The following is a 55851-nucleotide window of genomic DNA, read 5'->3' on the forward strand; positions in this document are numbered from 1 at the left end:
GGTCTCGGTGACCGTGTCCCCGTCGACGCGCAGGTGGAGGGAGGCCTCACCTTCCACCCTGGCCAGCGCGTCCAGGCGCAGGACGCGGGTTCCGTGAGGGTTCATGCGAGCCTTTCCGGGCGTGTCCTGGCCGGCCGGGGCTCTGCTGCTCCCCGGCCGCGAGTTCGGGTACGGGGGCATACTCCGGCGACGCGGCGTTGAAGGTGCGGAAGACACGCTGGACGTCCCGCTCGCTCATCCCGTCGCGGCGCAGCTGCGCGATCATCGAGCGCAGGTCGGGCGTGTCCGACGGTCCGAAGCAGCCGTAGCAGCCGCGTCCGTACGCCGGGCAGATGGCACCGCATCCCGCGTGCGTGACCGGGCCCAGACACGGGGTGCCGTGGGCCACGGTGATGCACGTGGTGCCGCGCCTCTTGCACTCGAAGCAGACGCTGTGGCCCGGTATCCGGGGTGCCCGTCCGGCCAGGTAGGCGGTGACGACTTCGAGGAGCTGGCGGCGGTCGATGGGGCAGCCGCGCAGTTCGAAGTCGACCGGCACGTGCGCCGAGATCGGTGTCGAGGTCTCCAGCGTGGCGATGTACTCCGGGCGTGCGTAGACCGCGGCGACGAACTCCCGGACGTCGGCGAAGTTGCGCAGCGCCTGGATGCCGCCCGCGGTGGCGCAGGCCCCGATGGTCACCAGGTACCGGGAGATGCGGCGGACGTGCTGGATCCGCTCGGCGTCCTCGGCCGTGGTGACGGACCCCTCGACGAGGGACAGGTCGTACGGTCCCCGGCCCGCCAGCGGCGCCCGCTCCCCGTCGGCGCCCTCGGCGGGGGTCATCTCCAGGAAGTGGTCGATCCGTACGCGCTCGGTGAGGCCGAGGAGTTCGTCCTCGCAGTCGAGGAGGGTCAGCTGGCAGCCGTCGCAGGAGGCGAACTTCCACACGGCGAGCGTCGGCCGTGGGTCGGTGGCCGGTCCGGGGTGGGTGGCCGGCGCGGGGGCGGGGGCCGGTCCGGGGGCGGGGGCCGGTCCGGGGGCGGTGGCCGGTCCGGGGGCGGTGGCCGGTCCGGGGGCGGTGGCCGGTCCGGGGGCGGTGGCCGGTCCGGGGGCGGTGGCCATGTCACAGCTCCCTCACGAGCAGCAGGGATGCCACCCGGTCGTACCCGACGACCGGTCCGTCCCGGCACAGCAGGAGCGGACCGAGCTGGCAGTGACCGCAGTGGCCGGTGGCGCAGTGCATGGTGCGTTCCAAGGACACCTGGACGCGTTGCGGGGCCAGGCCCCGCGTCACGAGGTCGCGTGCCGTGTGCCGCATCATCACCTCGGGTCCGCACACCAGCGCGCAGGTCCGTCCGGGGCACAGGTCCAGACGGTCGAGGAGCGTGGTGACCACGCCCACCGCGCCCGGCCAGCCCGGGCCGGGGCGGTCGACGGTCACCTCCACCCGTGCCCGACCGCGCCAGCTCTCGATCTCGTCCCGGTAGACCAGGTCGGCGGGGGTGCGGGCGCCCACCAGGACGGCGAGCCGGCCGTAGGCGGCGGGACGGGCCAGGACCTCGTGGACGACCGGCCGCAGCGGGGCCAGACCGATGCCGCCGCCCACCACCAGGACGTCGTGACCGGCGGCCGCTTCGAGGTCCCAGCCGGTGCCGTAGGGTCCGCTGAGGCCGACGCTGTCACCGGGACGCAGCCGGTACAGGGCGGTGGAGACCGCTCCCACCGCGCGCACGGTGTGCACGAGGCCCCCGTGACGGCCGCGCAGGGCGCTGACCGAGACGGGCACCTCGCCGACCCCGAAGGCGTAGATCATCGCGAACTGCCCCGCGGAGAAGGGGGCGAGTTCCCCTCCGGCCGGTACCAGCTCGATCGACCGGGTGTCGGCGGTCTCGGCCCAGGCGTCGGCGACCCGGTACGGCAGTGGGGGCGTCACGGTGGTCATGGCGGTTCCGGTCCGGGATCCGGCCGCCCGGACCGTGTCCAGTCGTACAGGGCGGCCGCTTCCTCGGTGATGTCGATGCCCACCGGGCACCACACGATGCAGCGTCCGCAGCCCACACAGCCCGACGAGCCGAACTGGTCGTACCAGGTGCCGAGCTTGTGGGTCATCCACTGCCGGTAGCGGCTGCGCGAGGAGGCGCGGACCGGGCCGCCGTGCAGGTGTGAGAAGTCCAGGTCGAAGCAGGAGTCCCAGAGCCGCCAGCGCTCCGCGTGGTCGCCGGTGAGGTCGGTGACGTCCTCGGAGGTGGTGCAGAAGCAGGTGGGGCAGACCATGGTGCAGTTGCCGCAGGTCAGGCAGCGTCCCGCGACGTCGTCCCAGCGGGGCGCGTCGAGCGTGCCGGCCATCAGTTCCCGCAGGTCGGCCTCGGGCATGGTCCGGCCCATCCGGTCCGCGGCGGCCGTGACGCCCGCGCGGGCCGTCTCGCGGGTTTCCGGGTCGGCCGGGCGGGCCGGCAGTTCGGCGAGGATCTCCGCGCCCTCCCGGCTTCCGCTGCGGACCCAGAAGCGGTGCCCGTCCGCATCGGCCACTTCGGTCATCACCAGGTCGTAGCCCGGGCCGGCGGCGGGACCGGTGCCCATCGAGACGCAGAAGCAGGTGGCACCGGGTTCCGTGCACTCGACCACGATCAGCAGGGCCCCGGAGCGCCGTCCCTCGTAGCCGGGGTCGCGGTACGCCCCGCCGGTCAGCACCCGGTCCTGTACGGCGATGGCCCGCAGGTCGCAGGGGCGTACGCCGAGGAAGGCGTACCGGGGCGGGGCGGGGCTGTCGGCCCGGAGCACCAGCTCCCCCTCCACCCGGTCGGCGGTCCACTCCCGCACCCGCGGCGGATGCAGGAAGGACTTCCACGACTGGGGGCCCGCCGCGTTCGCGAAGGCCGCGCCGTCCTGCCGTTCCCGCAGCCGGTACCGGCCGGCCTCCAGCTCCACGCCCCATCCGTACGGAAGCTCGTCGGCCGAGCGCAGCTCCGCCAGCACGATGGCGCCGTCCCGCGCCGTGGGCCCGATCACGGTGAAACCGCGCCGGACCAGCACCTCCACGAGGGCGGCCATGCCGTCCTTGCCCATGACGAGCCCCTCGGACGCGGGCGACCGGGAGGCGTCCACCTCGGCGTCGGCGCTCATGACCGGCCTCCTTCAGCACAGGGGACGGCGCAGGGACCCCGCCGTCCCCTCGGGCCCCTTACCGCATCCTTGCCGGTACGGCGCCGCGCCGGCAGTGCCATGTGGGCATCCCCTGGGTCCATTGGTCCTCCTCGACGGGTCCTCCTCGACGTCCGGCCGTGGTTCACTCGCGGTGCAGCACGACTTTGAGCGCGCCGGTGCCGGCGACGTGCCCGAAGACCTCGTAGGCGTCTTCCATGTGGTCGAGACCGAGGGTGTGGGTGACCAACGCGGAGACGGGCAGCTGACCGAACCTCACCAGCTCCAGCAGCCACGGTGTCGAGGACGTGTCGACCTGGCCCATGCTGATGGTCACGTTCTTGCGCCAGAGCGACTCCAGGTGCAGGGTCGCCGGCTTGCCGTGCGTGCCGATGTTGGCGATGTGCCCTCCTGAGCGGACGGCCCGCGTGCACAGCACGAAGCCGTCCGGATCGCCCGACGCCTCGATGGCCACGTCGGCGCCCGGCCCCTCGGCCAGGTCGGCGATCACCTTCCCCGGCGACTCGGCGGCGTCCGCCCCCACCCGGGCGGCGGCCTCCAGGCGAGCGCCGGACAGGTCCACGACGATGACCCTGCGCGGCGAGTACAGCCGTGCGACGACCGCCGCGGCCAGGCCGACGGGGCCGGCACCCACCACGACGACGGTGTCTCCCGGCCCGACGTGTCCGTTCCGGACCCCGACCTCGTAGGCGGTCGGGAGGAGTTCCGCGAGCAGCACCGCGTCGTCGAGCCGGAGGTCGCACGGGCGCCGCGTGGTGGAGTGGTCGGCGAACGGCACGCGCACCAGCTCGGCGTGGGTGCCGTTGATCAGGCTGCCCAGAATCCAGCCGCCGCCCCCGCGGCACTGTCCGTACCTGGCCTCGCGGCACTCCGCGCAGTCACCGCAGGCCGACACGGACGACACGATCACCTGGTCGCCGGGGCTCAGGTGGTGGACCTCTCCACCGGCCTCCACCACCTCGCCGACAGCCTCGTGACCGAGTACCGTCCCCGGCTTCACCTCCGGGAAGTGGCCCCGTCTGATGTGCAGATCGCTTCCGCAGACGGTGGTGGCGTCGACCCGGACGACGGCGTCGGTCGCCTCCTCGATCACAGGGTCGGGGACGGTGTCCCAGGAGGTGTGTCCCGGGCCGTGGTAGACGAGCGCTCGCACCGCATTCACTCCCTCGCCCCCCATCTCCACGGTCACCCGCGCAGTGCCCCCGGGCAACACGGCGGCCCCCGGGACTCAGTCGGGCTCCATGTAGGGGCGGCGGAAGACCGGTGCCTGGCCGGCGCCCCACGGGCGTACGGCCGTCAGCGCCCGGGCGACCGCGGACTCCAGCGCGCCGCTGGTGTCGACCGGGACCGCCCCGGGCCACGGCGGTTCCCTGGCCGCCAGGGCGGTGGCGATCTCGGCGCCGGCGTCGGACACACCGGCCGAGCGCGTGCGCAGACGGGCCGCGGACACGTCGCCCGGCACATGGCAGTGCAGGGCCACCAGGTCGGCGCTGGTGCGTTCGGCCAGGCGCACGGCGGCTTCGCGCTGCGTGGCATCGGACCAGGTGGCGTCGAGGACGACCGACTCGCCGGAGGAGAGCAGCAGGTCCGCGCGGTCGAGGAGGGCGGCGTACGTCCTGGCCGTCCACTCCGGCGTGTACAACCCCTCCCCGTAGCGGGCCGCGGCCGGCTGCTCCGCCGGGATGCCCGCCAGTTCCTTGCGGAGGCGGTCACTGCTGAGCAGGGTGACCCCGAGCCGGTCGGCCAGCGCGCCGGAGAGCGTGGACTTGCCGCTGCCGGGCAGTCCGCCGACGAGGGTGAGGGCGACGGCGGAGGCGCGCAGGTGCCGCAGTGCCGTGGAGGCGAGCCGGTGTGCCGCCGCCTCGGCGCCGGGTGCCCCCTGGCGGGACTGGATCACCGAGACCTTGGCCCGCACGAAGGCGCGGTAGGCGACGTAGTGGTGCTAGAGGGAGGGCGGCGCGGGGTCCGCGGAGTACTCGCCGTACCGGGTGAGGAAGCAGGCCGCGGCCTCCGGGGCGCCGAGCTGTTCCAGGTCCATGGCGAGGAAGGCGGCGTCGTCCAGGCCGTCGACGTAGCGCAGGCGGTCGTCGAACTCCAGGCAGTCCAGGACGCGCGGGCCGTCGTCGAGGCAGAAGACGTCCTCGGCGAGCAGGTCGCCGTGGCCGTCGACCACGCGCCGCTGCTCGATGCGGGCGTCGAACAACCGCTTGCGACCGGCGAGATAGCGGCGCACCAGCTGCTCGGTCTCCGCCAGGCGGTCGGGCTCCGCGGCGAGCGTGCGCACCTGTGCGAAGCCGGCCTCCCACCGTGCCGAGAGCGCGTCCCGCGTGCCCTGTTCGTCCACGTCCCGGCCGCGGGGAGCGGCCGCGTGCCACGCGGCCAGGTGCCGGGCGACGGTGCCCAGGACGTCGTCCACGGCGGCCCCCGCCCGGACGAGCTGGGAGAGGCGGCGGTCCTCCGGCATGCGGCGCATCACCACGAGGGGTTCGGGTTCCGCCGCGTCGGGGCCGCGGAACTCGCCCAGGCCCACGTAGACGTCGGGGGCGAACCGGCGGTTCAGGGTGACCTCCCGCTCGCACGCGGCCCGGCGCGCGGCGACCGTGGTGTAGTCCAGGAATCCCAGGTCGACGGGCTTCTTCACCTTGTAGACCCGGTCGCCGAGGAAGAACAGCACCGCGGTGTGGGTCTCGTGCACCCCGGCGCGCACCGGAGGCTCGCCGTCGTGGCGGGCACCCTGCCGCCGGCCGGAGGCGCCGGCCCGCGACGCGCGGAAGCCGGGGTCAGTCATGAGGTACGACCGCGACGGGGCAGCGCCCGTGGTGGAGGGCGGCCTGCGCCACCGGACCGAGGCGGGGCGCCGGACCGGCACGATGCCGCCGCCGGCCCACGACGAGCAGTACGGCGCCCTCACCGGCCTGCACGACGGCCCTCTCCGGAGCGTCGCTTCGGACGCTGCCGGCCACGTCGGCCTGCGGGTACTTGGCCCGCCACGGGGCCAGCGCGTCGTCCAGCCGGTCGCGCGGGTCCCGTGTCCTGTGCTCGTCGGTGCCGTGGTCCGCCTCCTGGGGCAGACGTGCGTGCGGCGGGGCACCGTGTCCGTGGACGGCCAGGAGCGGGGCGCTCCTCGCCGCGGCGACGCGGAAGGCGAAGTCGAGGAGGTCGTCGGAGGATCCGTGCAGTTTCAGGGCGACGACGACCCGGCCCGCGGGTGCCGTGGGTGCCTCCTGTTCCGTGGTGCCGGCGCGCACCAGCACCACGGGCCGCCGGGCCCGCGCCACGACAGGCAGGCCGACGTCTCCCAGGAAGTAGCTCTCGGCGGGTTCGAGGCCCCGGGAGCCGATGACGGTCACCTCCGACTCCGCGGCGGCTTCGAGCAGGGCGTGCTCCGCGTCGTCGGCGACCAGGCTCCCGACGACGGACAAGTCCGGATGGGCTGCCCGCAGCTCCGCCTCCGCGGCGGCGAGGAGGCGCCTCGCCGCGCGGTTCTGCTCGGCTTCCCCGGGGAGGCGAGCCGGTTCCGGTGCGAGCGTCGGCCACGCGTGCAGCAGCCGCAGGGGGAGCCCCCGCGTCTCGGCCTCGTCGGCGGCCCACCGCGCGGCGGCCAGGCTCTCGGGGGAGCCGTCGAGCCCCACGGTGACGACTGGTTGCACGGCGGCGGCCTCCGTCCCCTGCCTGACCGGGCGCGGCGCGCCTCTCCCCTCAGAGGATCCTCCGGTCGTGGACGCGGCGCACGCGGACGGGCGTGGCGCGCGGCGTCACTCGTCCGTCCGGTGGTCCAGGTGCCCGGCCACCGACACCACGCCGTCGACGCCTCGGCACAACTGCTCGATGACCGGGATCAGACTCCTGTACTCCACGGTCCCGGTGAGGGTCACCCGACCGTCGTGGACCTCCACCGTCACGTCCCGGGGGTCGACGGCCAGTGTGCGTCGCAGGAGATCTCCGGTGATCTCCTCGCGGATGGCCTCGTCCCGGCGCAGGAAGACCCGCAGCAGATCACCGCGGCTGACGATGCCCAGGAGCCGATCGGCCTCGTCCACCACGGGGAGCCGCTTGACGTGCTGGACCTCCATGAGCCGGGCGGCTTCGACCACGGTCCACTCGGGCCGCGCACACACCGCGGGAGCGGACATCAGCTCCTCGGCCCGGGCCCCCTCGGCCTTGGCCCGCTCCCACGCCTCCAGACGGGGAATGGGGGTCCTGCCCGAGGGATCGGCCTGGTCGGCGCTCTTGCGCAGCAGGTCCGCCTCGGACACCACGCCCACCGGACGGTCGAGCTCGTCCACCACGGGTACGGCGGTGACGTCGTTCTCCTCCAGCAGCCTGACAAGGTCCTTGAACGGCGTGTCAGGCCGTGCCCGGACGACGTCCCGGGTCATGAGTTCCTCGACCGTTCGGTGGTGCATGGTGCCTCCCGGGTCCGGACGCCCACCGTGCGGACGGGGCCGCCGCCCCGCGACGGGCCGGCCCGCGCGGCGGGTGGGATACAGCACCATTCTGCGGAGAGTGCGGCGATCATGCGAACTCACCTCGGCGACCGGTGCCGTAAGCCCGGCGACCGGCGCCGCGAGCCGCGAGCCGCGACGACGAAGACCGGCGGCGCTACCCGCCGGGTCGGTGCGGAAACGGAACCCGCGCCGGTGAACCGCGACGCGACGCCCACCCCGCCCTCCACCCCGCTGACGAGGCGCTCCGCGACCCGGATGAGGGAGGTGTCGTGGACGGGGGCGCGGAGCGTGGCGATCCCCTCCCGCACCGACGCGGGCGTTCCGGAGGCCCCGGCTCGGCCGTTGCCTCGGGCAGCACCGGGAGGCGGCCTCGGGCAACCTCGGGCCGGGCCGCGCGCCAGGCCGCCGTCTGTCCCGATCCGGTGGCGTGTCGCGGAGCCGGGCAGGCAGTGCGACGGTATTCACAGGAGCCCCGGCGACCGGACGGGGAAGGCGGTGACGGCGATGGAACCCCCCTTGGTCGTGGGCGTCGACGGATCGGACTCCAGTCTCGCGGCCGTCGACTGGGCGGTCGACGAAGCGGCACGGCACGGGCTGCCGCTCCACCTCGTCCACGCCTCCCTGTGGGAGAGCTACGAGGGATCCGAACCGTCCTTCGGCACCGGCCGCCCGGCCGGGGAGGTCATGGCCGATCACATCGTCGCCTCGTGCGTGGAGCGTGCCCGGCGTCGCGATCCCGGGCTCAGGGTTTCCGGCACGGCGCTGCCCGCGGATGCCGAGTCGGCGTTGCTGCGGCTGGGGCCGGAGGCGTTCGCCCTGGTCACGGGCGCACGCGGGCGCGGCGAGATCGCCGGGATGCTGCTCGGGTCCGTCAGCCTCGCGGTGGCGGCTCGCGCCGTCTGCCCGGTCGTCGTCGTCCGGGGCGCGGAACCCAACCGCCGGGGAGCCTTCGGGCGCGTCGTGGTGGGGATCGGTGACGCGAGCGGCGGCGCGGGGGCCGTACGGTTCGCCGTCCGCGAGGCCGCGGTACGCGGCGGAACCCTGACGGCCGTGCGGGCCTGGCGCAACCCTGCCCAGGAACCGGTCGACCACATGCTGATCGCGGACGACGCGGCCCGGCTACGGGAGGAGCGGGCCGCCACCGGCCTCGACGACGCGCTGCGCACGGCCGTACGGGAGAACCCACAGGTCGACATCCGTCGCCGGCCGGCCGAGGGCCCCGCCCACCGGGTCCTGCTGGCGGCATCGGCCGAAGCCGACCTGGTCGTCGTCGGTGCCGCGCGCCGGCACGGCCACTTCGGTCTGCAACTCGGCAGGGTCGCCCACACGCTGCTGCACCACGCCGAGTGCCCGGTCGCCGTGGTCCCCCAGCCGGGCTGAAGCCGGCCGGACCGTACGCGGACCCCATCACGGCCCACGGAGGAGAGGGAGAAGGTGGCGGAGCCGGAGTGGACCTGGGAGTGGACGGGTTACGACCCCGCCGCCGAGCGACTGCGTGAATCCCTCTGCACCCTGGGCAACGGCTACTTCGCGACGCGGGGCGCGGTTCCCGAGAGCCGGGCGGGTCTGGTGCACTGCCCGGGAACCTACGCCGCCGGGTGCTACAACCGCCTGGTGTCGACCGTGGCGGGACGGCAGGTGGTGAACGAGGACCTGGTCAACCTCCCGAACTGGCTGCCCTTCCGGTTCCGTCGGCGCCGCGCCGAGGGAACGTGGGGCCCGTGGTTCTCGCCCGACGCGCACGCCCTGCCGGACCACCGGCACACCCTGGATCTGCGCCGCGCCACGCTCACCCGGACCTTCCGCCACCAGGGCGGGGATGCGGGGGTGCTCGGCGTCGAGCAGACCCGCCTGGTGCACATGGGAGACCCTCACCTGGCCTCGCTGCGCACGGTCTTCACGGCCGAGGACTGGTCGGGGGAGATCGAGATCGAGTCCGGCCTCGACGGCGAGGTCATCAACGGCAACGTGCACCGGTACCGCGCTCTCGACCGCCGTCATCTGACCCTTGTGCGGACCGGGGCCGAGGAGCCCCACACGGTGTGGCTGAGCTGCCGGACCCGCACCTCGGACGTCACGGTCGCGCTGGCCGCGCGGACGACGGTCGCCGACGGGGCTCCTGCCTCGTCGGTGCTTCGTCCGGCCCGCCACCGCGCGCTCCACCACCTGGTCGTCCCGATCGCTCCCGGCCGCCCGGTCACCGTGGAGAAGACCGTGGCCCTGCACACCTCACGGGACACGGCGATCGGCGACCCGCTCGGCGAGGCGGTCGACCGGGTGTCCGCGGCCGCGGGTTTCCCCGCCCTGCTGGACTCCCATGCCGCCGCCTGGGCACGGTTGTGGCGGCGCGCGGACATCCAGGTGCCCGGCGAGGCCGGCCGCATCCTGCGTTTCCACCTCTTCCACGTCCTGCAGACCCTCTCCCCGCACACCGCGGACCTGGATGTGGGGGTTCCCGCCCGGGGCCTGCACGGCGAGGCGTACCGGGGCCATGTCTTCTGGGACGAGTTGTTCGTCCTGCCGTACCTCGACCTGCACTTCCCGGAGGTCTCCCGCGCTCTGCTGAACTACCGGTACCGGCGCCTGCCACGGGCCTGCCGGGAGGCCGCCGCGGCCGGCCGGGCCGGCGCGATGTACCCGTGGCAGAGTGGCAGCGACGGTCGCGAGGAGACCCAGGCGTGGCATCTCAACCCCCGCTCGGGCCGGTGGCTGCCCGACCACTCGCGGCTCCAGCACCACGTCGGCTCCGCCATCGCCTACAACGTGTGGCGGTACTGGGAAGCCACCGGGGACACCGAGTTCCTGCACAGCAAGGGCGCGGAGATGCTGCTGCAGATCGCCCGGTTCTGGGCCGACCTGGCGGTCCTCGACCCCGGTACGGGTCGTTACCGCATCCGCGGCGTCGTCGGCCCCGACGAGTACCACGACGCCTATCCGGGTGCCGCCCGGCCAGGGCTGGACGACAACGCGTACACCAACGTCATGGCCGCCTGGGTCCTCACCCGCGCCCTGGACCTCCTGCGGCGCCTGCCCGCGTGGCGCCGCGACGAACTCTGCGACCGCGTCCGGCTGGAGGGCGAGGAACTCGCGAAGTGGGCGGAGGTGTCCCGGCGGTTGCGGGTGCCGTTCCACCAGGGCGTCATCAGCCAGTTCGAGGGCTACGACGTCCTCGCCGAGCTGGACTGGGAGGCCTACCGCGCCCGCTACGACAGCATCCGCCGGCTGGACCGGATCCTTGAGGCCGAGGGCGACACGGTCAACCGCTACAAGGCGTCCAAACAGGCCGACGTCCTCATGCTGGGCTACCTGTTCCCGCCTGCCGAGCTGCGGCACCTGTTCCGTCGTCTCGGGTACGGACTCGACGACGAGACCTGGGGCCGGACCGTCGACTACTACCTCCGGCGCACCAGTCACGGCTCCACCCTCAGCGAGGTCGTCCACGGGTTCGTCCTCGCGCGAGCCAGGCGGTCCGAGGCGTGGCAGTACGCCCGCGAGGCCCTGGAGGCGGACATCGCCGACATCCAGGGGGGTACGACCGGTGAGGGCATCCATCTCGGGGCCATGGCCGGGACCCTCGACCTGGTGCAGCGCGGCCTGACGGGCCTGGAAGCGCGCGAGGACGCCCTGTGGCTGGACCCGGTGCCGCTTCCGGCGCTGTCCGAGTACGGCTTCTCGCTGCGCTACCGAGGCCACTGGGGTGTCAGCGTGCGGTGCCGGAGCGGGCGGTTGGAGATCGGTGTGCCCCACTCGGAGGAGACTCCGATCCGTGTGGTGCTGGCCGGCCGCGCCGTGACCGTCGCGCCCGGGGAGACTCGCGCACTGGCACCCCGGGAGGACTGACGGAACGCGTCATCGGCGCATCCGGGGTTGCTGTTCCGGCTTTCGCGCCCCGGGTCAGTGCTCCTCCGTGTCGCACTGCCCGTTTCCGGCCTCGGAGGTCTCCGCGTCGGGCTGCGGTGCGGGGCCCAGCAGGACCTCGATCCCCGCGCGCAGGTAGCGCTCCAGGGCGGCGTCCGGTGCCGAGAGCAGAGCCGGGGGGCGGATCTCCGTACGCATCAGACTGGTGCCGAGCATCCAGGCCGCCAGGAGTTCCGCTCTCAGGTCGGCGTCGGGGCCGCCGAGGCGGGAGGCCAGGCGCTTGGTGAACACCTCCGTGAAGTCCGCCCGCAGCCGGGCGACGGCCTCGTCCCTGCCGGAGGACCGCAGCACCGACAGCACCGGATGCGGGAAGTCGCCGTCCTTGGGCGCCCCCAGGAGCAGCGCGCAGAACCAGTCGGGGATCGTCTCGACCGGCTCCCGCAGCAGCGGCTCGAATATCTTGTCGGTGCCCGTCACGTCGTTGAACAGCGCCTCCTTCGAGCCGAAGTAGCGGTAGACGAGGGCGGCGTCCACGCCCACGTCGCCCGCGATGTCGCGCACGCTGGTGCCCTCGTAGCCGTACTTGCCGAAGCGGAACGCCGCGGCGGCCCTGAGCGCGGTGCGCGTGCGCGAGGCCGAGCGCCTGTGGGCAGGCCGGCACGCCCCCGCCTTCGAGGCCTCGCCGTCGTGTGCTCCCGTCACGTCACCGCACCTTTCGTCTCTGCGAACGTCCCGCCGTCCGCCCCATGTTCCAGTCTGGAGCGCCTGTCTCAAAAGTCACCGACCGATGTCACCAATCGTTGACTTGTGTTCGCGCCGCATGCGATACCTGAGGCAGGTCAACGCTTGATGACTTGAGAACTCGCTGTACCGGGCCGTACGACGGGGTCGGCCCGTTCCAGGTCGCCCGCACGGCACGGCGGCGCACGTCCTCGACGCGCGTGCCCACGCCGCCGCGCGCGGGCCCCACCGACCGGAAATGGTGATCTTCTGTGTCTGCACGTCATGTCGCCGTGATCGGAACCGGCTACGTCGGACTGACCACCGGTGCCTGCCTCGCCTCCCTGGGCCACTCCGTGGTGTGCGCCGACGCCGACCCGCGCAAGGTCGAGCGGCTGCGCGAGGCCCGGGTCGACATCCTGGAGCCGGGTCTGCCGGAGACCGTACGGGACGCCCTGGAGGCGGGCCGGCTGGAGTTCACCGGCGACACCGCGGCCGCCGTCGCCGGGGCCGACGTGGTGTTCCTGTGCCTGCCCACACCGATGGGAGCGGGCGGCGCGGCCGATCTCGCGGCCGTGGAGGCCGTCGCCGGGCAGATCCGCGAGGTGCTGCGACCCGGCTGTGTCGTCGTGAACAAGTCGACCGTGCCGGTCGGCACCTGCGAACGGGTCGCCGAACTGCTCGGCCGGGCCGACGTGACCGTGGTGAGCAACCCGGAGTTCCTGCGCGAGGGCCGCGCCGTCCACGACTTCCTGCACCCCGACCGCATCGTGATCGGCGCCGCCGACCGGGACGCCGCCCGCCAGGTGGCCGACCTGTACTCCGCCCTGGACGCGCCCTTGGTGCTCACCGACCCGGCGAGCGCCGAACTCACCAAGTACGCGGCGAACTTCTTCCTCGCCATGAAGCTGTCGTTCGCCAACAACCTCGCCACCCTCTGCGAACGCCTGGGCGCCGACATCGCCGACGTCACCGAGGGCATCGGGCGCGATCCGCGCATCGGCTCGGCGTTCCTGCGGCCCGGGCCGGGCTGGGGCGGCTCCTGCCTGCCCAAGGACACCCACGCCCTGCTGACGGTGTGCGAACGGTCGGGCGTCGACTTCCCGCTGCTGCGCGCCACCATCGACACCAACGTCACCCATCAGCGCCAGCTCGTCGAGCGCGTCGCCGCGGCGTGCGGGCGTGATGAGGGCGCCTCGCTGGACGGCGTACGGCTCGCCCTGTACGGCCTGACCTTCAAGGCCGGCACCTCCGACCTGCGCGACTCGCCCGCCCTCGCCGTCGCCCGGCTGCTGCGCGACCGGGGCGCCGAACTCGTCGCGTACGACCCGGCGTTGCACGAGGAGCGGCCCGACCTGAGCGATCTGGTCGAACTCGCCGAGGACCCGGTGCGCGCCGCCGAGGGGGCCGCGGCCTGCGTGGTCCTCACCGAGTGGCCGGAACTGCGGGACCTCGACTGGGCGGCGATCGCCGCGCGCATGACCGGCCACGAGGTCTACGACTTCCGCAACCTCCTGGACGCGGACCTGCTCGCCCGGGCCGGGCTGACCCTGCAGGGCATCGGACGCGCGAGCACCGCGGCGCGGGTGGGCTGACGCGGGAGCCGCTCGACTGCCGCGAGGCGGGAACGGGGCGGCCGGCGGGCCGCCGCCGGCCGTCCTGGCCGCCCCGACACCCCCTCCCTGTGCACCCCACCTGTCCATCGAGAGAAAGGCCCAGCTCATGCGCGTTCTCTGCACCACGCTCGGCAGTCCGTCCCACGGGCGCGCCCAGTTGCCCCTGCTGCGCGCCCTCGCCGAGGCCGGGCACCAGGTGCTGGTGGTCACCACCGACGCCCTCGCGCCCGTCTTCCGTGACGACGACGTGACGGTGAACGCCGTCTTACCGCGGTTCGACCCGCTCGCCATGATCAGCCCGTACGCCGCCGAACTCCCGGACACCATCGACCTGACCGAGCCGGCGCCGGCGCTGTCCCGGTTGCTGATGCGGGCCCTGGCCGGGCCGGGTGTCAAGCCGCACCTGGACATCCTCCTCCCCCTCGCCCGGGAGTTCCGCCCCGACCTGATCCTGCGGGACGGCATGGACATGAGCGCGGTACTCACCGCCGAACTCCTGGGTGTGCCGCAGCTGCCGACGCCCTCCGGGTTCAGCAACATCATGGACCCCTCCGAGGTGCTGCCGCTGCTCAACGAGCGGCGGCAGGAGCTGGGGCTGCCGGAGCGGGACGATCCGCTGTCCGTCGTACCGCACGGTCGCGTCGACTACGTACCACCCGCCTTCTCCTTCTCCCGGCACCTGCCGCCGGCCTGGTCGTACCGGCAGACGGTGGACGTCGAGCGGCGCGGGGTGCTGCCGCGGTGGGCCGCGGAACTGCCCACGGACCGGCCCCTGGTGTACGCCGCGATCGGCACCGCCCTGCCGACGTTCCAGGAGCACACGGCGGACCGGACCGCCCCGTCGCCGGTGAAGATGCCGGACACCGCCGAGAGCCTGCGCGCGATCGCGGGGGCGGCGGCCGAACTGGGCGACTGCACGGTTGTCGTGTCGACCTCCGGCATCCCCCTGGACACCGGCGGGCTGCCCGGGCACGTGCACGTCACCGAACGCGTACCGCAGCCGCTGCTGCTGGAGTCGGTGGACCTGTTCGTCACCCACGGCGGGTTCAACAGCATCCGCGAGGCCCTGCGCACCGGCACGCCGGTGGCGGTCCTGCCGCACTTCGGCGATCAGCACGCCAACGCGGAGCGCGTGGAGGAACTGGGTGTGGGCCGCCGCATCACCGACCGCAGCGCGCGGGGCATCGCCGGCGTGTGCCGCGAGCTGCTCGCCGACCCCGCGCCCCGGGCCCGGGCCCGGGCGGCCCAGCTGGAGATGCTGACACTGCCGGACGTCGGGCAGGCGGTCACCGACCTGGGCGGCATCGCCGGATAGTCCCCGGGCTCCCCGGTGCACGGGGGGCCGTACCCGCAAGACGGGCACGGCCCCCTGACACCGGTCGCCCTCTCCCCCCCNNNNCCCCCGGCAAGACCCCAAGGCCCCCACCTCTAGGACGACATGTGACCTCCTCCGACACCCGGCGCCAGGGCGCCGCCGGGGACGCGCCCGTGCGGCTCAGCCACCGGCAGATCACCACGGTCATGTCCGGTCTGGTCCTCGGCATGTTCCTGGGGGCGCTGGACCAGACGGTGGTCGCGTCCGCGCTGCGCACCATCGCCGACGACCTGCACGGGCTGACGGCCCAGGCGTGGGTGACCACCGCCTACCTCATCACCGCCACCATCGCGACACCGCTGTACGGCAAACTCTCCGACCTCCACGGCCGCCGGCCCGTCTACCTCGCCGCGATCGGTCTGTTCACGGCCGGCTCCCTGCTGTGCGGATGCGCCACGTCGATCTACGAACTCGCGGCGTTCCGCGCCGTGCAGGGGCTCGGCGGCGGCGGGCTGATGTCGTTGGCGATGACGATCGTCGCCGACATCACCACCCCTCGGGAACGAGGCCGCTACCAGGGCTACTTCATGGCCGTGTTCGGCGGCGCCAGCATCGTCGGGCCGCTGGCGGGCGGGGCCCTCGCGGACCGGGACACGCTGCTCGGCATCGACGGCTGGCGCTGGATCTTCCTGGCCAACGTGCCGCTCGCCGCGGTGGCCGCCGTGGCGATCGTCCGCGTTCTGCGGTTCCCGCACCGACGGGTACGGCACCGGCTCGACTACCCCGGAGCGCTGGCCCTGGCCGTCGGCATCATCCCGCTGCTGACCGTCGCCGAGCAGGGCCGCACCTGGGGGTGGGGCTCACCCCGGGCACTGCTGATGTACGCCGTCGGTGTGCTGGGGCTCGTCGTCTTCGTACTGGTGGAACGGCGCAAGGGTGACACCGCGCTGCTGCCGCCGCGGCTGTTCCGCATCCGCGCCTTCCGGCTGGGCGTCACCCTGCACTTCGTCGTGGGGATCGGCATGTTCGGTGCGATGACGACACTGCCGCTGTACCTCCAGATCGTGCGCGGCATGAGCCCGATGACGGCGGGGCTCGCCACCCTTCCCACCGTGGCCGCGAACCTCGCCGTGACGCTGCTGGTGGGTCGGCTGATCGCGCGGACCGGCCGGTTCAAGGTGCATCTCGTCGCGGGTGTCGGCTCGCTGACCGCCGCGATGCTCGTCTTCGCCACCCTGCGGGTGGACAGCCCGCTGTGGTACGCCGCGCTCGGCATGGCGCTGATGGGCGCGGGGCTCGGTGCGTCGATGCAGACGCTCACCACGCTCGCGCAGTCGGAGGTGCCCCGTACGGAGATGGGCGCGGCGACGGCGTCGGTCAACTTCTTCCGGTCCAACGGCGGCACGGTCGGCACCGCCGCCTTCCTCTCCGTCCTGTTCTCCACGGCGGCCGGCCGGATATCCGAGCGGCTGGCCGAGGCCCGCCACGACCCCGCCTACCGCCGTCTGCTGGCCCGGCCCGACAACGCCCACGCCCTCGCGGGCGTCCTGCGTCCCGGTGGCGGTGTCGACCTGGAGGACTCGGCGTTCCTGCACTCCCTCGACCGGGGCGCGGCGCTGCCGTTCCTGGAGGGGTACGTCGCCTCGATGCGCGTCGTCTTCCTCACCGGTGCCGCGGTGGCCCTGGTCGCGTTCGTGATCGCGTCCTGGAGGGTTCCCGACCTGACGCTCTCCGACGAGTAGCCCGCGGGCGGCCGCCGTGGTGGCCCGACGGCGCGCTCTCGCCTGCCGGGTTCCGCGGCCGAAACGGCACATGCAGTGACGGCCGATCACTCCGCGAGGGGATGTGCGGCCGGAGTGCCGCGCCTACAGCCGGGCGACGAACGCGCCGATGTGCGCGGCGACCTGGTCGGGTGCCTCCAGCGGTGAGAGGTGCCCGGTGTCGGCGTCAGCCGGTGCCGCGGATCCGTCCCTCAGTCGCGGCTGAAGGAGTAGGCGCGCTCCACCCGGGCGATTTCCACGCTGTAGGAGGAGTACCAGCGGTCACGTCCGAGCCGCTGTGCTTCGAGATGTTCGGGGTGGGCCTTCCACGCCGCTATGGACGCCTCGTCCGCGTAGTAGATGACGACGAGGTCCCGGCCGTCCTCGTCCGTCAGCGACTCGCGGCCGAGATAGCCGGGCTGTGCCTCACCGAGTTCGGCCATGCGCCGGCTCATCGCCGTGTAGCCTTCGAGATCCGTGGAGGGCCGGGTGGTGATGATCACCGCGTAGTATGGCGGCTGGGGGCGGACGAACGAGGTGGTCATGCGAGGAGCCCTCCCTCGGTGAGGCGCACAGGACGCCAAGGCTACTGACAAGATCCTTCGGTGGCCACCGCCTCCCGACCCATCCGCTCTCCCGGGAAAGTCCCTGTTCATGAACGCCTCCGCCGCGCGCCCGTCCGTGCTCTTCGTCTGCGTCCACAACGCCGGCCGCTCCCAGATGGCGGCCGCGTTCCTCTCCCGCCTCGCCGGCGACCGCATCGAGGTCCGCTCGGCGGGCTCCGCCCCCGCCGACACCGTCAACCCCGCCGTGGTCGAAGCGATGAACGAGGCCGGCATCGACATCTCCGCCGAGACCCCGAAGATCCTCACCACCGAAGCCGTCCAGGCGTCCGACGTCGTCATCACCATGGGATGCGGCGACACGTGCCCGGTCTTCCCCGGCAAGCGCTACCTCGACTGGAAGCTCGACGACCCGGCCGGCCAGGGCGTCGACGCCGTGCGCCCGGTCCGCGACGAGATCAAGGCACGGGTGGAGGAGCTGATCACCGAGATCGCGCCTGCCTGAGGGACCACGGTCGGTGGGGACGGTGGTCCGGCGTCTGTACGCTGGGGCGCATGTCCACTGCCACGGTCCGCGTTCGTTTCGCCCCGTCCCCGACCGGCATGTTCCACGTCGGTGGCGCCCGGTCCGCTCTCTACAACTGGGCGGTGGCCCGACAGTCCGGCGGCACGTTCGTCCTGCGGATCGAGGACACCGACACGGCCCGGAACAAGCCGGAGTGGGTCGACGGCATCGTCAACGCGCTCGCGGCGATCGGGATCCACGAAGAGGACCCCGCCTTCGAAGGGCCGTACTTCCAGTCGCACAACGCCGGCCGGCACCAGGAGGCGGCCCGGCAGCTCTTCACGGCCGGCCGGGCGTACTACTGCGACTGCACACGGGACCAGCTGAAGGAGCGCACGGGATCCGAGCACCTCGGGTACGACGGGTACTGCCGCGACCGAGGGCTGGGCTACGAGGAGGGGCGGGCGCTGCGGTTCCGGACGCCGGACGAGGGCGAGACGGTCGTGGCCGACGTAGTCCGTGGTGAGCCGGCGTTCCCGAACAGCGCGATCGAGGACTTCGTGATCGCCCGTGGCGACGGGTCCCCGGTCTTCCTCATCGCCAACGTCGTGGACGACCTGGAAGAGGGCATCACGCACGTCATCCGCGGCGAGGAGCACCTGTCGAACACGCCGAAGCAGCAGTTGCTGTGGGAGGCGCTCGGTGCCGAGCCGCCGGTCTGGGCTCATCTGCCGGTGATCGTGAACGAGAAGCGGCAGAAGCTGTCCAAGCGCCGCGACAAGGTGGCGCTGGAGGACTACCTCGCCGAGGGCTTCCTGCCCGAGGCACTGGTGAACTACCTCATGCTCCTCGGCTGGGGCCCGGGTGACGACCGGGAGATCAGGCCGTACGAGGAACTGGAGCAGCTCTTCCGGATCGAGGCCGTCAACACCGCCCCCGCCTTCTTCGACGTGAAGAAACTGACGGCGTTCAACGGCGAGTACATCCGCGCCCTGTCGGCCGCCCAGTTCGCCGCCGCCTGCGTGCCGTGGCTCGTACCCCCGTACGCGCCCTGGCGGCCGGAGGCGTTCGACAGGGCCGTCTTCGAGGCAGCCGCGCCGCTGGCCCAGACCCGGCTGGCGCTGCTGTCCGAGATCACCGGCTACGTCGACTTCCTGTTCCTCGACGAGCCGGTCGAGGACGAGGCGTCCTGGAACAAGGCGATGAAGGCGGGGGCCCGCGACATCCTGTCCGACGCCCGCACCGGGCTGGCCGCTGTCAGGGAGTGGCAGGCCGAGGACCTGAAGGCCGTCCTGCTCGCCGTCGGAGAGAAGCACGGGCTGAAGCTGGGCAAGGCCCAGGCACCCGTCCGGGTCGCGGTCACCGGCCGGACGGTCGGACTCCCGCTGTTCGAGTCCATGGAACTGCTCGGCCGGGACCGCGTGCTGACCCGTCTGGACGCCGCGGCCGAGAAGCTGACCACGCCGGCATAGCCACTGTCAGCCGACCTGCACCCGCGTCGGCCAGGCCCCTGGATCGGCGGGCGGAACCCGTCGCGGTGCACGGCGGCGGCCGTTCAGGGTTTCGGGGGTGAGGCCCGTTCACGGTGACGTCTCGACGCCGCCGACGCTGATGTGGCCGCTCCGGTGGGTGCGGGCGGTGTTCCACCATGTGCCGGCCGTGCCGCGCCAGGAGCGGACGTACCGGTCGTCACCGTCGCGCACGACCCAGATGGTGGTCGGCGCCCGCAGTGTTCCGTCGTCGCGGCGGGGTGCGAGGCGCAGTTCGTCGGCGCCGGCGATCCGCGCCAGCGTCTCGGGGCTCCACGTGGTCATGGGCTGGTCTTCTTCCGGTGGTGGGGGCGGGTGCTCGGTGCCTCGTCGCTGAGTTGCTGCCTGGTGCCACGCGCGTGGCCGACGGGTCAGGACGCGGCCGTCACCCGGTCGACGGGCCGCCCGCGGGCGGCGGTGTGCTCGGCCTCCCGGGGGTGGGGGCGGACGGAGAGGGCGTAGACGGTCACTGCGAGGGCGGCGCAGGCGAGGGTGACCAGGCCGAGCGGGACGGCGGTGCCGGCGCCGCCGAGTCCGACGAGCGGCGCGGACAGCCCGCCGAACGCGAAGCGTGCCATGCCGAGCAGCGAGGACGCGGTACCCGCGATCCCGGGGTAGTGCGCGAGCGCGAGCGAGGTGGACGGCGGGGTGGTGGCGGCCACGCCGCTGACCATGGTGAGCAGGGACAGCACCATCGCGGCCAGCGGCAGGTGCAGCGCCGCGGTGACCAGGAGCCCGCCCGCGCCGAGCAGGGTCATCGCCAGGCCGAGGACGAGGGTGCCCTTCTCCGACCACCGCTCCGACAGGCGTCCCGCGATGAAGCCGAACACCATGAAACCCGCCGAGTTCAGTCCGAACGCGAAGGAATAGCCCTGCGGGGAGAGGCCGTAGATGCCCTGCAGGACGTAGGTGGCGCCGCTGAGGTAGGCGAACAGGGCCGCGTTGACGAAGCCGGTGATCAGGACGGCGCCGAGGAAGAGCCGGTCGGACAGGAGCCGTCGGACGTCTCGCCCGCTCCGGGCCGGCCCGCCACGCGTGCGCTCCCGCGGTGGCAGGGTCTCGCGGAAGACGGTGAGGCAGGCCAGGAGGATCACGGCGCCGAGCAGGGCGAGGAACAGGAAGATGCCGCGCCAGTCGGTGAAGGCGGCCAGTCGGCCGCCCGCGACCGGTCCGATGATCGCGGCCAGTCCGCCGATGACGGTCAGGCGGCCGTAGTAGCGGACCAGCTTGCCCCCGGAGTACAGGTCACGCCCGGCTGCCTGGGCGATCACGATGCCCACCGCTCCCGCCAGGCCCTGCACGAAGCGGGCGGCGACCAGCGACTCGACGTTCGGGCCGAAGGCGCACAGCGCGGAGGTGACGACGTAGGCGACGGCACCGGCCAGCAGGGGGCGGCGCCGGCCGAACCGGTCCGACAGCGGCCCCGCCACCACCTGCCCGAACGCCAGGCCGAGCAGACAGGCGGTGACCGTGAGCTGCGCCGACGACGTCGACGCGTGCAGCTCGCCGGTCAGCGCGGGCAGCACCGGCAGGTACAGGTCCATCGAGATCGGCCCGAAGACGGTCAGCAGGGCGAGAACGACGGCCAGGGCACGGCCGACCGTCCGCTCGCGCGGCACACTCGGGTTCACGGGGACGGTCACACAGCTCCGATCGAACAGGGGTGGGGAGACGGTGGGGAGACGGGGCCGGCGAGCGGGCGTACCGCTCTCGCCGGGGCCGGCGATCCACGGGCGGGGCGCCCGCCTGGGTGCGGACCGCCCTGGAGGCAGTACTGCTCGTCACCGTTCCGCGCCGGACGGAGGCGGTGAGCAGACGGTCGCCGGCGGCGGAGGGTGTCAGGCGATGGGCGGGGCGGCGGCGTACTCCTCATCGGTGACCGGGGTCAGCCAGTGCACGACGTCGTGGTCGGCATCGCTCTCGTTGACGGCCAGGTGGACCATCAGCCGGTTCGGCGCGGCGCCGTGCCAGTGCTCCTCGTCGGCCTCGAAGAGCACCCGGTCACCGGGCCGTATGACCTCGATCGGTCCGCCCCTGCGTTGGCACAGACCGATCCCCTCGGTGACGAAGACGGTCTGGCCGAGCGGGTGGCGGTGCCAGTGGGTGCGTGCGCCGGGCATGAAGTGCACCAGGTTGGCGGTGACCCGGGACGGCTCGGGCGCGGCGGCGACGGCGTCGATGTACACGTCTCCGGTGAACCAGTCGGCGGGCCCCTTGACGGTGTTGATCGAGCTCCGGGTGATCTGCAAGGTCGTTTCCTTCTTCGTGATCGTCATGCGTGCGCGGGCACGCCCGGGCCGCTCGCTCCCCGGCTCGCGGGGGCGACGGCGTGTCCCGGCCGGTCGCGCCGGGGGAACCGTGGGATCAGGGCTTGAGGAGGGTCTTGATGGCGCGGCGCTCGTCCATGGCCTTGTAGCCCTCGGCGACCTGCTCCAGGGGCAGGGTGAGGTCGAAGACCTTGCCGGGGTCGATACGGCCGGAAAGGACGCGCTCGATGAGGTCGGGCAGGTACCGGCGCACGGGGGCGGGGCCGCCGCGCAGGCCGACGTGGGAGAAGAACAGCTCCTGGCCGTCGATCCGCACCTCGTGGGGTACGCCGACGAAGCCGACGTTGCCGCCGGGGCGGGTGGAGTGCAGGGCCTGCTGCATGGCCTGGGCGGTGCCGACGCACTCCAGGACGGAGTCGGCGCCGATGCCGCCGGTCAGCTCCTTGACCCGGGCGATGCCCTCGTCGCCGCGCTCGGTGACGATGTCGGTGGCGCCGAACTCGCGGGCCAGTCGCTGGCGGGTCTCGTGGCGGCTCATGACGATGATCCGCTCCGCGCCCCTCTCCTTCGCGGCGATCACGGCGCACAGGCCGACCGCCCCGTCACCGACGACCACGGCGGTGGATCCGGGCCTGACCTCGGCGGCGTCGGCGGCGTACCAGCCGGTGCCCATCACATCGGAGACGGCCAGCAGGCCGGGCCAGAACTCCTCGCCGGGCACCTCGTCGGTGGCGACCAGCGTGCCCTGGGCGTTCGGGATACGGACGTAATCGGCCTGGCAGGTGCTCATGAACTCGCGGTTCAGGCAGTTGGACTGCCATCCGTTGCGACAGTTGGCGCACGTGTTGTCCGAGGTCGCGAAGGAGCCGACGACGAACTGGCCGGGCTTGACGGAGGTGACCTCCGCCCCGACCTCCTCGACGAAGCCGACGTACTCGTGGCCCATCGGGTGCGCCTCGTCGGTCGCGTCCAGGCCGCGCCAGGGCCACAGGTCGGAGCCGCAGACACAGGTGACGGCCGTACGGATGATCGCGTCCGTCGGCATCAGGATCTTCGGGTCGGCCAGGGTCTCGAAGCGCACATCGCCGGGGGCGTGGATCACTGCTCCGCGCATGGGGAAGTCCTTCCGGTTCGCTGGGGGCCGGGGTCTGGGGGGCGGCCCGGGCAGCTGGGTGTATGCAGGTAGGAGCCGGGGGGAAGGCAGGCTGCCGCTGTCCTTCGCACGCTGCCGGCCGGGTATCCCGCGGGGCGGCGGTGCCGCCTCGGGGAGTGCCTCTGCTCCAGGTAACCGCGCATCCCGGCGGCCAGCGAGTCACCAGCGAAAGGTGTACTGCCGGTACATCCCTCCGGGGGCGTGCAGGCCGTACGGTCGGAGGCATGGACAACCGTGAGGAGGTCCGCGAGTTCCTCACCTCGCGGCGAGCGAAGATCACCCCGGAGCAGGCCGGCCTGCCTGCCGGGTCCCGACGGCGCGTGCCGGGTCTGCGCAGGAGCGAGGTCGCCGCGCTGGCCGACATGAGCGTGGAGTACTACGCGAAACTGGAGCGGGGCAACCTGGCCGGCGCCTCCCCCGGCGTCCTCGAAGCCGTCGCCCGCGCCCTGCAACTGGACGACGCCGAACGCGCCCACCTGCTGCACCTGGCCCAGGCCGCCGACGGTTCCGACGCCCTCACCCGCCCCCGGCGCCGTCCCACCACCCGCCATTGGACCCCGCACCGCAGCCTGCAGTGGACCCTCGACGCCATCACAGCGGGGCCCGCGGTCGTGTGCAACGGCCGACTGGACATCCTGGCCGCCAACCCGCTCGCCCGCGCCTTCTACGCCGACCTGTTCGCCGGCGCGGACAACCAGCGGAACCTGGCCCGCTTCAACTTCCTCGACCCGGCCTCCCGCCGGTTCTACCCGGACTGGGAGCTGTTCGGGGACATGGCGGTGGCCATCTTGCGCCGTGAGGCCGGCCGCGACCCCCACGACAAGGACCTGCACGACCTCATCGGGGAGCTTTCCACCCGCAGCGCGGAGTTCCGCACCCGCTGGGGCGCCCACGACGTCCGCCGCCACGGCACCGGAACCAAGCGGTTCCACCACCCCGCGGTCGGCGACCTCACCCTCGCCTACGAGTCCCTGGACCTGGCCGCCGAACCCGGACTCCACATGACCGTCTACACCGCCGAGCCCGGCTCCCCGTCAGAGGAGGGACTGCGCCTGCTCGCCTCCCTGGCCGCCACCGAGAGCGCCGGCCGGGGAGCGCGGCACCCCGCCACCTGAGACCCCGGCGCGCCGGAGCGCGCCGGGGTGGGCTGGGTACCCGTCTCGGCTCGCGCAGCAGGTCCAGCCCGGCGGCCGCCTCCCGCGGGTCGGCGAGGAGGGCCCCGCCGATCGCCCCGCCTGCGACGACGGCACCACCCACCGGCAGGCGGCTTGGATTGCTATTCGGAGTCTGGGTGCATCTGCACCCACCGGCCGTTGATGAACTTCATCTCCACGCCGTAGTACGGCTGGGGCGGGATGACCGCCCCCTTGCCGCGGTGTGACGACGCCGACGCAGCGGGGCGACCGGCGGACGGCACCTTGGCGCCCCGCGACACCTTGGCGACCTGCGGCTTCTTGGCGGTCTGCGGCTTCTGGCCGGCTGAGGGCTTCTTGGCGACCGTGGCCTTCTTGGCGACCGTCGGCTTCTTTTTCGCATCGCGCTTGCGCAGCGCTTCGATCCTTCTCAGCAGTTCGGCGCGGCTGATGTCCTTCGGTGCCCGGATGAGACCGGACGACGGAGCCGCCGGGCGGGCCGACGGGCGAGCCGCAGGCGAGTGGCAGGCGCGGTGCACCGGACGTCCGTCCGCGGCGAGGACGAGCTTCTTCCTCGCCACCGGCTGGCGGCACACCGTGCAGCGCTTGAGCGCCGGCTTGGACATGGACGCGTCGGTCACGATCCCCCCGGGATGGCGGTGCCTTGAACGGGACAGCAGCATAGGCACGCCGATGACAACCGGGGAGACTTCGTGAGGAAACCGTTGTCCGGTCGTGAACTCGCCCGTTCACGAGGAGCGCTTGCCGAGAACTCCGACGAACGCCGAGGCCACGAGGGCGACAACGCGGTCGTCGTCGTGTGCCAGTTGGCGCAGGACCGCCAGCGCGGTGTCCCCCGGCAGCTCGACCAGCGCCTGGGTCAGGCGTATCCGCGTCGCGGAGTCCGCCGTGGACGCTGCGAGTTGCCCGACCAGTGCGGTCCTGATCCGGTCCGCACACCCCGGGTCCTGGGACAGCGTTCCCAGGACCTCCGCCGCGTCGACGTCGTGGGAACCCTCGGCCACCATGCCGACGAGGGTCGGCACGGCCGCGGTCACGCCGCGCCTGCCCAACGCCAGAGCGGCCTGCCCGCGCACCGCCGGGTCCGGGTCCCCGAGTGCGTCCGCGAGCACCGCGGTCGCTCCCGGGGTATCGGCCATCCCGGCGATCGCCAGCACCGCCCGCCGCCGGACGCCGACGTCCTCCGACGTCATGCCGGCGGCCAGTGCCGCCACGCTGTCGCCGTCCGACCGGGCGAGCGCCCAGCGCAGCGCGCCCGCGACATGGGGATCGGATTCCGACAGGACCGCCTGGGCCAGCAGCTCGGCGGGAACCGGCACGCCCTCCGGCCGGGCCAGGACGGCCTGCTGTCTGCGCGCGGGGCTGGTCGAGTTGAGCCCCTGCATGAGTTCGACGATGCGCAGAACGTCCTGCCAGCCGGTGGGCTCCGACGCATCGACGGCGCGGAGCCGCTCCAGCAGCTCCTGTTCCCGCCGCAAGCGGTCTTCCGTCCACCGGATGAGGTCGCCGACCAGGGCCGACGGTGTGAAGGCCGGGTCCTGGAGCGCACGCCCGATCTGCTTGAGGGAGAGCCCGAGGGACCGCAGGCTCTCCACGTGGAAGATCCTGCGGACGTCCTCGGCGGAGTACTCGCGGTAGCCGCCGACGGTACGGCCCGTCGGTCGCACCAGTCCCAGGGCGTCGTAGTGCCGGAGCATCCGGGTGCTCACCCCGGAGTGACGGGCCACCTCACCGATCAGCAATCCGCAGCCTCCGTGGCGTTCGCGGCGTCCTCCGTGACGTTCGCGGCGTTCGTGGTCCCGGCGGATCCCGGCGCGGCCGAGGCGGCGGCAGCGGCTCCTTCCGGGCCCAGTACGACGACTCGCTTCGCCTCCTCGACAGCCGCGTCGAAACCGGTCTCCGGGTTCTGCCGGAGCAGCTCGGTGGCACGAGCGTGCGAGGCCACCGCCGGGTCGGGATGCGCCGCCGCCTTCCGCACGGCGGGCTTGATCACGTCGCCCAGGTCCACGAGGGCCCGGCTCAGGCTCAGCCGCGTCTCGCGGTCGCCGCGCCCGAGTTGCGGGACCAGTTCACCGACCAGGTCCTCCTTCTCGTCGTCCGGCACGAGGGCGACCGCGACGCGCCATGCGGTCCGCGCGACCTCGTCGTCGCTGTCGCGCAGCAGGTCGCGCGTGATCCAGGCCCACGCCCTCCTGTCGCCGATCTTGGAGAGCGTGTGCAACGCCTGGCTGCGGGCCTGAGCGCGCTCGGAGTCGAGTTCCCGGCGGATCCTGGGCAGGGTGAGCTCCGGCGAGAGGCGGGTCAGCGCCCAGGACAGCATGTCCCGAACGAAGAAGTCCGGCTCGACCGCGCACCGTTCGACGAGGGTCTCCAGGAAGCCGGGGTGCGGGTCCGAGCCGGCCGCGAGGGCCGCCTGTAGCCGGACCGACGAGTCCTTCGCGCTGAGGGCGTGGGTTGTGCGGGTGTTCCGCGGGGTTCCGTCAGTCGTGTTGATCGGGACCACCTCCTGCACCCAGGGCACACCTTATCAACGTGTCAAGGTCAAGCCCGGTCCCGAACGGTCGCCGAGGGGCGTCGGTGCACCGCGTGGACTCCGGCCCGCTCCACCGGACCGTGACGGCGGCGCCGAAGCCTCGATGTCCGCCGCGCGGGCCGCCCGGTACGCGCCCTCGGGCGCAGTGCGGCCCGACGACGCGTCAGCCGGTGAGGGTGCGGTCGAGGAGGGGGAGCAGGCGGTCCCAGTGGAGCTGGAGCGCGGCGGGGTCGAAGGCGTCGGTGTCGGCCATGGTGAAGCCGTGGACGGTGCCGGGGTAGATCTCGGAGGTGTAGTCGACACCCGCGGTGTCCAGGGCCCTGTTGAGCCGGCCGAGGGCCTCGGGCGTCATGTCGGTTTCGGCGTGGCCGAGGTGGACGCGGGCGGTGAGCCCGGAGAGGAGGCGGTGGGTGCCGTCGGGCTCGTCGGCGCCCACGGGGCCGTGGAACCCGGCGACGGCGGCCACCTGGCCGGGGTGGGCCGCGGCGGTGCGCATCGCCAGGAGGCCGCCTATGCAGTAGCCCGTCACCGCGACCGGTCCGGGGCTGACCTCGGGCCGGGTGGTGAGGAAGCGGAGGTAGGCCTCGGCGTCACGCAGGACGCGTTCGGTGGTGTGCGCCTCGATCAGGGGCATCAGCTGGGCGAAGACGGCGGGCCTGTCCTCCTCTCCGATGTGGTCGGGGATTTCGATCACCGGCGCCGGGCCGTGCCGGTAGAAGAGGTTGGGCACGAGCACGTAGTACCCGTGCCCGGCCAGTTCGCGGGCCAGTTCCCGCAGTACGGGCCTGATGCCGAAGCCGTCCGCGTACATCAGCACCCCGGGGTGCCGCTCGTCGTGGTCGGGGAACGCGGCGAAGGCGTCCGCCCGGCCGTCCGCGGTGGGGATCAGCAGCGTCGTGGTGTGCATGAACTCTCCTGTCGTGGTTGATGTGTTCAGCCTGTGATCAACACGACGGAGGCGGATCCCGCGCGGCGGCGGCGCGGGATCCTCTGTCGGACACCGGGCCCCCGGGGGCCCGTACGGCGCTCAGGAGAGCACCGGGTCACCGATCCGTGTGTGGCGCAATGCCGTCCCGGTCGTCATCCCCCCAACCTAGTCCCTCGAAAGGCTCGTCGCTGTCCCCTCACCGCGCCCGCGGCCCGACCGGGTCGCGGGGCAGGAGTACGGCAGAAGTGCGACAGGAGTGCGGCGGTGGCCGCCAGTCAGGCGGCGAAGACCTGCGAGTCGTCGGCGAACGCCTTGAACTCCAGGGCGTTGCCCGCCGGGTCGAGGAGGAACATCGTCCACTGCTCGCCCGTCCGGCCCTCGAAACGGACATGGGGCTCGATGACGAACTCGGTGCCCGCTGCGCGCAGCCGGTCGGCGAGCCTGTGGAACTCGGCGATCGTGAGGATCAGCCCGAAGTGCGGCACGGGGACGTCGTGTCCGTCGACCGGGTTGTGTACGCGCGGGCCGCGCTCGGGGGCGAGGTGCGTGACGAACTGGTGGCCGCGCAGGTTCCAGTCCACCCACGTGTCCGCGCTGCGGCCCTGCTCCAGGCCCAGTACATCGCCGTAGAACCGGCGGGCGGCTGCCAGGTCGTCGACCGGCACGGCCAGGTGGAAGCGCGGGATCGGCGAGTCGAGAACGGTCATGGCAACTGCCTTCCTGGTGGCAGGCGAAGAGGTCGTGGTCCCCGCCCCCGCCGTTTGTCCTAATGTTGACATTCCGACAACGAAGTGAATGTTAACGTCGGCTCATCGGGGAGGTGGGCAGGTTGAGCGAACGGGGTCGTGTGGCTCCGGCCCGGCGCCGTGGTCTGGCCGAGGAGGTCGCGGACCGCATCCGGGAGGCCGTGTTCGACGGGACGTACGCCCCCGGCGCGCAGCTGCGCGAGGTGGAGTTGTCCGGTGACATGGACGTCAGCCGGGGCCCGGTCCGCGAGGCTCTCCGCCTGCTGGAACGCGAGGGCTTGGTCCACTGCGCCTGGCACCGGGGTACGACGGTGACCACGCTGTCGGCGACGGACGTGGACGAACTGGACAGTCTCCGCAGCGCGTTGGAGGACCTGGCGGTCCGTCTGGTCGTCGCACGGGCCTCGGACGAGGATCTCGCCTCGCTGGCGAAGGCGGCCGGGATGATGGAGCGGGCCGTGGACGCGCACGAGATGGTGCGCTGCGACATCGCCTTCCACGACGCGGTGTTCGCCGCCACCGGCCACCAGCGCCTCACCGACGCGTGGAACGGCATCCGGTGTCAGGTCCACCTGTTCCTGCTGACCCGGATCGGGCACAGTACCGGGGACTACCTGGAGCGCATTCCGAGCGAGCACCGGGAGCTCGTCGCCGCGTTGCGCGCCCGCGACGCCGGCGCCGCGCTCGACCTCTTCGCCGTACACCGACGCCACGCGGTGGACGTGGTCAGGGGCACGACACAGCCGGACTGAGCCCGCCACCACGGACGGCCGGGGCCCGAGAGGGCTTCGCACCGGCACCAAGGTCAACGGCGGCGAGAACATCGTCGTCGGCACCAGCGCCCCGCAGAGGTGTGGAGGACCTCTCGGCCGTAAGCCGTACGACGCGCAGGCGCGAGCGGTGGACGGCGTTCAGAACGTCCACCGGGTGTGCGTGTACACCCCGCCGTTGCGGCCGAAGCCGTACGCCGTGGCCGGGGCCACCGCGAACACCACCGCGTCCCCTCTCCGGAACGCGTCCCCGATGCCGTGGAACGTGCCCTCGGGGGACGTGATGTGCGGCCCGTACTTCGCCTCGTAGGCCGCGATCACCTCCTCCAGGACCACCGGGTCGGCGACGGGTTCCGCCGTGCCCTCGACCACCAGATCGAGCCCTGCGGTGAGCGCGTTTCCCCCGGTGGTCAGCGCGCACTGCGCGTGGTGGGCGAGGTTCCTCGCCTTCTGCTCACCCGGGCCGGTGGCGAAGTACAGCACCTCGTCGTGCCAGGCGGCGATGACCGGGGTGACATGCAGCCGGCCGTCCGGCCGCACCGTGGAGACCCAGAAGATCTCGGCTGCCTCCAGCTGTCGCCGGGCCTCGGCCCACTCGGTGGCGGTGGCGTCCGCGGCGCCCGGGCGGGGGTTGGTCGCGGAGCTGTAGCGGGCGTCGAACTCGGTCGTGGGCCGAGTCGCGGGGCCTTGTGCCGCCATAGCGGATCTCCCTCTCTTCCTGCAGTGACCTCCGGCCCCCTCCGACATCATCACTCCACGGCCCGACACGCTCACATCGTCTGACGGGTGCTCCACTCCGGCTGAGGGAGCCGGGGACATCGGTGGGGACCGGGCTCCGGTGTCACACTGCGTGACGCGATCACCCCCTGCGGTCGGTGGCCGGCAGAGGAGTCTGCCGCGTGAGCCGCACGGCGGAGCGGCAGCGATCCGCCGCTCACGGTCAGGCGCATACTTTCTGTGAGGACACCCGGCGCCGGGACGGGAGCCGCATGTGATCACACCGCAGATCGACTACCGGGCGCTGTTCGCCGTGACGCCCAGCCCCTACCTGGTCCTCGACCCCCACCTGGTGGTCGCCGAGGTCAACGAGGCGTACCTGCACGCGACGGGCCGCAGCCGCGACGAACTGATCGGCCGGTACATCTTCGACGTCCACCCCGACAACCCGGCGGACCCCGGAGCCGACGGTGTCCGCAACCTGACCGCCTCCCTGCAACGGGTCCTGCACTCGAAGAAGCCCGACACGATGGCGGTGCAGAAGTACGACGTCCCGGTCACCGGCCGTCCCGGAGTGTTCCGGGCCAAGTGGTGGTCGCCCATCAACACTCCCGTCCTGGGGCCCGACGGAAAGGTCGCGTGGATCATCCACCGGGTGGAGGACATGACCGAGTTCGTGCTGGCCCGCCCCGCGCACGCCGGACCGCAGGATTCCGGCTGTGGCAGGGCCACGGTGGAAGCCGAGCTGTACTCCCGCGCGCAGGAACTGCAGCACCTCAACGAGGAACTCCGCGAGGCACACAACCGGGAGCGCCGCACCGCCCTCACCCTCCAGGAGGCCATGCTGCACTCCCCCGACCTGGCCGGGCACCAGGACATCGCCGTGCGCTACATGCCCGCCGCCCGCTCCCTCAACGTCTGCGGCGACTGGTACGACGTGGTGGACCTGGCCGAGGGCCGCTTCACCGTCGCGGTCGGTGACGTCGTCGGCCACGGCCTGGAGGCCGCCGCCGTCATGGGCATGCTCCGCAGCACCCTGTCCGCCGCCGTCCGCGCCCTCCACGAACCGGGCAAGGCGATGGACGTCGTGAGCCTGTACGCCCGGACCTGTGAGGGCGCTCTGGCCACGACCGCCGTCCAGGCCGTCGTCGACACCCGCCGCCGGCACATCACCTACACCAGCGCCGGCCACCTGCCGCCCGTCCTGTCCCGGCCGGACGGCACCACGGTCCTGCTCGACCAGGCCACCGATCCTCCCCTGGGCGTCCCCTTCGGCCACACCCCGCGCCCCGAGGCCGCGCTTCCCTACGCCCCGGACGACACCCTGGTGCTCTACACCGACGGGCTCGTGGAACGCCGCGACGAGGACATCGACGCGGGCCTGCACCGGCTCACGGGCACGCTCGCCCGCCATGCCCGTGCCGGCCCCGAACAACTGGCCGACACCCTGCTGACCCGCCTCGGCGTGGCGGACGGAGGACGGGACGACATCGCTTTGATCGTCGTCCGTCTCTAGACGGTGGCGGGTGCGTCCGTCTGCGGAGTCCGTGGACGACGGCGGTAGGTGCCGGGGTGCGGGGGGAAGCTGGTTCCGCGACACCCTCGGGGGTTTCCACAGGAACACGGCGGGCCTCCGCATCGTACTTCGCTAAGGTCGTCACACCCGCTTCGCCGACATCCTGACACCGCCGCCGTCCCGCCCACGGCCACCATCACGGCCACCGCCACGCCCACCGGGACGGCACCGGGACGGTCGGCCGTCGGACCGTGAGGAGTCCGCATGCGTGACTACGACTACGACCTCGGCGGCCACGGCCGGCGCGTGACGACGACGTCCCCCGAGGCACAGGCATGGTTCGACCGCGGCCTGACCTGGACGTACGCCTTCAACCACGAAGAGGCCGCCCGCTGCTTCGAGGCCGCTGCCGCGGCTGATCCCGGCTGCGCCATGGCCGAGTGGGGCCTGGCCTACGCCTTGGGACCGAACTACAACAAACCGTGGGAGTTCTTCGACGAGGACGACCTGGAACGGACGGTGGAGCGTGCGCACGCGGCCGTGCGGCGCGCGCGGGCGAAGGCGGCCGGTGCCACGCCGGTCGAGCAGGCGCTCATCGGTGCCCTGCAGGCCCGTTACCCCCGGGCCTCGGTGCCGGATGCCGGGGACTGCCCGGTGTGGAACACCGCCTACGCCGACAGCATGCGAGCCGTGTACCGCCTGGCCGGCGACGACCCGGACGTCGCCGCCCTGTACGCCGACGCGCTGATGAACCTCACTCCCTGGCAGCTGTGGGACATCCGCACCGGCCGGCCGGCCCGGGGCGCCCGCACCACCGAGGCCAGGACCGTACTCGAACGGGCGATCGCCACGGCGGCGGGCGAGCGGCACCCGGGGCTGTTGCACCTGTACATCCACCTGATGGAGATGTCCCCCACCCCCGAGGCCGCCCTGTCCGCCGGTGACCGGCTGCGCGACCTCGTACCGGACGCGGGTCACCTGCGGCACATGCCCTCGCACCTGGAGGTGCTCTGCGGCGACTACCGCCGTGTGGTCAGCGACAACACGGCGGCGATCGCGGCCGACGAGAAGTTCGCGGACCGGGCCGGCGCGATGAACTTCTACACCCTGTACCGGTGCCACAACCACCACTTCAAGATCTACGGCGCGATGTTCCTCGGCCGCTTCGAGGACGCGCTGGACGCGGCGGAACGGCTGGAGGCGGCCGTGCCCGAGGAACTGCTGCGCGTGGACAGTCCGCCCATGGCCGACTGGCTGGAGGGTTTCCTGGCGATGCGGGTGCACGTGCTCATCCGCTTCGGCCGCTGGGAGGACGTCCTGCGCCTCGCGCTGCCGGCCGACGCGGAGCTGTACTGCGTGACCACGGCGATGCTCCGGTACGCGCGCGGGGTCGCGCTCGCCGCGACGGGCCGGATCGGCGAGGCGGAGCGGGAACGCGAGCTGTTCCGGGAGGCGGCCGCCCGGGTCCCCGCGACCCGGATGCTGTTCAACAACACCTGTACGGACATCCTGGCGATCGCGGCGCACATGCTCGACGGCGAGCTGGAGTACCGCAAGGGTGCGTACGAGGCGGCGTTCGCGGCGCTGCGCCGGTCGATCGAGCTGGACGACGGTCTTCCGTACGACGAGCCCTGGGGGTGGATGCAGCCCACTCGCCACGCCTACGGCGCCCTGCTCCTCGAACAGGGCCTGGTCGAGCAGGCCGAGGACGTCTACCGCGCCGACCTCGGACTGGACGACACGCTGCCCCGCCCGCTGCAACACCCGGGCAACGTCTGGGCGTTGCACGGCCTGCACGAGTGCCTCGTACGGCTGGGCAGGCAGGCGGAGGCACGGCTCGTTGCCCAGCAGCTGAAGTTCGCCGCCGCGGTGGCGGACGTGGAGATCGAGGCGTCCTGCTTCTGCCGGCTGCAGACCTCCGGGCACTCGGCCGGGCAGGGCGGGTGCTGTGCCGGGGAGGGCTGAGGAGGTCGAGGCGATGTCGATGACCGGCTCCGCGTCGGCCGTGGGTTCCGGCTCGCCGCCGTCGATCGCGGGGCAGCGACATGGGTCCTCCCGGTGACCGTCCCGGGAGGACCCACACACGCCGGCCCTCGGCCCCTCACCCGGGCCCGGGGCCGGTGTCGCAGCCGGATCGGAGGGGCTACTTCCGGGGGGAGCAGGGATCGCAGCAGGAGGGGGCCGGTTCGACGCAGACGGTGACCGTGTCGGTGTTGCCCGTCAGGTCGGGGTCCTTCTCGTTGGCGGTGGCGGTGGCGGTGTTGGTGATCCGGCCGGCCCTGGTGGCCTTGGCCCGCAGGGTGAGGGTCGCCGTGGAGCCGTCGGACAGGTCGCCCACGGCCCACTGTCCGGTGGCCGGGTCGTAGGCTCCGGACGTGCCGTCGGCGGACAGGAAGGCGAGGCCGTCCGGGAGCCGGTCGGTGACGGTGACGCCGGTGGCCTGGTTCGGGCCGGTGTTGCGGACGGCGACGCGGTAGGTCACGGTCTGCCCGACGGTGACGGTGGTCGCGTCGGCCGCCTTCGTCACGGTGAGGTCGGCCGCCGGCTTGACCTCGGTGACCTCCTCGCCGGAGGTGGCCGTCAGCGGCTCCGGGGTCGGGCCGAGCCGGTTCTCGTACGAGGCGGAGGCGGTGTTGCTGATCTGCTTGCCGCCGCTCGCCCGGTCGATGACGACCCGGTACTCCACCGTGGTGCCCGACGGCAGCGTCTCGGTACTGGGCAGGCTGCCTCCCTGCGCCCCGGACGCCCCGTTGCCCAGGTGGAAGACGACCTGGTCCGCCTGGGCGTCGTAATACGCCTGGTCGTCGCCGTTCGCGTCGCTCTTGGCACCGGCGTTGGGACCGTCGACCACGCGCAGCGACCCGGGCACGTACGTCGTCCCCTCCGGGACGGTGTCGGTCAGGACGACGTTCTCGGCGTTGCCGCCGCCCTCGTTCCTGGCGGTGACGCGGTAGGTGACGACATCACCCACCTCCAGCGGTCCGGCGGGCACGGCGGTCTTGGTGAGCACCAGGTAGGGGGCGGTGCCGAAGAAGATGCCGTCGAGGAAGTTGCCGATGCCGCGGTTGCCGCCGGCTGCGGAGACGGACCGGAAGGAGAAGCGGGTCGTCGTCTGGCCGGCCGGCACGGTGTAGGTGCCGGTGTAGTAGCCCCAGGCGGTGTTGCCGTCGGTGAAGCGTCGCTGCTCCACCGGGGAGCCCGGTGCGCCGATGTCCAGCGCCATGGTGTCCTGTCCCAGCCGGCCGCGGTGGTAGAGCCGCCAGTACAGCTTCGACCCGGGCGTGGTCGGCAGGTCCTGGTAGAGGGTGGCGACCTCGTTGGCGTTCAGCTCCGCGAACTGGGCGCCTTCGGCCGCCGGCACGCCGCTGAACCCCGACCGCCATAACTCGATCCTGTGGTCGGACGCCGTGGTGAGCCAACCCGGGACCCGCTTGGGCGCCTGGGTCTGGGAGGCGTCCGGAAGGATCTCGTAGTCGGTGACGGCGGGCTGTTCGAAGCTGCCGTTGACCAGGGCGACGCGGAGCGGTGCGGCGGGAGGTGTACTCATCGGTCTTCTCCTTGGGGTCGGCGTCACGGAGGCGCCCCGTCGACCTGCCACGCCTGCACGTCGGGTGACGGAGCCCGAAACGGCAGACAGCTCACCGTATTCACGCGAACACGAGAAGTGACATCGACGCGTGTCCGGACAACCCTGTGCCGCAGGTTTCGCCGGCTCTCGCCTGCGCCTGGCGCCCCGCACCGGCACGCGCGCCCCCGGCCTCCACACCGCTGGGGACGCACCCGCCTCCCTGACCTCACCCGCCGCCCCCGTCGTGGCCGAAACCGACCGGCCGCTCCTGTCCGCTCACCCTTTCCCCGGGTGAATCGCCCGTCGGGAAGTTGACGTCGCCTTCGGCGTGCGACGGTGCCGGGGGTGTACTCCCGCTGTCCAACTCCGCTGGAAACGCGCGTCGTCGACCGCCCGCATCCGTCAGAGGTCCTGGCCGTCCCTGCGTTTGCAAGGCACCGTGACCGGCAGGAAAATTGTTGCTGTCAGCGTGGCCCCTGCCGCTGGAAACGGGGCCGGCGGGCCTCCGCGCTTCTTCTGCTGCTGCCGCGCACGAGCGCGGACGCGCATTTCCCGGTACTGGCCACCTATCCGTCCCGGTCTTTCGGGAGGGCCCGTGACAACGCTGCGACTGGCCACGTTCAATGTCGAGAATCTCTTCGCACGCTGGCGGTTCAAGGCCGGCGTCGACCCGGCGGCCGCCAACTCGAGGGGCTGGATCGTCGATCAGACCCTCTTCGAGGAACTGGGTATGGACGACAAAGCCATCACGGGGGCGGCGGTGCGGGAACTGGGGGCCGACGTGCTGTGCCTGCAAGAGGTGGAGAACGTCGACACGCTCAAGTATTTCCGTGCTCAGGCGCTGGGCGGGCGCACCGAGTACCCCTACGTCGCCGGGGTGGACGGCAACGATCCGCGGCTGATCGACGTCGCGGTGCTGTCGAAGCTGCCGATCACGCGTATCCGCTCGTACCAGCACCTGATGGACCCGGGGGCCCCGACGGCACCGCTGTTCTCGCGTGACTGCCTCGAGGTCGACGTCGAGGTCGGGGTGGGTCAGGGGCACAGTACGCCCGTGACGCTGTTCGTCAACCACTTCAAGTCCATGCGGGAAGGACGCGCGGAGACCCGGGGGAAGCGGGAGCGGCAGGCCGGCAAGGTGATGGACATCGTCACCGACCGCTTCGGGAGCGCGTCACCGGGCGACCGTCCGTTCGTGGTCCTCGGCGATCTGAACGACTATCTGGAAGCGGACGGCGACGGGGGTTCGGGTATCAGTCGCCTCGTCAACTGGGACCAGGTCGAGAACGTGGTGGCCCGCCTGCCCGAAGGGGAGCGGTGGACACACTACTGGGACGACGGCGAGGACTACCGGCAGCTGGACTACATCCTGCCGTCCGTCTCACTCGCCCGGGCAGCCCCGCACACCCCGCCGGAGATCTTCCGCAAGGGCATGCCGCTGCGTGCCGTCAAATACACCGGGCCCCGGTTCCCGGGCGTGGGGCACGACAAGCCGAAGGCATCCGACCACTGTCCCGTCGTCTTCGAACTGGAAGTACACCCGCCGACGGCATGAGACGCGTCCGTGCCTGCGGCCGGGTGATCACGTCGTCTGCAAGTGGTCAACGAATCAACCGTCGTTCCTCTCGCTCAGGAGGTCTCCCATGACCAGGACCCGCCACGTCAACTGCATCATCCCGCCGCATCTCCTCGACAAGCTCCTGCACAGCGACGACAGCGACGTACGCAAGGCCGCCCTGGACACCTTGCTGACCACGACGCGGTTGCGGGGTGAGCGGTCGGTCCGGGCAACCTTCGCCGGAGCGGCCGCCGCCGGGAACGGCCGGCGGACGGTGTTCGACTGCCGGCAGGGACGGTTCCTGCCCTTCGCCGTTCTGGTCCGGACAGAGGAGGGCGCGGAGTCCGGGGACAGTTCCGTGAACCGGGCGTTCGACGGACTCGGCACCACGCGGGACTTCTACCAGAAGGTGTTCCAGCGCAATTCGCTCGACGGCCTGGGCATGCGCCTGGACGGGTACGTCCACTTCGGCGTGGGGTACAACAACGCGTTCTGGGACGGACGGCAGATGGTCTTCGGTGACGGGGACGGAAGGATGTTCACCGACTTCACCGCGTCCATCGACGTGATCGCCCACGAGCTGACCCACGGGGTCACCGAGTTCACGGCGGGCCTCGCCTACCACCACCAGTCCGGTGCGCTGAACGAGTCGATCTCGGATGTCTTCGGAACACTGGTCAAGCAGTGGTCGGCGAACGAGACGGCGGAGACGGCGGACTGGCTGATCGGCGCCGACGTGTTCACCCCGGGCATCGAGGCCGACGCACTGCGCTCGCTGAAGGCCCCGGGGACGGCGTACGACAGCCCCCTGCTCGGCAAGGACCCGCAACCCGACCACATGAGCAGGTTCGTCAACCTGCCGAACACCGAGGCCGGCGACTACGGCGGGGTGCACATCAACTCGGGCATCCCGAACAAGGCGTTCTACCTGACCGCCGTGGGCATCGGCGGATTCGCCTGGCAGGCTCCCGGCCTCATCTGGTACGAGTCGCTCAAGGCATCCAGCATGGAGACGAAGTTCCAGGACTTCGCGGACACCACCTACCGGAAGGCCGAGGAACTGTTCGGCGCCGGCAGCGCCGAACAACTGGCCGTGCTGGCGGCGTGGCAGGGGGTGGGGATCCAGATCAGCGGAGTCCCCGCCGGGGTGGCCCGGGCGCGCAGTCTCGCGGCGAGCCGGGACGGCGGTGTGGGCCGGGACGACGGCCTGGCCGCGCTGAGCAAGCAGGTCGGGGCACTCTCCGCACAGCTGAGGGAACTGAACGAGGACCTCACCGCGCTGAAGGCGATGAGGTGACCGCGGCCGGTCGGTACCGGCCCGGTCCTCGGGAGGTCGTCACGAACCGTTCCTTCGCGACTCGGCCGGCCCCGGGAGGGTGTGCACGATGAAGGTGACCCTGGCGCGGCACGGCGGGCTCGCGGCCGCGGTCCACCTGCGCCGGCCGCCCACGGTGGTGGACACCGACGCCCTGCCCGAGAGCGCCGCGGCGGAGCTGGCCGAGCTGGTGGCGGCTGCCTCCACCGGTGCGGCCGGGCATGAGGGGCCCGGGCCCGGCCGCGCCAGGGACGCGATGAGCTACACGGTCACGGTGGAGGAGGGCGGGCGCTCGACCGAGCTGACCCAGTCGGACACCACCATGTCCCCGGAGTTCGCCGCCCTGCTCAGCTGGCTGGAGAAGCACTCCGCCCAGCAGTGACGGGCGACGCGCCCCCTCCCTACGACGCATTCCCCATCGACGGCGTCCACGCCACCCGGCCCGGCGCACCGGCCCGCTTCCTCGACGCGGCGGAGGGGGAGCCATACGAGGTCATCGCACCCGGGCCGGGCGAGGACGTGACGCTGTGACGGCTCGCCCCGCCGGTCGGCGGCGCCGGTGGGAGAGGGCGCGCCGACCGCGCTTCCACCGCGGGTGGTATACCTCCCGCGCACTCCTGTTGATCATATGACCAATTCGTTCGCGTGCTTCGGGACGCGTGCCGTGCGGACATCACAAGGGTGGTTTCGTCTTCCCCGGTGAGGAGGCCGCATGGTGCGGGTGGAGCGTCTACTGGCCGACTGCCTGGACGACGCGCGTACACAGCCGCTCGGCACCGTGCCCGTCGCCGTCCGGGGCGCCGGTTACGCGGCGGCCCGCCGGACCTTCCTCGCGGCCGGTCTGGACGCCCTGCGCGCGCACACCCCCGACGCCGGGTGGGTGCAGCTCGGCCTGGCCTGCGCACCCGCCGGCCCCGGACCGCTGCCGTACGGGCAGCTCGCCGCCACGGCACGCGAGTTGCTCGACTCCGGACAGGCACGCGAGTTCTTCTTCATGCACAAACCCCCTGGCCTGCGCGTGCGGTTCCTCGCGGCCCGGCCGTCCCGGGCGGGCGAGCTGCGCGAGACGCTGCTCCGGCGTCTCGGGTCCGGGCAGGCGGAAGGCACCTGGGGGCCGCCCGTGGCCGGTGTGTACGAGCCCGAGACGTACCTCTTCGGCGGGCCCCCGGCCATGCCCTGGGTGCACGCGCTGTTCACCGCCGACTCGCGCGCCTGGCTGGACGTCCACACCCTCGCGGCCGGTGCTCCGCCACCGCCGTCCTGGCGGGTGTCGCTCGCGTTGCTGCACGCGGTGTTCGACGCCCTGGACATCGTCGGCTGGGAACATCGAGGGGTCTGGCAGGCCGTCCGGGAGGAGGCCGGCCGCCGGCTGCCCGGAGGGCTCGGCGCACCGGACCTGCGGCGGGCCGCCGCCGGGATCCGCGACTGGTGGGAGCTGAGCCCCGGCGCCCGGCTCGAAGCGCTGCCCCAGAACTGGCGGAACGTCGTGGGCGAGCACGTGCAGGCGGTGGGGCGGGCCGCGGAGCAGTGGCGTACCCGCTACTTCGCCTCCGGCGAGGCCACGATCGGCGCGCGCCGGGCCGCCGCCCACTACGCGGTCTTCCACTGGAACCGGGCCGCGCTCTCCACCGCACGCCAGTGCCTGCTCACCGAGGCGCTCGCCGCAGACGGCCGCGAGGGGGTGCGGTGAGCACGGGGCGGGTACCGGCACAGGCGGCGGACACCGGTGGCGCGGTCCTCGGGGCCACGGCGCTGCTGCGGGTGGGCGGGATGCCCGGCGCGGCCTGGACGGCGGGGGCCGCCGAGCACCTGTTCGAGGGTGCCGCCCGGCAGGCCGACACCGACGGGCGGCTCGCCGTACGGGCAGGGGCGCTGGCCGACCGGCTGGGCGACGAGGTCGTACCGCACCCGTCGCTGGCTCCCGCCGACCGGGGTGCCGTACTCGCCCTGCGGCGTCGCCTGCACTCCGGAGCGGCCCCGCGCAGGCCGGACTGCCTGCTCCTGGAGCACTCGCCCGCCGTGCCCGCCGGTCTCGCGCGGCAGGCGCGCGCCCTGCTGGGCGAGGCGGAGGCGGCCGAGGCGGCGGTCGCCGCACTGCGGCAGGCGGTCACGGCCGAACAGGAGCGTGTCGCCGAGCAGATCTGGCGTACGACGTGTTCCAGCCCGGTGATGCGGGCGTTCGTGGACAGCGCCGCGCCCGGACTCGCCGACGACGTCCAACGGCGGCTCGCCGCAGGGCAGTCCTGGTCGGGCAGGCAGCTGCGCAAACGCGCCGCCTACCTGTGGCGCGTCGTGGGCCGGGCCGCGGTGAAGACCACGCCCCGCGGCTGGGCGGGCCAGATCGCCGCGCTCCCGGTGACCGGCGGGCCGGACGGGTGCCCCCCGTTGCTCGTGCCCGGTACGACGCTCGGTGCCCTGGCCGCGATCGCCGTGGAGAACGTCCACCTCGTCCGCGCCCGGACCGCCCCCGCGGACCTGCGCACCGCCGGCCCGGACACCCTGCTCGCGCCGACGCCCCTGCACTTCGCCGAACCTCCCGCCACCGCACCCGGCGACGCGCCGGGCCAGGTGCGCTGTTACGTCGTGGATCCCCGCGAACCCGGCCGGCTGCGGCAGATCCTGCTGCGCCGCACCCCCCTGCTGGAAGGTGTGCTGGCCCTCCTCGCCGACGGGCCGCGCCCGCTGGGCGAACTGGAACGGGCGCTGGCACCCCTGTCCGCGCCGCCCGGCCGACCGCCCCTGTCCCCGGATGTGCTGCGCGGGTTCCTCCGGCACCTGCACGGCCTGGGCCTGCTGCAGATCTGCCGGGCTCCCCGGCACCACCACAGCGGCTGGGTGGAGGCCGGCACGGTCACCGCCACCGGCACCCTGCCGCGGCCCGCGGCGGGCGGCCGGTCCGACGCCTGGTTCCTCGACTCCTACCGTCGTCCGGGAGCCGACGCCACCGTGCCCGCGGCGGCCGTCGCACGCGTCCTGCGCGGACTGCGGATCGCGGCCCGGATCGCCGCCCTCCGGGAAGCCGACCACCCCGCCGTCCCCGCCGACCGGCAGGCCGCGCTCGCCGGACTGACCGAGCAGGCGCGCCCCCTCAGCGAGTTCCTCGCCGACCGGCTGAGCGCCGACGACCCGCCGCCCGCTCCCCGCCGCTACACAGGCTGGTCCCCCGCCCACGACCGCGGCGGAGGCTACGCCCGGCTGCTGGACCACCTCGACGCCGCCGCCCGCAGGGGCGCGGACCGCGTCGACCTCGACCACGCGCTGCTGGACACCCTGGGCGCACCACCCGCCGACGACGCCCTGCCGCCCTGGCCGGTCGACTGCCTGCTGCGCCCGCTGGCCCCCTCCGCCGGCACCGGCCCGGTGGCCGTCCTGGAGACCGCCTCGGCCGCCGGGGTGCTCGACGCGCGGTTCGCCGACGGACTGCGCGCCCTGCACGGCGGTTACGGCAACGGCGACGCCTACCGCGCCTTCCTCGCCGCCGTCGAGGACCGCACCGGTGTCCGCTTCGTCGACCTGCTCGTGCCGCCGCTCACCGAGCGGTCCGCCAACGCCGTGCGCCGGCCCGTCACCACCCGCTGGTGGACCGGCGACCCGGACCCCACGCCGTACTACGGCGCATCCGGCAGGCACGCCCGCTACCTGCCGCTGGACCGCATCAGCCTGCGGTGCAGCCGGGGCCGGATCGTCGCCGAGGCGGACGGCCGGCGCATCATCCCCGTGTACCACGCCACCCGGTCCCCCGCCCCGCCCTACGACACCCTCGTGCGCCTGCTGCTCACCGCGAGCCACCCCGCCGCCTCGTACCTGGTGCGCCTGGACGCGCTGGAGGCGGCCCTGCCCGACCGGGCCAGGCTGCCGCGGCTGACCGCGGGCGGCGACCTCGTCCTGGCCCCCGCCACCTGGCGGATCGACCGCGGCCGGCTGTGGCAGCCGGGTGACGACCTGTTCGCCAAGGTCCGCACGCTCGCTCTGCTGCGCCGCAGTGCCGGTCTGCCCCGGCACGCGTTCGCGCGGACCGCCCCCGGAGCCAAGCCGGTCCCCGTCGACTTCGCCTCGCTGACGGCCCTCCACCAGATCGAGCGGCTGTGCGCCCGGGAGGCGGGCACCGCGCTGCTGGTGGAGGAGATGCTGCCGGCACCCGACGGCCTGCTGCTGCGCGACCCGCTGCACGGCGGCGCGGCCGTCGCCGCTCAACTGCTGCTCCGGCTCCCCCACGACCAGAGCGCCGCCCGGCTCGCCGCAGCCGCCGCGGACGCGCTGGCCGCCGGGGGCCGGCACGACGTCCCCGGCCCGCCCGCCAGGCGGCCCGCCGGGGCGGCCCACAACCGATGAGTGAAAGGGGAAGTCCCATGCCCGCCAACGAACTCACCGAACTCGACACCCTGATCAGCGACCTCGAGGAGCGGATCACGAGCGAGGACCTGCCGTCGGCGTCCGCGTACACCGAGGGCTGCAGCGGCCTGTGCACGATCCTCGTCTGTGCCACGGTCGTGATCTGCTGATCCGCCCCCAGGAGCCGCCCGCCCGGGAGGGCGGCTCCGCCCCGGCCCGCACGCAGGCGAGGAGGACGATGCAGCACGACACCCCCGCACCGGCCGCCGCACTCGGTGACGTCCACGGCTTCGCCGTCCGCTGCCTGCGGGAGTGGACCGAGGCACCCGGGAGCGGCGGGCACCCCTGCGACCCCGGGATCCCGGTCCTGGCCCACCTCGTCGCCGACGGACGGGCGGCACCGGACGCCGTGGCCGTGTGGTCCCGCACGGCCGGACGCGGGCCGTCCCACCCCGCCCTGTACGACGGGGGCCTGGCCGGCACGCTCGTCGGCCTGCGCCTGGGCGCCCGCGTCCACCCCGGGCTGCGGCCCGCCGCCGACCGGCTCGCCGCCCACCTGGGCGGGCGACCGCTCCGGTACCGCACCCACGCGGTCGCCTTCCCCGACTACGACCTCATCTCCGGCCCCGCCGGCACCCTGCTCGCCCTGTGCGCCACCGCGCCGGCCGAGCCCCCGCCGCGACCGCTCGCCGAGCACCTGGCGCTGCTGTGCGACGACGACGAGCTGGGACGGCTGCGCACCGGACACTACGCGCACCACCCGCACCTCGCCTGGGTGCACGGCCGTGTCAACACCGGCATGGGGCACGGCGTCGCCGGAGTGGTCACCGCGCTCACCGCCGCGCTGCGCACGGGGCCGGAGACGGACCTCGCCGCCGGGCTCGCCGCGGCGCTGCGCCGGGCCACGCGCTGGCTGGTCCGGCAGGCGTACGACGACGAGCGGGGCATCCGCACCTGGCCCGGCGCCGGACTCGACCGTCCGCCCGCACGCCGGGCCCACCCCCGCCAGGCCTGGTGCTACGGCACCCCGGGGGTCGCCTGGGCGCTGTGGGACGCCGCCGACGCCGTCGGGGACGCGGCGGCCGCGGACTGGGCCGCGGCCGCCTTCACCACGCTCGCCGAGCACTACGACGAGACGTTCCACCTCTACGGCGACACCCCGGCCGACCGTCTGGGGCTGTGTCACGGGGCCGCCGGTGTGCTGGCCGTGGCCGACGCGTTCGACCGCCACGCGCGGCTGCCCGCCGCCGCCGCGCTCAAGCACCGGCTCGTCCACCACCTGACGGCCCGCCTCGCCTCCCCTGCCCCGGCCGCCTGGCCCGCCGACCTGCTGACCGGCCTGCCGGGCACCCTGTCCGCGCTCCTGACCGCCGCCCACGGAGCACCGCGCGGCTGGTTGTGCTGCCTGGGGCTGCGCTGAGGAACGGCACGGTGTCCTGTGGTCCCGTCCGGGGACGAGGAGACCCGGTACTACGCCGGCGCGGCGGCCTCCAGGTCGGCGATGCTGCCCGACATGATCGTCCGCACGTGCTCGGTGATGTGCTCCGCCGGCCAGTCCCACCAGGCGACGGCCAGCAGCCGGGCGACGTCCTGCTCGCTGTACCGGGTGCGGATCAGGCGGGCCGGGTTGCCGCCGACGATGCCGTAGTCGGGCACGTCACCGGTGACGACGGCGCCGGTGCCGATGATGGCTCCGTGTCCGATCCGCACGCCCGGCATGATCGTCGCCCCGTGGCCGAACCAGACGTCGTTGCCGACGACGGTGTCCCCTCGGTTCGGCAGACCGGTGAGCAGGTCGAAGTGCGCGGACCACGCACCGCCCATGGTGGGGAAGGGGAAGGTCGACGGGCCGTCCATGCGGTGGTTGGCGCCGTTCATGATGAACCGCACGCCCGTGCCCAACGCGCAGAACCTGCCGATGACCAGCTTCTCCGGCCCGTAGTGGTAGAGCACGTTGCGGGTCTCGAACGCGGTGGCATCGTCGGGGTCGTCGTAGTAGGAGTACTCGCCGACCTCGATCAGCGGGGACTTGACCAGCGGTTTGAGGAGCACCACGCGCGGCTGGTCGGGCATCGGGTGGAGGACCGTCGGGTCGGCAGGGGCAGGCATGGCGGGCATCGCGGGCATGGCGCGCAGGTCCTCGCAGTTCCTCAGCGGGTGCGGTTCGGTGACCGGTCCATGATCCGCCACCGGTCCGTCCCGGCCCACCGGTTTTGCCGCCGGCCCCGCAACCGGTCCCCCTCGCTTCCGCCCTGGCCCCTTTCCGTCCCCCTCCCTCTCGCATCCGCCCTGGTCTCGTACTCGTACCCTCGTCGGCGTACGACGGCTGACGACGTTCGGGAGGCGACGGGGGTATGAGCGAGTTCGGGACAGCGGCGGGGACCGTTCCCGCAGGGGCGGCGAGCGGGAAGCGGGCGTGGAGTCCGGCCCGCAGGGCGGTCGACTCGTTGGCGTGGGCGGCGGCGGTCCCGGTACTGCTGCTGTTCGGAGCCGGGGTGGCGCAGTGGGTGACGCTGCTCGGCGTGGTCGTCGTGCTGGCCGTCCTCGCGGTCGCGACGTGTCTGGTCGGTGGAGTGTGGCACCGGGCCGGGGCGGCCACGCTGGTGGCGGTGTCCGGTTTCGCGCTGACGCTGTTCGCCGGGCCGACGGTGTACGAGGGGTACATGCGGGCGGCCGGCGAGCCGGTGGACGCGGTCGTCGTGGACGTCGCCGACCTGCACCGCGAGCACGGCGCCGACATGACGTGCCGGGTCCGCGAACTGGGCGGGGAGCGGCGCACCTTCGAGGTCTCCCAGATGCAGAACTGCTTCGGGCAGGCCGCGAAGGGCGACCGCATCACGGTGCGGGAGGACCCGCTGGGCCTGCTCGATCCGTGGCTGCCGTACGGCCCCGACGACCAGGACACCAGCGAGATCACCGCCGCTGCGACGGCCGGGCTGACCGTGGTGGCCGGGGCGTCCGTCCTCTACGGCGGGCAGCGGCGGCGCAACCGTTAACCGCCATGGGCGAGGGCGTCATCGGCCGTCGCGCCGCCACTCGTAGCGCCATGCCGCGCCGAGGTAGCGCTCCTCGTCGGGGCGGTCGGGCCGCGGCGGGCCGAGGCGGCGGGCGCCTTCCACGCAGCGCTCGTCGTCGTGGAGGGCGAGTCCGTACACGGCGACGGCCTGGACCCGGCGGTCCGCGTCGTCCAGCAGGGCGGCCAGGGCGTCGGCGAGGGCGGGGTCCCGGTCCCTGCCCACGGCGACCGTGAGGCAGGCGTCCTCCCGTACGACCGCCTCCTTGTCGGTCATCAGCTCCCGCAGGGCCGCGCGGGCCGCGCCGGAGAAGACCGGCGGGGAGGACCAGGCGCTGAGTCCCTGGGCCACCGCCCTCCGTACCCGGGCGTCCCGGTGGCCGGCGTGGGGCAGGAGCGCAGCCTCCGCGCGGGGGCCGGGGTGTTCTCCGAGGGCGACCAGCACCTCGGTGAGCACGGCGAGGTCCGTCTCCTCGGCCGACCAGTCGGTGAAGATGTCCAGGGCGGGCCCGGCGAACGCGTCCTCGTCGCCGTCGTCGAAGAGATGCGTCAGCCGGAGCACCTCGGCACCGAACAACCGGCGGACCGGGTCGGGGTGGGCGCGCAGCGCCGCGGCGGCCGTCCAGGTCTCCTCGTCACGTCGGTGGGCCAGCAGGATGGCGGCGCTCCCCCATGCGGTGTGGTCCGGGTCCCGGTGGGTCAGTGCACGGCCCATCAGCTCCTCGAAGCCGGCCCGGATGCGGAGGAGTTCCTCCAGCCGGGTGAGAATCGCAGCGTGCCCGTCCCGTACGGTCGTCCCGCCGAGGGAGAGCTCGTGGACGCTGTTGAACTCGTCGTCCTGGACCCGGACACGGCCGGCGGAACCCCCGGCCCCTGTGCGGCGGCGCAGCTCGGCCTCGACGCCCGTCTCGTACCAGTGACGCGCCAGGTCCCGCATCTCCAGCAGTTCCTGCTCGCCGTACCGCGCCCGCACCCTGCTGTCCAGCAGCACCTCGACCAGCGCCGGCGATCCCCGGTCGACCGCCGCGCGCAGCGGGTGCGGACCGTCCGGCCCGCACCGCACGGCATCGGCGCCGTGGTCGAGCAGCAGCTGCGCGACGGTCGCGGAGCGGGCTTCGACGGCCAGCCAGAACACGGGCGTGCCGCGGGCGTCGCACACGTCGGGGTCGCCGTCCTCCAGAAGGAGCCTCCTCACCAGGTCGGTGTCGCCGTCCCGAGCCGCGGCGACCAAGGGAGGTTCACCGTCCAGGGGCAGCTCACCGCCCGTGGGAAGCTCACCGTCTACCGCACCGCTCGTGCCCGCACCCGTGCTCATGTCTCTCCCCCGTCGCGTTCCGCGGCCCCGTGAAGTCTAGGGATGCGGGACGCACACCCGGGCACCGTCTTCCGGGAGGTAGCAGGCGGTGATGCGGCGGGGTGTGTCCGTGGCGAGCATCGGTGTGGAGTGGTAACTGCCGGTCGTGGCCGGGTCGGTGTCCTGCGCGCTGAACCGGTCGCCGGCCAGGCTGATGACGAGCCGGTCCCCGTGGTGGGAGAACCACATACGGCCCCGGGCCGCCCCGCACGCCCTGGCGTAGAGGACCTCGAACACCGCGCCCTCGGCGGTTCGTCTCCTGGCGACGGTCTCCGACGTGCCCGAACACCACGTCGCCTTGGCCTCCTCGCCCTGGCAGGCCCGGCCGGTGCACAGGGGCCGTGCGGTCGCGAGGTCCGGCGCGGGGAAGCGGCGTGCGGCCGGACGGCCCAGTGCGTCGGCCAGCCACCAGGAGAGGGGGAGGGTGAGGGCGGCCACCAGGGCCGCGGTCGCCGCCACCGTCCGCAGGGCGTAACGTCGCCGGACGGTCGCGGCCCGCCGCTTCGTGCGGGAGGCGGGCCGAGCGTCCGTCACCACGCTGAAGTTCGTCCGCAACGCCGGCGACCCGCAGAACTCGCGGCTGACCGTTCTGCGCGGCGACCACACCGTGGCCTCCTACCGCGCCGGCTCCGGCTTCGGTGCCGGCCACCCCAAGGGGCGGGACGAGTGCGCCACGGCCCGGGGCTGGCTGCCGGCCGGCACCTACACCGTCGGCGCCCGCCACACGCGCTACGACGGCTCGGTCATCAAGGGGTACGCCGTCCCGCTGAGCGACAAGACCTGCGACAACGGCCGGACCAGGCGTACGGCCCTGTTCATCCACAGTGAGATGACCCGTGACGGCGGACGGGGGCGCCTGGAGAGCCGGCGCTGGGACGGGCCGTCCGACTACAGGTCCAACGGCTGCATCAAGCTCGCCCCCGGCGACATCAAGAGGCTGTTCGCCGTCCTGGCCGACGGGCCGGCCCCCCGGCGGCTCCGGGTCGTGTGACCCGTCCTGTGACCGGTGGCGGTCCCACGGGGCGCCGGGCGAGGTCTACCTCCCCCGGCGCCCCGCCGACGTTCGGCACGGTCCACGGCGACAGCGACAGCAACAGCGACAGCAACAGCGACAGCGACAGCGACAGCGACAGCGACAGCGACAGCGACAGCGACAGCGACAGCGACAGCGACAGCGACAGCGACAGCGACAGCGACAGCGACAGCGACAGCGACGGTGGATACGCCATGCGTCATGACCCGCATGCGTTACGCGTCGAGCGTGGCCGCTGGTTCGGCGGGACGGCACAGTCCGTGGGCCGGGGACTGCGGCGCGGGAAGCTCCCACCTGACCTCGCCCTCGTACCGGTGCTCGGTGGGAGCGAGTCCGGCTGCGGCGGCGACGGCGGCGGATGCCCGGTGGTCAGGATGGATGTGGGCACGGATCGTCTGCACGCCTTGCTCCTGCAGCCAGGCGACGAGTCCTCGCGCCGCCTCGGTGGCGATGCCCCGGTTCTGCCACGGAGTTCCGACCACCCAGGCCACCTCGGCCACACATCCGTGGGCGGCGGCGGTGACGGTGGCCTGGACCGTTCCGGTCAGGCGCTTCTCCTCGCGGAGCCTGATCACCCAGTTCCACCACGTCCGGGAGGGATCCGGTGAGCCGGCGACCAGGCGTTCGTACCGTGTGCGCAAGTCCTGCGGAGAGTGCGGGGCGCCGCCGATGAAGGCATGCAGTTCCGGATCGGACAGCACGTCGGCCATCTCGTCCGCGTGCTCGACGGCGAGCGGCAGGAGGCTGAGTCTGCCGGTCTCCACAGCCCCGATCTCCATACCGTGCACGCTGTCTCCCGTCCGAGCGTTCCATCCACCGGTGGCCGTCCGACCCTACGGTGCCGGGGCCGGTTACTGGCCGGTTCACAGCGCTTTGTAAGATCCATTCCGACCAACTCAAGCCCTATCTGGGGGATTACAACCTATGACCAAGCGCCTTTCCGCCCTGGCCGTCTCCGCGGTCATCGCCGGTGGGTTCCTCGTCACGTCGGTGCCCGCTCACGCGGCCACGCCGGCCGGCCACGGCGCGATCGTGTCCAAGGCCGCCATCACGTGCAACGAGCGCCAGATGCGCCAGCAGATCGCGCAGCTCAAGACCAAGGCCGCGCAGCTGAAGCGGCTGGGGGAGGACGCGGCGGCCAGGAAGGCCCTCGCGGACGCGGCCGCCATCCAGCGGCGGCTCGACCAGTGCATCAAGACCGAGGAGAACCAGAGCAAGCCGTTCCCCGGCTGAGTCTCCCTCTCCTGTGTGGCGCTGCCCGTCCCCGTTCCGGGGGCGGGTGGCGCCACACGCTTGTCCCACCCACGGCCGCCTTCAGTGGGCGCTGTCCTCCAGGTGCGGACAGGGTGCTTTCTGCCCTCCTTTGAAACCGTCCTCCTTCTGCTCCTGCTCCGGGGTCACCAGGTGTCCGCGTTTGTCTTCGAAGGCCCGCACCCAGGTCTCCCTGAGCTGCTCGGGCTTCACCGTGGCCGGCCAGCACGTGCGCCCGTTCACCTGGGCCCCGTCGAGCGCGTTCGGTGAGACGCCGCCGATGTCCGCGTGCGTCATGTTCGTGCTCTGCAGGAGGGCGCCATGGAGATCGGCCCCGTTGAGGCTCGCGTCTTCGAGATCGGCGCCAATCAGTTCGGCGCCCTCCAGATCGGCACCGTCGAACGTCGCGCCCTGCAGTACGGCGTCCCGGAATCTGGCACCTCTCAGGTCGAGTGTCCGGAAGTCCGCGTCGCGCAGGTTCTTGCCGCTGAAGTTGATGCCTTTGATGTCCCGGCCGCCGGGGGTGAACCCAGGGATGCTCTCGGCGGCCTCGACGTTCGCTCGCCATGTGGCGTACTTCTGGGACTGCTCGAAGGACGCCTGGAGGAACAGCACCGCCAAGCCGACGGCCAGGCCGGTGATGAGGCCTCCGCCCAAGGCGGAAAGCACTTCGATCCTCGGCTCCTGCTCCCTCTCGTGGACGGCCATCCGCCAGGCGATCACGGCGAAGAGGGCACCGAGAACGACCAGTGTGGAAACGAGGGCCCACTGCCATGGGCCTGCGACGGGCATGGCAAGTCTCCCCTGTATCCGGGAGGGTCTCGACCAGCGTCATGGTGGCGCGCGGGGGCGCTTGCGAACAACGGCTTCGGACAACTGCGTCGAATATGTCGAATATCGCGAAGAGTGACTGCGAAGAGTGCCTCCGAAGAGGATCTCCGTCGAGTAACTTCGTCCCATTTCTTGCTTCTATACGCTTCTATACGCCGGGCAGCCCTTGATCGCAAACGGGCTCCGCAGGCGCATCCTCAGAACGCCCCTGCCAAGGAGGCCGCACCGCCGCCGCGTGCCCGCTTGAGCCGCTCCCGGTACGCCGGTGCCTCATGGGCGACGGTCCAGTAGGCCTCCTCCAGCGCGGGGAACGCTTCGTCCAGTTCGGTCTCCGTGCGGGCCGCCAGCAGGAGGCGTACTCCTATGGGGTCGCCCTTCAGCGGGCGGATCGCCAGGTCGGGGCGCGGGTGGGCGGTGGGCTGGCTGACCGTGACGACCTCGCCGGTGGCGGCCAGGGAGTACGCGGTGAGGTAGTCGCCGTGCAGCATCTCGGGGTTGAGGCCCGCCGCGCGCAGGACCCGGGACAGGCCGTCCCACTCGCCGTCGACCGTGGAGTCCACCATCCAGCGGTCGCCGGCCAGATCGGCGAGGGCCACCTCCGGCTGGGACGCCGCGGGGTGGTCCGCGGCGAGCGTGACGAACTGGGGTTCGCGCTCGACCAGCACGCGCAGGCAGAGGCCCGGGGGGACGCGCAGCGGACTGCCCTCGACCTCGTGCACGAAGGCCATGTCGAGCCGGCCGGCGGCGACCATCCCGAGCAGGGCGTTGGCGGACACGTTCATCTGCAGGGTCGGTTCGAGGCCCTGGCCCCGGGCTCTGAGCAGGCGCAGCCAGCCCGGGATGGCGCGGCTCGCGGTGGCGCCGATGCGCAGCCGGAATCCGCCGGCGGCACGGGCGGCGGCCGCCCTGGTCTCGGTGACGATCGCCGCGAACTCCGCGACCAGTGGTCTGGCCCGGCTCAGCACGGCCAGCCCGAGGGGGGTGGGGCGGCAGCCGGTCCGGGTGCGGACGAAGAGCTGGGCACCGAGAGCGCGCTCGATGCGTCGTAGCTGCGTGCTCAACGAAGGCTGCGCCAGGCCGAGTTGCCGAGCGGCTCCGTGCAGGCTGCCGGTGTCGGCGATGGCGCAGAGAACGCGCAGATGCCTCACCTCCAGCTCCATGGGAGGAGCGTAGGGCGGCGCCGGGCACCACACCAGATGTTCAACTTCCAATGAAAGTGGACGAGTCGGCCACCGATAGCCCGGTGCTATCCCCGATTGCCATCATCCGTCGCCCCGTTGGTCTGCCCGAGACTCACTGGCAACCGATCGTTCAACCCCACAGGACGAGAAGGAGCCCCCCATGGCGTCGTTCCGCAGCAGCACCGGGCCGAAGAGATCCAGGAGCCTCGTGGCCCTGGCGCTCGGCCTCGGTCTGGCCTCCGCCGCGCTCGGCACCGCGAGCCCGGCGAACGCGAACAGCACCGCGGACACCCCCGCCCGTACCGCCGTCTCCGGATACACGGCCACGGCCGACAAGGCCGGCACCAAGGCGTTCTTCGACGCGGTGCTGAAGTCGGTCGCCAAGAGGCAGGCCGAGCAGCCGTCCCTGAAGGCGGTGACGGTCTACTACAACGCCTCCCAGGCGCCGAGCTTCCGCTCCCAGATATCGAGCGCCGCCTCCATCTGGAACAGCTCGGTGTCGAACGTCAAGCTCCAGGCCACTTCGGGCAGCGGCGACTTCGCCTACTACGAGGGCAGCGACCCGCGCGGGTCCTACGCCTCCACCGACGGCCACGGCAGCGGCTACATCTTCCTGGACTACACGCAGAACCAGCAGTACGACTCCATCCGGGTCGCCGCGCACGAGACCGGCCATGTGCTGGGCCTGCCCGACCACTACAGCGGCCCGTGCAGCGAGCTGATGTCGGGCGGCGGGCCGGGCCCGAGCTGCACCAACCGGTACCCGAACTCCACCGAGCGGGCCCGGGTCAACCAGCTGTGGGCCAACGGCCTCGCCAAGGCCCTCGCGCAGGTGGGCAAGGCGGGCTGACCCCGCGAGCGCCCCAAGCCGGCGGCTCCCCCACAGCCCGGGCGCTCATCACGGTACGGACCGCGGCACCGGCCCGCGGTCCGTACCCGTGTGCGTGTGGGTGTGCGTGTGACGACCGCCTCGGCCACGGTGGGGGCGAACGCGGCCGTCGACTCCTGGGGCCGGACTCAGGCGACGGCCGGCCGGCCGCTCTCCCCGGTCTCGTGGTGGATCGGCGTGCCCGAACCGGTCAGGGGGACGCCCGTGCCGCCCCGTCTGGCGGCGACGATCTCCGCGGTGATCGACAGGGCGGTCTCCTCCGGTGTGCGGGCGCCGAGGTCGAGGCCGATCGGTGAGCGCAGCCGGGCCAGTTCGCGTTCGGTCACGCCTTCCGACCGCAGGCGCCGGTTGCGGTCCTCATGGGTGCGGCGTGAGCCCATCGCGCCGACGAACGCGACCGGCATCCGGAGGGCCACCTTCAGCAGGGGTACGTCGAACTTGGCGTCGTGGGTGAGCACGCACAGGACCGTACGCGTGTCGGTCGCGGTGCGCCGCAGGTAGCGGTGCGGCCAGTCGACCACGACCTCGTCGGCGTCCGGGAAGCGGTCGCGGGTGGTGAAGACGGGGCGGGCGTCGCAGACGGTCACGTGATAGCCGAGGAACTTGCCGGCCCGGGCCAGCGCCGACGCGAAGTCGACCGCGCCGAAGACGATCATGCGCGGGGGCGGCACGTTCGACTCGACCAGCAGCGTCAGGCCGCCGGGGCAGTGCGAACCGTCCGCCGAGACGTCCACCGTGCCGGTGCGGCCCGCCTCCAGCAGGGCCCGGGCCTCCTGCGCCGCCGTCCGGTCCAGGTCCGGGTGGCCTCCGAGGCCGCCCTCGGACGTGCCGTCGGACCGGACCAGCAGGGCCCGCCCGAGGAGTTCGGCCGGGCCGCGGGCGACCCGGGCGAGGGCCGCCGGCCGGCCTTCGGCAGCGGCCGACAGCGCCGCTGCGACGGCCGTCCGGGCGGGCGACTCGCCGACCACCGGGGTGATCAGCATGTCGATGGTTCCGCCGCAGGTCAGGCCCACGGCGAAGGCGTCCTCGTCGCTGTAGCCGAACCGTTCGCGGATGCTCTCCCCGGTCCGGAGCGCCTCTTGGCACAGGTCGTACACGGCGCCCTCGACGCAGCCGCCGGAGACCGAGCCGATGGCGGTGCCCTCCCGGTCGACGGCGAGGGCGGCGCCGGGGCCGCGCGGTGCGCTACCGCCCACGGACACCACGGTGGCGACGGCGAACTCGCGTCCCTCCTCGATCCAGTGGTGCAGTTGTGCGGCCAGGTCAAACATCCGTCGCCCCCGTGGCGGCCGACAGGACGCGGTCCGGCCGGATGGGCAGGCTGCGGTGGCGCACACCGGTCGCGTGCCAGACCGCGTTGGCGACGGCGGCGGCGGCACCGACGATGCCGATCTCGCCGATGCCCTTGATCCCCACGGGGTCGTCGGGGTCGGTGTCGTCGATCCAGTCGGCCTCGATACGGGGGACGTCGGCGTGGGTGGCGACGTGGTAGCCGGCGAGGTCGGCGCCGACGTGGCCGCCGGAGGCGCGGTCCCGGGCCGCCTCCTCGTGCAGAGCCATGGAGATGCCCCAGATCATGCCGCCCAGGAACTGGTTGCGTGCGGTGAGCGGGTTGACGATCCGGCCGGCGGCGAAGATGCCGAGCATGCGTCGCACGCGTACCTCGCCGGTGGTGACGTCCACGGCGACCTCGGCGAACTGCGCCCCGAAGGAGTGCCGTTCGGCGGGGGTGAGGGCGCCGAGGGCCTCGGTGGTGTCGGAGTGCACGGTGAGTCCCTCCGCGGGGATGTCGGCGCCGAGGGCCAGCCGTTCGCGGAGTTCGCCGGCCGCCGTCTTGACGGCCCAGGACCAGGAGCGGGTGCCCATGGAGCCGCCGGCGATCATCGCCGGGCCGAAGTCGCTGTCGCCGATGCGCACCCGGATGCGCTCCGGGGCCGTCCGGAGGGCGTCCGCGGCGACCAGGGTGAGCGCGGTACGGGCCCCGGTGCCGATGTCCGCCGCGGAGATCCGCACCGTGAAGGTGCCGTCGGGATGCGCGGTCGCCGTCGCGGTCGACGGTGCCGCACCGGCCGGGAAGGAGGCGGCGGCCGTGCCGGTGCCGAGCAGCCAACGGCCCTCCCGGCGCAGTCCGGGCCGCCGGTCGCGCTCCGCCCAGCCGAACCTGCGGGCGCCCTCGCGGAAGCAGGCGGCCAGGTTGCGGCCCGCGAACGGCAGACCCGACACCGGGCCCGTCTCCGGTTCGTTCCGCAGGCGCAGCTCGATCGGGTCGATCCCGCACTTCTCGGCGAGTTCGTCGAGCGCCGCCTCCAGCGCGAACGACCCCGGTGCCTCGCCCGGGGCGCGCATGTAGGTCGGGGACGGCACGTCGAGCCGTACGACGCGGTTGGCGGTGTGGTGGGCGTCGGCGTCGTACATCACCCGGGCCACCCCGGCGCTCGGCTCGACGAACTCGTACACCGTGGAGGTGCGGCTGACGGCGCGGTGCTCCAGGGCGCGCAGGCGTCCGTCGGGGTCGGCGCCGAGCCGGATCCGCTGGGTGGTGGGGCTGCGGTACCCGGCCAGGGAGAACATCTGGCGCCGGGTCAGGACGACCCGAACGGGTCGCTGCAGCAGGGTCGCGGCCATCACCGCGGCCACCTGGTGGGCACGGACGCCCTTGCTGCCGAAGCCGCCGCCGACGTGTTCGGAGCGTACGCGCACGGAGGCCGGGTCGAGCGAGAAGAGGTTCGCGAGTTCGCCGGCGACCCAGGTGACGCCCTGGTTGGAGTCGATCACCTCCAGCCGTCCGTCGTCCCAGCGGGCGGTGGCCGCGTGGGGTTCCATCGGGTTGTGGTGCTCTTCGGGGGTGGTGTACTCGGCGTCCACGACGACGGCCGAGGCCGCCAGTTGGGCGTCGAGGTCCCCCTTCTCCGTCACCGCCGGCATATGGCCGTCCACCGGGTAGGCGTCGGGGTGGTCGCCCGTGAACTCGACGTCGTGGGGCTCCTGTTCGTAGCGCACGACGAGGGCCTCGGCGGCTTCCCTGGCCTGCTCGGAGGTCTCCGCGACGACCAGCGCCACCGGCCAGCCCTGGTGCGGCACCCGGTCGTGCTGGAAGACGGCGCAGGTCGGGTCGGGCGTGCCGAGCATGCCGTGGTAGTCGGTGACGAGGTGCGGGGCGTTGCGGTGGTCCAGGACGGCGAGGACTCCGGGCATGGCGAGCACGGGGTCGGTGTCGAGGGCGACGATGCGGCCGCGGGCGACGGTGGACAGCACCAGCCAGCCGTGGGCGAGGTCGGCGAAGGGCACCTCCGCCGCGTAGCGGGCGGCTCCGGTGACCTTGTCCCGGCCCTCGACCCGGGTGTGGCCGGTGCCGACGGACGGCGCCTGGACGGAGGTCGTCGCGGTCGTCCCGGTGGTGACGGTGGTCATCGAGCGGTCTCCTCGGCGAGTTCGGTCAGGACGGTCACCACGAGGTTGCGGATGAGGTCCACCTTGTAGCCGTTGTCCGGCAGCGGCCGAGCCGCCGCCAGCTCGGCGTCGGCCGCGGTGGCGTAGGTCTCGGCGCCGGCCGGCGCGCCGGTCAGGACCCGCTCGGCGGCAGCGGCCCGCCACGGGCGGGAGGCGACGGCCCCGAAGGCCAGGCGGGCCTCCCGGACGACGCCGTCACGGATGTCGAGCGCGGCGGCGAGGGAGCCGATGGCGAAGGCGTAGGAGGCCCGCTCGCGCACCTTGCGGTAGCGGGAGTGGGCGGCCACCGGTGCGGGCGGCAGCGTGACGCCGGTGATCAGCGCGCCCGGCGGCAGGGCGGTCTCGCGGTGCGGGGTGTCCCCGACGGGCAGGTAGAAGTCGGCGAGCGGCAACTCCCCGGCCCCGTCCGCGGTTTCGAAGTGGACCACGGCGTCGAAGGCGGCCAGGGCGACGCCCATGTCCGAGGGGTGTACGGCCACGCAGTGCTCGGAGGCGCCCAGGATCGCGTGGTTGCGGTGCTCGCCGGTGAGGGCGGGGCAACCGCTGCCGGGCACCCGCTTGTTGCAGGGGCGGCTGACGTCGGTGAAGTAGCCGCAGCGGGTGCGCTGGAGCAGGTTCCCGCCGACCGTGGCCATGTTGCGCAGCTGTCCCGACGCGCCGGCGAGCACCGCCTGGGCGAGCGCCGGGTAGCGGCGCCGCACCTCCGGGTGGGCGGCCAGGTCGCCGTTGGTGACGGTGGCGCCGATGCGCAGACCGCCCTCGGGCGTCGACTCGATCCGGTCGAGCGGGAGTTCACGGATGTCGACGAGCCGTACCGGCCGCTCGACACCGGTCTT

The 55851-nt window shown here is 73.1% G+C and carries 53 protein-coding genes and 1 pseudogene (2 of these 54 only partly in view); 23 read left to right on the top strand and 31 right to left on the bottom strand.

All coding sequences use genetic code 11. The annotated features are described in order from the left end of the window. From IEZ20_RS24715 to IEZ20_RS24750, 8 genes and pseudogenes are all read right to left on the bottom strand, one after another. On the bottom strand, positions 1–105 hold the 5' end (the start) of the coding sequence (locus IEZ20_RS24715) for a Ni/Fe hydrogenase subunit alpha (RefSeq protein WP_189302443.1). The gene continues 1242 nt to the left of window position 1, outside the view; the window shows 105 of its 1347 coding nt (coding positions 1–105); the start codon lies at positions 103–105; the stop codon falls past the left edge of the window. Next, complete coding sequence (locus IEZ20_RS24720; RefSeq protein ID WP_189302726.1) at positions 47–928, bottom strand: NADH-quinone oxidoreductase subunit B family protein; 882 nt, start codon at positions 926–928, stop codon at positions 47–49. The genes IEZ20_RS24715 and IEZ20_RS24720 overlap by 59 nt, the downstream gene beginning before the upstream one ends. A 175-nt stretch (positions 929–1103) precedes the next feature. Continuing rightward, positions 1104–1922: an FAD/NAD(P)-binding protein gene (locus IEZ20_RS24725; RefSeq protein WP_189302445.1), complete on the bottom strand. Its 819-nt coding sequence runs from the start codon at positions 1920–1922 to the stop codon at positions 1104–1106. Beyond that, complete coding sequence (locus IEZ20_RS24730) at positions 1919–3103, bottom strand: 4Fe-4S dicluster domain-containing protein (protein WP_189302447.1); 1185 nt, start codon at positions 3101–3103, stop codon at positions 1919–1921. The genes IEZ20_RS24725 and IEZ20_RS24730 overlap by 4 nt, the downstream gene beginning before the upstream one ends. A gap of 163 nt (positions 3104–3266) precedes the next feature. After that, positions 3267–4295, bottom strand: coding sequence for an alcohol dehydrogenase catalytic domain-containing protein (locus tag IEZ20_RS24735; RefSeq protein ID WP_189302449.1), 1029 nt, complete (start codon positions 4293–4295; stop codon positions 3267–3269). Positions 4296–4370: 75 nt separating this feature from the next. Beyond that, positions 4371–5837: pseudogene (locus IEZ20_RS24740) on the bottom strand (bifunctional aminoglycoside phosphotransferase/ATP-binding protein). Positions 5838–5922: 85 nt separating this feature from the next. Continuing rightward, a complete protein-coding gene (locus IEZ20_RS24745) occupies positions 5923–6792 on the bottom strand; it encodes a universal stress protein (protein ID WP_189302451.1) in 870 nt (289 codons plus the stop codon). Between the two features lie 105 nt (positions 6793–6897). Continuing rightward, on the bottom strand, positions 6898–7548 hold the full coding sequence (locus tag IEZ20_RS24750; protein WP_189302453.1) for a CBS domain-containing protein: 651 nt from the start codon (positions 7546–7548) through the stop codon (positions 6898–6900). A gap of 546 nt (positions 7549–8094) precedes the next feature. Between IEZ20_RS24750 and IEZ20_RS24755 the strand changes: the two genes are divergently transcribed. Together IEZ20_RS24755 and IEZ20_RS24760 are read left to right on the top strand one after the other, a co-directional pair. Next, positions 8095–8970, top strand: coding sequence for a universal stress protein (locus IEZ20_RS24755; protein WP_189302455.1), 876 nt, complete (start codon positions 8095–8097; stop codon positions 8968–8970). A 54-nt stretch (positions 8971–9024) separates the two neighbouring features. Then, the gene (locus tag IEZ20_RS24760) at positions 9025–11430 is read left to right on the top strand and encodes a glycoside hydrolase family 65 protein (protein WP_189302457.1); all 2406 of its coding nucleotides are present in this window, start codon (positions 9025–9027) and stop codon (positions 11428–11430) included. Positions 11431–11484: 54 nt separating this feature from the next. Here the strand turns inward: IEZ20_RS24760 and IEZ20_RS24765 are convergent, their stop codons facing one another. Then, positions 11485–12150, bottom strand: coding sequence for a TetR/AcrR family transcriptional regulator (locus IEZ20_RS24765; RefSeq protein ID WP_189302459.1), 666 nt, complete (start codon positions 12148–12150; stop codon positions 11485–11487). Between the two features lie 290 nt (positions 12151–12440). Between IEZ20_RS24765 and IEZ20_RS24770 the strand changes: the two genes are divergently transcribed. The 3 genes from IEZ20_RS24770 to IEZ20_RS24780 all read left to right on the top strand — a co-directional run bounded on the left by IEZ20_RS24770 (position 12441) and on the right by IEZ20_RS24780 (position 16841). Beyond that, positions 12441–13763 (top strand): UDP-glucose dehydrogenase family protein, encoded by a 1323-nt coding sequence (locus tag IEZ20_RS24770; protein WP_189302461.1) that lies wholly within the window; start codon positions 12441–12443, stop codon positions 13761–13763. A 127-nt stretch (positions 13764–13890) separates the two neighbouring features. Continuing rightward, complete coding sequence (locus IEZ20_RS24775) at positions 13891–15099, top strand: glycosyltransferase (protein ID WP_189302463.1); 1209 nt, start codon at positions 13891–13893, stop codon at positions 15097–15099. 125 nt (positions 15100–15224) lie between these two features. Next, positions 15225–16841, top strand: a complete 1617-nt coding sequence (locus tag IEZ20_RS24780) for an MDR family MFS transporter (RefSeq protein ID WP_189302466.1) — start codon at positions 15225–15227, stop codon at positions 16839–16841. Positions 16842–17071: 230 nt separating this feature from the next. Here IEZ20_RS24780 and IEZ20_RS24785 read toward each other — a convergent pair whose 3' ends face one another. After that, positions 17072–17404: an antibiotic biosynthesis monooxygenase family protein gene (locus tag IEZ20_RS24785; protein WP_189302468.1), complete on the bottom strand. Its 333-nt coding sequence runs from the start codon at positions 17402–17404 to the stop codon at positions 17072–17074. 109 nt (positions 17405–17513) lie between these two features. Between IEZ20_RS24785 and IEZ20_RS24790 the strand changes: the two genes are divergently transcribed. Continuing rightward, the gene (locus IEZ20_RS24790; RefSeq protein ID WP_189302470.1) at positions 17514–17927 is read left to right on the top strand and encodes an arsenate reductase ArsC; all 414 of its coding nucleotides are present in this window, start codon (positions 17514–17516) and stop codon (positions 17925–17927) included. Between the two features lie 98 nt (positions 17928–18025). Continuing rightward, on the top strand, positions 18026–19399 hold the full coding sequence (gene gltX / locus IEZ20_RS24795; protein ID WP_229896264.1) for a glutamate--tRNA ligase: 1374 nt from the start codon (positions 18026–18028) through the stop codon (positions 19397–19399). Positions 19400–19507: 108 nt separating this feature from the next. Here the strand turns inward: gltX and IEZ20_RS24800 are convergent, their stop codons facing one another. The 4 genes from IEZ20_RS24800 to IEZ20_RS24815 form a co-directional block, all read right to left on the bottom strand. Continuing rightward, positions 19508–19741: a DUF2255 family protein gene (locus tag IEZ20_RS24800; protein ID WP_189302474.1), complete on the bottom strand. Its 234-nt coding sequence runs from the start codon at positions 19739–19741 to the stop codon at positions 19508–19510. Between the two features lie 86 nt (positions 19742–19827). After that, positions 19828–21099, bottom strand: coding sequence for a multidrug effflux MFS transporter (locus tag IEZ20_RS24805; protein ID WP_189302476.1), 1272 nt, complete (start codon positions 21097–21099; stop codon positions 19828–19830). 195 nt (positions 21100–21294) lie between these two features. After that, complete coding sequence (locus IEZ20_RS24810) at positions 21295–21705, bottom strand: (R)-mandelonitrile lyase (protein WP_189302478.1); 411 nt, start codon at positions 21703–21705, stop codon at positions 21295–21297. 115 nt (positions 21706–21820) lie between these two features. Further along, positions 21821–22837, bottom strand: a complete 1017-nt coding sequence (locus tag IEZ20_RS24815; protein WP_189302480.1) for a zinc-dependent alcohol dehydrogenase family protein — start codon at positions 22835–22837, stop codon at positions 21821–21823. A 263-nt stretch (positions 22838–23100) separates the two neighbouring features. On the opposite strand from IEZ20_RS24815, the gene IEZ20_RS24820 reads away from it, so the two are divergent. Next, the gene (locus IEZ20_RS24820) at positions 23101–23991 is read left to right on the top strand and encodes a helix-turn-helix transcriptional regulator (protein ID WP_189302482.1); all 891 of its coding nucleotides are present in this window, start codon (positions 23101–23103) and stop codon (positions 23989–23991) included. Between the two features lie 161 nt (positions 23992–24152). Here IEZ20_RS24820 and IEZ20_RS24825 read toward each other — a convergent pair whose 3' ends face one another. From IEZ20_RS24825 to IEZ20_RS24845, 5 genes are all read right to left on the bottom strand, one after another. Further along, positions 24153–24650: a hypothetical protein gene (locus tag IEZ20_RS24825; RefSeq protein WP_189302484.1), complete on the bottom strand. Its 498-nt coding sequence runs from the start codon at positions 24648–24650 to the stop codon at positions 24153–24155. A 108-nt stretch (positions 24651–24758) separates the two neighbouring features. Beyond that, positions 24759–25772 (bottom strand): HEAT repeat domain-containing protein, encoded by a 1014-nt coding sequence (locus tag IEZ20_RS24830; RefSeq protein WP_189302486.1) that lies wholly within the window; start codon positions 25770–25772, stop codon positions 24759–24761. Beyond that, on the bottom strand, positions 25766–26542 hold the full coding sequence (locus tag IEZ20_RS24835; protein WP_189302488.1) for a HEAT repeat domain-containing protein: 777 nt from the start codon (positions 26540–26542) through the stop codon (positions 25766–25768). Before IEZ20_RS24835 ends, IEZ20_RS24830 begins: the two co-directional genes overlap by 7 nt. Positions 26543–26726: 184 nt before the next feature. Then, positions 26727–27470, bottom strand: a complete 744-nt coding sequence (locus IEZ20_RS24840; RefSeq protein WP_189302490.1) for a dienelactone hydrolase family protein — start codon at positions 27468–27470, stop codon at positions 26727–26729. A 296-nt stretch (positions 27471–27766) separates the two neighbouring features. Next, a complete protein-coding gene (locus tag IEZ20_RS24845; RefSeq protein WP_189302492.1) occupies positions 27767–28198 on the bottom strand; it encodes a VOC family protein in 432 nt (143 codons plus the stop codon). A gap of 140 nt (positions 28199–28338) precedes the next feature. Between IEZ20_RS24845 and IEZ20_RS24850 the strand changes: the two genes are divergently transcribed. After that, a complete protein-coding gene (locus IEZ20_RS24850; RefSeq protein WP_189302728.1) occupies positions 28339–28989 on the top strand; it encodes a GntR family transcriptional regulator in 651 nt (216 codons plus the stop codon). Between the two features lie 159 nt (positions 28990–29148). Here IEZ20_RS24850 and IEZ20_RS24855 read toward each other — a convergent pair whose 3' ends face one another. Beyond that, positions 29149–29706 carry a pyridoxamine 5'-phosphate oxidase family protein gene (locus tag IEZ20_RS24855; RefSeq protein ID WP_189302494.1) on the bottom strand — a complete coding sequence of 186 codons (558 nt, stop codon included), beginning with the start codon at positions 29704–29706 and terminating at the stop codon, positions 29149–29151. A 295-nt stretch (positions 29707–30001) separates the two neighbouring features. Between IEZ20_RS24855 and IEZ20_RS24860 the strand changes: the two genes are divergently transcribed. Together IEZ20_RS24860 and IEZ20_RS24865 are read left to right on the top strand one after the other, a co-directional pair. After that, positions 30002–31240 (top strand): PP2C family protein-serine/threonine phosphatase, encoded by a 1239-nt coding sequence (locus IEZ20_RS24860; RefSeq protein WP_189302731.1) that lies wholly within the window; start codon positions 30002–30004, stop codon positions 31238–31240. 264 nt (positions 31241–31504) lie between these two features. Next, positions 31505–33205, top strand: coding sequence for a tetratricopeptide repeat protein (locus IEZ20_RS24865; RefSeq protein ID WP_189302496.1), 1701 nt, complete (start codon positions 31505–31507; stop codon positions 33203–33205). Positions 33206–33383: 178 nt separating this feature from the next. Here the strand turns inward: IEZ20_RS24865 and IEZ20_RS24870 are convergent, their stop codons facing one another. Further along, the gene (locus IEZ20_RS24870; RefSeq protein ID WP_189302498.1) at positions 33384–34787 is read right to left on the bottom strand and encodes an isopeptide-forming domain-containing fimbrial protein; all 1404 of its coding nucleotides are present in this window, start codon (positions 34785–34787) and stop codon (positions 33384–33386) included. Positions 34788–35403: 616 nt separating this feature from the next. Between IEZ20_RS24870 and IEZ20_RS24875 the strand changes: the two genes are divergently transcribed. The 8 genes from IEZ20_RS24875 to IEZ20_RS24910 all read left to right on the top strand — a co-directional run bounded on the left by IEZ20_RS24875 (position 35404) and on the right by IEZ20_RS24910 (position 43433). Next, positions 35404–36363, top strand: a complete 960-nt coding sequence (locus IEZ20_RS24875; protein ID WP_189302501.1) for an endonuclease/exonuclease/phosphatase family protein — start codon at positions 35404–35406, stop codon at positions 36361–36363. Positions 36364–36451: 88 nt separating this feature from the next. Further along, entirely contained in the window at positions 36452–37663 is a 1212-nt protein-coding gene (locus IEZ20_RS24880) for a M4 family metallopeptidase (protein WP_189302503.1), read from the top strand. An 88-nt stretch (positions 37664–37751) separates the two neighbouring features. Next, on the top strand, positions 37752–38063 hold the full coding sequence (locus IEZ20_RS24885; protein WP_189302505.1) for a protealysin inhibitor emfourin: 312 nt from the start codon (positions 37752–37754) through the stop codon (positions 38061–38063). Then, positions 38060–38212 carry a hypothetical protein gene (locus IEZ20_RS24890; protein ID WP_189302507.1) on the top strand — a complete coding sequence of 51 codons (153 nt, stop codon included), beginning with the start codon at positions 38060–38062 and terminating at the stop codon, positions 38210–38212. The genes IEZ20_RS24885 and IEZ20_RS24890 overlap by 4 nt, the downstream gene beginning before the upstream one ends. 181 nt (positions 38213–38393) lie before the next feature. Beyond that, positions 38394–39371: a thiopeptide-type bacteriocin biosynthesis protein gene (locus tag IEZ20_RS24895; protein ID WP_189302509.1), complete on the top strand. Its 978-nt coding sequence runs from the start codon at positions 38394–38396 to the stop codon at positions 39369–39371. Further along, on the top strand, positions 39368–42013 hold the full coding sequence (locus IEZ20_RS24900) for a lantibiotic dehydratase family protein (RefSeq protein WP_189302511.1): 2646 nt from the start codon (positions 39368–39370) through the stop codon (positions 42011–42013). Before IEZ20_RS24895 ends, IEZ20_RS24900 begins: the two co-directional genes overlap by 4 nt. A gap of 17 nt (positions 42014–42030) precedes the next feature. Beyond that, on the top strand, positions 42031–42183 hold the full coding sequence (locus IEZ20_RS24905; RefSeq protein ID WP_189302513.1) for a hypothetical protein: 153 nt from the start codon (positions 42031–42033) through the stop codon (positions 42181–42183). Positions 42184–42251: 68 nt separating this feature from the next. After that, positions 42252–43433, top strand: a complete 1182-nt coding sequence (locus IEZ20_RS24910) for a lanthionine synthetase LanC family protein (protein ID WP_189302515.1) — start codon at positions 42252–42254, stop codon at positions 43431–43433. A gap of 50 nt (positions 43434–43483) precedes the next feature. On the opposite strand, the gene IEZ20_RS24915 is transcribed toward IEZ20_RS24910, so the two are convergent. Further along, complete coding sequence (locus IEZ20_RS24915) at positions 43484–44122, bottom strand: CatB-related O-acetyltransferase (protein WP_189302733.1); 639 nt, start codon at positions 44120–44122, stop codon at positions 43484–43486. 245 nt (positions 44123–44367) lie between these two features. Between IEZ20_RS24915 and IEZ20_RS24920 the strand changes: the two genes are divergently transcribed. Then, the gene (locus IEZ20_RS24920; RefSeq protein WP_189302517.1) at positions 44368–45009 is read left to right on the top strand and encodes a hypothetical protein; all 642 of its coding nucleotides are present in this window, start codon (positions 44368–44370) and stop codon (positions 45007–45009) included. An 18-nt stretch (positions 45010–45027) separates the two neighbouring features. Here IEZ20_RS24920 and IEZ20_RS40450 read toward each other — a convergent pair whose 3' ends face one another. Next, positions 45028–46341: an ankyrin and HEAT repeat domain-containing protein gene (locus IEZ20_RS40450; RefSeq protein ID WP_189302519.1), complete on the bottom strand. Its 1314-nt coding sequence runs from the start codon at positions 46339–46341 to the stop codon at positions 45028–45030. Positions 46342–46377: 36 nt separating this feature from the next. After that, positions 46378–46839 (bottom strand): DUF2690 domain-containing protein, encoded by a 462-nt coding sequence (locus IEZ20_RS24930; protein WP_189302522.1) that lies wholly within the window; start codon positions 46837–46839, stop codon positions 46378–46380. A 46-nt stretch (positions 46840–46885) separates the two neighbouring features. Between IEZ20_RS24930 and IEZ20_RS24935 the strand changes: the two genes are divergently transcribed. Then, positions 46886–47371: a L,D-transpeptidase family protein gene (locus IEZ20_RS24935; RefSeq protein ID WP_189302524.1), complete on the top strand. Its 486-nt coding sequence runs from the start codon at positions 46886–46888 to the stop codon at positions 47369–47371. Here the strand turns inward: IEZ20_RS24935 and IEZ20_RS24940 are convergent. Further along, positions 47310–47609, bottom strand: a complete 300-nt coding sequence (locus IEZ20_RS24940) for a hypothetical protein (protein ID WP_189302526.1) — start codon at positions 47607–47609, stop codon at positions 47310–47312. The two genes, IEZ20_RS24935 and IEZ20_RS24940, sit on opposite strands and share 62 nt — an antisense overlap. 19 nt (positions 47610–47628) lie before the next feature. Further along, positions 47629–48192: a GNAT family N-acetyltransferase gene (locus IEZ20_RS24945; protein WP_189302528.1), complete on the bottom strand. Its 564-nt coding sequence runs from the start codon at positions 48190–48192 to the stop codon at positions 47629–47631. 145 nt (positions 48193–48337) lie between these two features. Here IEZ20_RS24945 and IEZ20_RS24950 point away from each other — a divergent pair, with 145 nt between their 5' ends. Next, positions 48338–48646, top strand: a complete 309-nt coding sequence (locus IEZ20_RS24950; protein ID WP_189302530.1) for a hypothetical protein — start codon at positions 48338–48340, stop codon at positions 48644–48646. A gap of 81 nt (positions 48647–48727) precedes the next feature. Here IEZ20_RS24950 and IEZ20_RS24955 read toward each other — a convergent pair whose 3' ends face one another. Both IEZ20_RS24955 and IEZ20_RS24960 read right to left on the bottom strand, forming a co-directional pair. Next, entirely contained in the window at positions 48728–49456 is a 729-nt protein-coding gene (locus tag IEZ20_RS24955; RefSeq protein ID WP_189302532.1) for a pentapeptide repeat-containing protein, read from the bottom strand. A gap of 236 nt (positions 49457–49692) precedes the next feature. Continuing rightward, positions 49693–50655: a LysR family transcriptional regulator gene (locus tag IEZ20_RS24960; RefSeq protein WP_189302534.1), complete on the bottom strand. Its 963-nt coding sequence runs from the start codon at positions 50653–50655 to the stop codon at positions 49693–49695. Positions 50656–50836: 181 nt separating this feature from the next. Between IEZ20_RS24960 and snpA the strand changes: the two genes are divergently transcribed. Next, a complete protein-coding gene (gene snpA / locus IEZ20_RS24965; RefSeq protein WP_189302536.1) occupies positions 50837–51526 on the top strand; it encodes a snapalysin in 690 nt (229 codons plus the stop codon). 167 nt (positions 51527–51693) lie between these two features. Here snpA and IEZ20_RS24970 read toward each other — a convergent pair whose 3' ends face one another. The 3 genes in view from IEZ20_RS24970 to IEZ20_RS24980 are tightly spaced (each overlapping or abutting the next) and all read right to left on the bottom strand, a layout consistent with a single transcriptional unit that may run on beyond the window. Continuing rightward, entirely contained in the window at positions 51694–52836 is a 1143-nt protein-coding gene (locus tag IEZ20_RS24970; RefSeq protein WP_189302537.1) for an XdhC family protein, read from the bottom strand. Further along, positions 52829–54976 (bottom strand): xanthine dehydrogenase family protein molybdopterin-binding subunit, encoded by a 2148-nt coding sequence (locus IEZ20_RS24975; protein ID WP_189302539.1) that lies wholly within the window; start codon positions 54974–54976, stop codon positions 52829–52831. Before IEZ20_RS24975 ends, IEZ20_RS24970 begins: the two co-directional genes overlap by 8 nt. Further along, positions 54973–55851 carry the 3' portion of an FAD binding domain-containing protein gene (locus tag IEZ20_RS24980; RefSeq protein WP_189302541.1) on the bottom strand. Its footprint extends 114 nt past the window's final position, so the window shows 879 of its 993 coding nt (coding positions 115–993); its start codon lies beyond the right edge, outside the window — the gene reads right to left on this strand; the stop codon is at positions 54973–54975. Before IEZ20_RS24980 ends, IEZ20_RS24975 begins: the two co-directional genes overlap by 4 nt.

Source organism: Streptomyces cinerochromogenes (genome assembly GCF_014648635.1).
Lineage (GTDB): Bacteria > Actinomycetota > Actinomycetes > Streptomycetales > Streptomycetaceae > Streptomyces > Streptomyces cinerochromogenes.

Coding starts and splice junctions, on each gene's coding strand:
- IEZ20_RS24725 (WP_189302445.1), bottom strand. CDS start 1,922: ATGACCACCGTGACGCCCCCACTGCCGTACCGGGTCGCCGACGCCTGG.
- IEZ20_RS24730 (WP_189302447.1), bottom strand. CDS start 3,103: ATGAGCGCCGACGCCGAGGTGGACGCCTCCCGGTCGCCCGCGTCCGAG.
- IEZ20_RS24750 (WP_189302453.1), bottom strand. CDS start 7,548: ATGCACCACCGAACGGTCGAGGAACTCATGACCCGGGACGTCGTCCGG.
- IEZ20_RS24755 (WP_189302455.1), top strand. CDS start 8,095: ATGGAACCCCCCTTGGTCGTGGGCGTCGACGGATCGGACTCCAGTCTC.
- IEZ20_RS24775 (WP_189302463.1), top strand. CDS start 13,891: ATGCGCGTTCTCTGCACCACGCTCGGCAGTCCGTCCCACGGGCGCGCC.
- IEZ20_RS24785 (WP_189302468.1), bottom strand. CDS start 17,404: ATGACCACCTCGTTCGTCCGCCCCCAGCCGCCATACTACGCGGTGATC.
- IEZ20_RS24790 (WP_189302470.1), top strand. CDS start 17,514: ATGAACGCCTCCGCCGCGCGCCCGTCCGTGCTCTTCGTCTGCGTCCAC.
- gltX (WP_229896264.1), top strand. CDS start 18,026: ATGTTCCACGTCGGTGGCGCCCGGTCCGCTCTCTACAACTGGGCGGTG.
- IEZ20_RS24800 (WP_189302474.1), bottom strand. CDS start 19,741: ATGACCACGTGGAGCCCCGAGACGCTGGCGCGGATCGCCGGCGCCGAC.
- IEZ20_RS24815 (WP_189302480.1), bottom strand. CDS start 22,837: ATGCGCGGAGCAGTGATCCACGCCCCCGGCGATGTGCGCTTCGAGACC.
- IEZ20_RS24820 (WP_189302482.1), top strand. CDS start 23,101: ATGGACAACCGTGAGGAGGTCCGCGAGTTCCTCACCTCGCGGCGAGCG.
- IEZ20_RS24840 (WP_189302490.1), bottom strand. CDS start 27,470: ATGCACACCACGACGCTGCTGATCCCCACCGCGGACGGCCGGGCGGAC.
- IEZ20_RS24845 (WP_189302492.1), bottom strand. CDS start 28,198: ATGACCGTTCTCGACTCGCCGATCCCGCGCTTCCACCTGGCCGTGCCG.
- IEZ20_RS24855 (WP_189302494.1), bottom strand. CDS start 29,706: ATGGCGGCACAAGGCCCCGCGACTCGGCCCACGACCGAGTTCGACGCC.
- IEZ20_RS24865 (WP_189302496.1), top strand. CDS start 31,505: ATGCGTGACTACGACTACGACCTCGGCGGCCACGGCCGGCGCGTGACG.
- IEZ20_RS24870 (WP_189302498.1), bottom strand. CDS start 34,787: ATGAGTACACCTCCCGCCGCACCGCTCCGCGTCGCCCTGGTCAACGGC.
- IEZ20_RS24880 (WP_189302503.1), top strand. CDS start 36,452: ATGACCAGGACCCGCCACGTCAACTGCATCATCCCGCCGCATCTCCTC.
- IEZ20_RS24885 (WP_189302505.1), top strand. CDS start 37,752: ATGAAGGTGACCCTGGCGCGGCACGGCGGGCTCGCGGCCGCGGTCCAC.
- IEZ20_RS24895 (WP_189302509.1), top strand. CDS start 38,394: ATGGTGCGGGTGGAGCGTCTACTGGCCGACTGCCTGGACGACGCGCGT.
- IEZ20_RS24905 (WP_189302513.1), top strand. CDS start 42,031: ATGCCCGCCAACGAACTCACCGAACTCGACACCCTGATCAGCGACCTC.
- IEZ20_RS24910 (WP_189302515.1), top strand. CDS start 42,252: ATGCAGCACGACACCCCCGCACCGGCCGCCGCACTCGGTGACGTCCAC.
- IEZ20_RS24915 (WP_189302733.1), bottom strand. CDS start 44,122: ATGCCTGCCCCTGCCGACCCGACGGTCCTCCACCCGATGCCCGACCAG.
- IEZ20_RS24920 (WP_189302517.1), top strand. CDS start 44,368: ATGAGCGAGTTCGGGACAGCGGCGGGGACCGTTCCCGCAGGGGCGGCG.
- IEZ20_RS40450 (WP_189302519.1), bottom strand. CDS start 46,341: ATGAGCACGGGTGCGGGCACGAGCGGTGCGGTAGACGGTGAGCTTCCC.
- IEZ20_RS24940 (WP_189302526.1), bottom strand. CDS start 47,609: ATGGCGTATCCACCGTCGCTGTCGCTGTCGCTGTCGCTGTCGCTGTCG.
- IEZ20_RS24945 (WP_189302528.1), bottom strand. CDS start 48,192: ATGGAGATCGGGGCTGTGGAGACCGGCAGACTCAGCCTCCTGCCGCTC.
- IEZ20_RS24950 (WP_189302530.1), top strand. CDS start 48,338: ATGACCAAGCGCCTTTCCGCCCTGGCCGTCTCCGCGGTCATCGCCGGT.
- IEZ20_RS24955 (WP_189302532.1), bottom strand. CDS start 49,456: ATGCCCGTCGCAGGCCCATGGCAGTGGGCCCTCGTTTCCACACTGGTC.
- IEZ20_RS24960 (WP_189302534.1), bottom strand. CDS start 50,655: ATGGAGCTGGAGGTGAGGCATCTGCGCGTTCTCTGCGCCATCGCCGAC.
- snpA (WP_189302536.1), top strand. CDS start 50,837: ATGGCGTCGTTCCGCAGCAGCACCGGGCCGAAGAGATCCAGGAGCCTC.
- IEZ20_RS24970 (WP_189302537.1), bottom strand. CDS start 52,836: ATGTTTGACCTGGCCGCACAACTGCACCACTGGATCGAGGAGGGACGC.
- IEZ20_RS24975 (WP_189302539.1), bottom strand. CDS start 54,976: ATGACCACCGTCACCACCGGGACGACCGCGACGACCTCCGTCCAGGCG.